Source organism: Maricaulis sp. (genome assembly GCF_048270095.1).
GTDB lineage: Bacteria > Pseudomonadota > Alphaproteobacteria > Caulobacterales > Maricaulaceae > Maricaulis.
This window is the reverse complement of sequence record NZ_JBLWTL010000008.1, coordinates 1-53,406: the sequence shown is the minus strand read 5'-3', so window position 1 is coordinate 53,406 and position 53,406 is coordinate 1. Positions and strand designations below refer to the sequence as shown.

59 protein-coding genes and 1 pseudogene (1 of these 60 only partly in view) are annotated in these 53,406 nt (G+C 63.1%); 43 read left to right on the top strand and 17 right to left on the bottom strand.

Annotation, left to right across the window (positions count from 1 at the left end):
- From ACN0YJ_RS06780 to ACN0YJ_RS06770, 3 genes are all read left to right on the top strand, one after another.
- A protein-coding gene (locus tag ACN0YJ_RS06780) for an energy transducer TonB (RefSeq protein WP_417477438.1) crosses the window boundary here: on the top strand, positions 1-83 show its end. It extends 535 nt beyond the left edge of the window; 83 of the gene's 618 nt are visible here — the last part of the coding sequence; its start codon lies off the left edge, out of view; its stop codon occupies positions 81-83.
- Between the two features lie 139 nt (positions 84-222).
- Positions 223-1,749, top strand: coding sequence for a tetratricopeptide repeat protein (locus tag ACN0YJ_RS06775; protein WP_417495721.1), 1,527 nt, complete (start codon positions 223-225; stop codon positions 1,747-1,749).
- Positions 1,750-2,145: 396 nt separating this feature from the next.
- Positions 2,146-2,763 carry an energy transducer TonB gene (locus ACN0YJ_RS06770; RefSeq protein WP_417477436.1) on the top strand — a complete coding sequence of 206 codons (618 nt, stop codon included), beginning with the start codon at positions 2,146-2,148 and terminating at the stop codon, positions 2,761-2,763.
- Between the two features lie 218 nt (positions 2,764-2,981).
- Here the strand turns inward: ACN0YJ_RS06770 and ACN0YJ_RS06765 are convergent, their stop codons facing one another.
- From ACN0YJ_RS06765 to ACN0YJ_RS06755, 3 genes are all read right to left on the bottom strand, one after another.
- On the bottom strand, positions 2,982-5,165 hold the full coding sequence (locus tag ACN0YJ_RS06765) for a S9 family peptidase (protein WP_417495720.1): 2,184 nt from the start codon (positions 5,163-5,165) through the stop codon (positions 2,982-2,984).
- Between the two features lie 136 nt (positions 5,166-5,301).
- Positions 5,302-5,700, bottom strand: a complete 399-nt coding sequence (gene msrB / locus ACN0YJ_RS06760) for a peptide-methionine (R)-S-oxide reductase MsrB (RefSeq protein ID WP_417477434.1) — start codon at positions 5,698-5,700, stop codon at positions 5,302-5,304.
- The gene (locus ACN0YJ_RS06755; RefSeq protein ID WP_417495719.1) at positions 5,684-7,018 is read right to left on the bottom strand and encodes an MFS transporter; all 1,335 of its coding nucleotides are present in this window, start codon (positions 7,016-7,018) and stop codon (positions 5,684-5,686) included. Before ACN0YJ_RS06755 ends, msrB begins: the two co-directional genes overlap by 17 nt.
- Before the next feature lie 147 nt (positions 7,019-7,165).
- On the opposite strand from ACN0YJ_RS06755, the gene ACN0YJ_RS06750 reads away from it, so the two are divergent.
- The 3 genes from ACN0YJ_RS06750 (at position 7,166) to ACN0YJ_RS06740 (ending at position 9,725) form a co-directional block, all read left to right on the top strand.
- On the top strand, positions 7,166-7,597 hold the full coding sequence (locus ACN0YJ_RS06750) for a hypothetical protein (protein ID WP_417477432.1): 432 nt from the start codon (positions 7,166-7,168) through the stop codon (positions 7,595-7,597).
- Positions 7,598-8,012: 415 nt separating this feature from the next.
- On the top strand, positions 8,013-9,281 hold the full coding sequence (locus ACN0YJ_RS06745) for an MFS transporter (RefSeq protein ID WP_417477431.1): 1,269 nt from the start codon (positions 8,013-8,015) through the stop codon (positions 9,279-9,281).
- A gap of 228 nt (positions 9,282-9,509) precedes the next feature.
- Complete coding sequence (locus tag ACN0YJ_RS06740) at positions 9,510-9,725, top strand: hypothetical protein (RefSeq protein ID WP_417477430.1); 216 nt, start codon at positions 9,510-9,512, stop codon at positions 9,723-9,725.
- An 89-nt stretch (positions 9,726-9,814) separates the two neighbouring features.
- Here ACN0YJ_RS06740 and rnk read toward each other — a convergent pair whose 3' ends face one another.
- Positions 9,815-10,258 (bottom strand): nucleoside diphosphate kinase regulator, encoded by a 444-nt coding sequence (rnk, locus tag ACN0YJ_RS06735; protein WP_417477429.1) that lies wholly within the window; start codon positions 10,256-10,258, stop codon positions 9,815-9,817.
- 364 nt (positions 10,259-10,622) lie between these two features.
- Here rnk and ACN0YJ_RS06730 point away from each other — a divergent pair, with 364 nt between their 5' ends.
- The 13 genes from ACN0YJ_RS06730 (at position 10,623) to ACN0YJ_RS06670 (ending at position 20,851) form a co-directional block, all read left to right on the top strand.
- Positions 10,623-11,714 carry a DUF2336 domain-containing protein gene (locus tag ACN0YJ_RS06730; protein WP_417495718.1) on the top strand — a complete coding sequence of 364 codons (1,092 nt, stop codon included), beginning with the start codon at positions 10,623-10,625 and terminating at the stop codon, positions 11,712-11,714.
- Between the two features lie 171 nt (positions 11,715-11,885).
- Positions 11,886-12,389, top strand: coding sequence for a Na+/H+ antiporter subunit E (locus ACN0YJ_RS06725; protein WP_417495717.1), 504 nt, complete (start codon positions 11,886-11,888; stop codon positions 12,387-12,389).
- On the top strand, positions 12,389-12,706 hold the full coding sequence (locus ACN0YJ_RS06720) for a monovalent cation/H+ antiporter complex subunit F (protein ID WP_417477426.1): 318 nt from the start codon (positions 12,389-12,391) through the stop codon (positions 12,704-12,706). The genes ACN0YJ_RS06725 and ACN0YJ_RS06720 overlap by 1 nt, the downstream gene beginning before the upstream one ends.
- Complete coding sequence (mnhG, locus tag ACN0YJ_RS06715; RefSeq protein WP_417477425.1) at positions 12,703-13,074, top strand: monovalent cation/H(+) antiporter subunit G; 372 nt, start codon at positions 12,703-12,705, stop codon at positions 13,072-13,074. The genes ACN0YJ_RS06720 and mnhG overlap by 4 nt, the downstream gene beginning before the upstream one ends.
- Positions 13,071-13,718: a DUF4040 domain-containing protein gene (locus ACN0YJ_RS06710; RefSeq protein ID WP_417495716.1), complete on the top strand. Its 648-nt coding sequence runs from the start codon at positions 13,071-13,073 to the stop codon at positions 13,716-13,718. The genes mnhG and ACN0YJ_RS06710 overlap by 4 nt, the downstream gene beginning before the upstream one ends.
- Positions 13,715-14,173, top strand: a complete 459-nt coding sequence (locus ACN0YJ_RS06705) for a Na(+)/H(+) antiporter subunit B (RefSeq protein ID WP_417477423.1) — start codon at positions 13,715-13,717, stop codon at positions 14,171-14,173. The genes ACN0YJ_RS06710 and ACN0YJ_RS06705 overlap by 4 nt, the downstream gene beginning before the upstream one ends.
- A 1-nt stretch (position 14,174) precedes the next feature.
- On the top strand, positions 14,175-14,606 hold the full coding sequence (locus ACN0YJ_RS06700; RefSeq protein WP_417477422.1) for a cation:proton antiporter subunit C: 432 nt from the start codon (positions 14,175-14,177) through the stop codon (positions 14,604-14,606).
- A complete protein-coding gene (locus tag ACN0YJ_RS06695) occupies positions 14,606-16,129 on the top strand; it encodes a monovalent cation/H+ antiporter subunit D family protein (protein WP_417477421.1) in 1,524 nt (507 codons plus the stop codon). Before ACN0YJ_RS06700 ends, ACN0YJ_RS06695 begins: the two co-directional genes overlap by 1 nt.
- A 3-nt stretch (positions 16,130-16,132) precedes the next feature.
- A complete protein-coding gene (locus tag ACN0YJ_RS06690; RefSeq protein WP_417495715.1) occupies positions 16,133-17,611 on the top strand; it encodes a proton-conducting transporter membrane subunit in 1,479 nt (492 codons plus the stop codon).
- Positions 17,608-17,913 (top strand): hypothetical protein, encoded by a 306-nt coding sequence (locus ACN0YJ_RS06685; protein WP_417495714.1) that lies wholly within the window; start codon positions 17,608-17,610, stop codon positions 17,911-17,913. Before ACN0YJ_RS06690 ends, ACN0YJ_RS06685 begins: the two co-directional genes overlap by 4 nt.
- Positions 17,906-19,618, top strand: coding sequence for a Na(+)/H(+) antiporter subunit D (locus ACN0YJ_RS06680; RefSeq protein ID WP_417495713.1), 1,713 nt, complete (start codon positions 17,906-17,908; stop codon positions 19,616-19,618). The genes ACN0YJ_RS06685 and ACN0YJ_RS06680 overlap by 8 nt, the downstream gene beginning before the upstream one ends.
- Positions 19,619-19,787: 169 nt before the next feature.
- Positions 19,788-20,129 (top strand): helix-turn-helix domain-containing protein, encoded by a 342-nt coding sequence (locus ACN0YJ_RS06675; protein ID WP_417477417.1) that lies wholly within the window; start codon positions 19,788-19,790, stop codon positions 20,127-20,129.
- Positions 20,129-20,851, top strand: a complete 723-nt coding sequence (locus tag ACN0YJ_RS06670; protein WP_417495712.1) for a DUF6456 domain-containing protein — start codon at positions 20,129-20,131, stop codon at positions 20,849-20,851. The genes ACN0YJ_RS06675 and ACN0YJ_RS06670 overlap by 1 nt, the downstream gene beginning before the upstream one ends.
- On the opposite strand, the gene ACN0YJ_RS06665 is transcribed toward ACN0YJ_RS06670, so the two are convergent.
- The 3 genes from ACN0YJ_RS06665 to ACN0YJ_RS06655 form a co-directional block, all read right to left on the bottom strand.
- Positions 20,848-21,267, bottom strand: coding sequence for a SufE family protein (locus tag ACN0YJ_RS06665; protein WP_417495711.1), 420 nt, complete (start codon positions 21,265-21,267; stop codon positions 20,848-20,850). The two genes, ACN0YJ_RS06670 and ACN0YJ_RS06665, sit on opposite strands and share 4 nt — an antisense overlap.
- A gap of 86 nt (positions 21,268-21,353) precedes the next feature.
- The gene (locus ACN0YJ_RS06660; protein WP_417489523.1) at positions 21,354-21,623 is read right to left on the bottom strand and encodes a hypothetical protein; all 270 of its coding nucleotides are present in this window, start codon (positions 21,621-21,623) and stop codon (positions 21,354-21,356) included.
- 206 nt (positions 21,624-21,829) lie between these two features.
- Positions 21,830-22,840 carry a hypothetical protein gene (locus ACN0YJ_RS06655; protein WP_417477413.1) on the bottom strand — a complete coding sequence of 337 codons (1,011 nt, stop codon included), beginning with the start codon at positions 22,838-22,840 and terminating at the stop codon, positions 21,830-21,832.
- A gap of 193 nt (positions 22,841-23,033) precedes the next feature.
- Between ACN0YJ_RS06655 and ACN0YJ_RS06650 the strand changes: the two genes are divergently transcribed.
- Positions 23,034-24,770 carry an ATP-binding protein gene (locus ACN0YJ_RS06650; RefSeq protein ID WP_417495710.1) on the top strand — a complete coding sequence of 579 codons (1,737 nt, stop codon included), beginning with the start codon at positions 23,034-23,036 and terminating at the stop codon, positions 24,768-24,770.
- Positions 24,771-24,779: 9 nt separating this feature from the next.
- On the opposite strand, the gene ACN0YJ_RS06645 is transcribed toward ACN0YJ_RS06650, so the two are convergent.
- Together ACN0YJ_RS06645 and ACN0YJ_RS06640 are read right to left on the bottom strand one after the other, a co-directional pair.
- Positions 24,780-25,682, bottom strand: coding sequence for a hypothetical protein (locus tag ACN0YJ_RS06645; protein ID WP_417477411.1), 903 nt, complete (start codon positions 25,680-25,682; stop codon positions 24,780-24,782).
- Between the two features lie 46 nt (positions 25,683-25,728).
- A complete protein-coding gene (locus ACN0YJ_RS06640) occupies positions 25,729-27,408 on the bottom strand; it encodes a hypothetical protein (RefSeq protein ID WP_417477410.1) in 1,680 nt (559 codons plus the stop codon).
- A gap of 58 nt (positions 27,409-27,466) precedes the next feature.
- On the opposite strand from ACN0YJ_RS06640, the gene ACN0YJ_RS06635 reads away from it, so the two are divergent.
- Genes ACN0YJ_RS06635 through ACN0YJ_RS06620 form a run of 4 tightly spaced genes read left to right on the top strand, consistent with a single transcriptional unit; the run spans position 27,467 to position 31,088 of the window.
- Positions 27,467-27,802, top strand: a complete 336-nt coding sequence (locus tag ACN0YJ_RS06635) for a DUF1491 family protein (protein WP_417477409.1) — start codon at positions 27,467-27,469, stop codon at positions 27,800-27,802.
- Positions 27,803-27,857: 55 nt separating this feature from the next.
- Complete coding sequence (locus ACN0YJ_RS06630) at positions 27,858-28,271, top strand: hypothetical protein (RefSeq protein ID WP_417477408.1); 414 nt, start codon at positions 27,858-27,860, stop codon at positions 28,269-28,271.
- 40 nt (positions 28,272-28,311) lie between these two features.
- Positions 28,312-29,919, top strand: a complete 1,608-nt coding sequence (locus ACN0YJ_RS06625) for a peptide chain release factor 3 (protein ID WP_417477407.1) — start codon at positions 28,312-28,314, stop codon at positions 29,917-29,919.
- Positions 29,919-31,088 carry a mechanosensitive ion channel family protein gene (locus ACN0YJ_RS06620; RefSeq protein ID WP_417477406.1) on the top strand — a complete coding sequence of 390 codons (1,170 nt, stop codon included), beginning with the start codon at positions 29,919-29,921 and terminating at the stop codon, positions 31,086-31,088. Before ACN0YJ_RS06625 ends, ACN0YJ_RS06620 begins: the two co-directional genes overlap by 1 nt.
- 22 nt (positions 31,089-31,110) lie before the next feature.
- On the opposite strand, the gene ACN0YJ_RS06615 is transcribed toward ACN0YJ_RS06620, so the two are convergent.
- The 4 genes from ACN0YJ_RS06615 to ACN0YJ_RS06600 all read right to left on the bottom strand — a co-directional run bounded on the left by ACN0YJ_RS06615 (position 31,111) and on the right by ACN0YJ_RS06600 (position 35,827).
- Positions 31,111-32,055, bottom strand: a complete 945-nt coding sequence (locus ACN0YJ_RS06615) for a hypothetical protein (protein WP_417477405.1) — start codon at positions 32,053-32,055, stop codon at positions 31,111-31,113.
- Between the two features lie 86 nt (positions 32,056-32,141).
- Positions 32,142-33,224 (bottom strand): DUF2336 domain-containing protein, encoded by a 1,083-nt coding sequence (locus tag ACN0YJ_RS06610; RefSeq protein ID WP_417477404.1) that lies wholly within the window; start codon positions 33,222-33,224, stop codon positions 32,142-32,144.
- A gap of 110 nt (positions 33,225-33,334) precedes the next feature.
- Positions 33,335-33,697, bottom strand: coding sequence for a PAN domain-containing protein (locus ACN0YJ_RS06605; protein WP_417495709.1), 363 nt, complete (start codon positions 33,695-33,697; stop codon positions 33,335-33,337).
- Positions 33,698-33,784: 87 nt separating this feature from the next.
- Positions 33,785-35,827, bottom strand: coding sequence for a putative bifunctional diguanylate cyclase/phosphodiesterase (locus tag ACN0YJ_RS06600; protein WP_417495708.1), 2,043 nt, complete (start codon positions 35,825-35,827; stop codon positions 33,785-33,787).
- Between the two features lie 388 nt (positions 35,828-36,215).
- Between ACN0YJ_RS06600 and ACN0YJ_RS06595 the strand changes: the two genes are divergently transcribed.
- Positions 36,216-37,097, top strand: coding sequence for an ion transporter (locus tag ACN0YJ_RS06595; protein ID WP_417477401.1), 882 nt, complete (start codon positions 36,216-36,218; stop codon positions 37,095-37,097).
- Here ACN0YJ_RS06595 and ACN0YJ_RS06590 read toward each other — a convergent pair.
- A complete protein-coding gene (locus ACN0YJ_RS06590; protein ID WP_417495707.1) occupies positions 37,019-39,004 on the bottom strand; it encodes a transglycosylase domain-containing protein in 1,986 nt (661 codons plus the stop codon). The genes ACN0YJ_RS06595 and ACN0YJ_RS06590 overlap by 79 nt on opposite strands.
- Positions 39,005-39,095: 91 nt before the next feature.
- Between ACN0YJ_RS06590 and ACN0YJ_RS06585 the strand changes: the two genes are divergently transcribed.
- From ACN0YJ_RS06585 to ACN0YJ_RS06555, 7 genes are all read left to right on the top strand, one after another.
- Positions 39,096-39,554 carry a YcgN family cysteine cluster protein gene (locus ACN0YJ_RS06585; RefSeq protein WP_417477399.1) on the top strand — a complete coding sequence of 153 codons (459 nt, stop codon included), beginning with the start codon at positions 39,096-39,098 and terminating at the stop codon, positions 39,552-39,554.
- Positions 39,555-40,116: 562 nt separating this feature from the next.
- Positions 40,117-40,626: a hypothetical protein gene (locus ACN0YJ_RS06580; RefSeq protein WP_417495706.1), complete on the top strand. Its 510-nt coding sequence runs from the start codon at positions 40,117-40,119 to the stop codon at positions 40,624-40,626.
- The gene (locus ACN0YJ_RS06575) at positions 40,526-41,830 is read left to right on the top strand and encodes a DNA-packaging protein (RefSeq protein ID WP_417495757.1); all 1,305 of its coding nucleotides are present in this window, start codon (positions 40,526-40,528) and stop codon (positions 41,828-41,830) included. The genes ACN0YJ_RS06580 and ACN0YJ_RS06575 overlap by 101 nt, the downstream gene beginning before the upstream one ends.
- A 209-nt stretch (positions 41,831-42,039) precedes the next feature.
- Entirely contained in the window at positions 42,040-43,092 is a 1,053-nt protein-coding gene (locus ACN0YJ_RS06570; protein ID WP_417495705.1) for a phage portal protein, read from the top strand.
- Complete coding sequence (locus ACN0YJ_RS06565; protein ID WP_417477396.1) at positions 43,089-43,328, top strand: hypothetical protein; 240 nt, start codon at positions 43,089-43,091, stop codon at positions 43,326-43,328. Before ACN0YJ_RS06570 ends, ACN0YJ_RS06565 begins: the two co-directional genes overlap by 4 nt.
- A gap of 242 nt (positions 43,329-43,570) precedes the next feature.
- On the top strand, positions 43,571-43,999 hold the full coding sequence (locus tag ACN0YJ_RS06560; RefSeq protein ID WP_417495704.1) for an HK97 family phage prohead protease: 429 nt from the start codon (positions 43,571-43,573) through the stop codon (positions 43,997-43,999).
- A gap of 16 nt (positions 44,000-44,015) precedes the next feature.
- The gene (locus ACN0YJ_RS06555) at positions 44,016-45,233 is read left to right on the top strand and encodes a phage major capsid protein (RefSeq protein ID WP_417495703.1); all 1,218 of its coding nucleotides are present in this window, start codon (positions 44,016-44,018) and stop codon (positions 45,231-45,233) included.
- On the opposite strand, the gene ACN0YJ_RS06550 is transcribed toward ACN0YJ_RS06555, so the two are convergent.
- Genes ACN0YJ_RS06550 through ACN0YJ_RS06540 form a run of 3 tightly spaced genes read right to left on the bottom strand, consistent with a single transcriptional unit; the run spans position 45,230 to position 46,361 of the window.
- Complete coding sequence (locus ACN0YJ_RS06550) at positions 45,230-45,802, bottom strand: hypothetical protein (protein ID WP_417495702.1); 573 nt, start codon at positions 45,800-45,802, stop codon at positions 45,230-45,232. The genes ACN0YJ_RS06555 and ACN0YJ_RS06550 overlap by 4 nt on opposite strands.
- Complete coding sequence (locus ACN0YJ_RS06545) at positions 45,799-46,152, bottom strand: hypothetical protein (RefSeq protein WP_417495701.1); 354 nt, start codon at positions 46,150-46,152, stop codon at positions 45,799-45,801. Before ACN0YJ_RS06545 ends, ACN0YJ_RS06550 begins: the two co-directional genes overlap by 4 nt.
- Entirely contained in the window at positions 46,149-46,361 is a 213-nt protein-coding gene (locus tag ACN0YJ_RS06540; RefSeq protein ID WP_417495700.1) for a hypothetical protein, read from the bottom strand. The genes ACN0YJ_RS06545 and ACN0YJ_RS06540 overlap by 4 nt, the downstream gene beginning before the upstream one ends.
- Here ACN0YJ_RS06540 and ACN0YJ_RS06535 point away from each other — a divergent pair.
- The 11 genes and pseudogenes from ACN0YJ_RS06535 to ACN0YJ_RS06485 all read left to right on the top strand — a co-directional run.
- The gene (locus ACN0YJ_RS06535; RefSeq protein WP_417495699.1) at positions 46,360-46,938 is read left to right on the top strand and encodes a head-tail connector protein; all 579 of its coding nucleotides are present in this window, start codon (positions 46,360-46,362) and stop codon (positions 46,936-46,938) included. The genes ACN0YJ_RS06540 and ACN0YJ_RS06535 overlap by 2 nt on opposite strands.
- A complete protein-coding gene (locus ACN0YJ_RS06530) occupies positions 46,935-47,357 on the top strand; it encodes a DUF3168 domain-containing protein (protein WP_417495698.1) in 423 nt (140 codons plus the stop codon). The genes ACN0YJ_RS06535 and ACN0YJ_RS06530 overlap by 4 nt, the downstream gene beginning before the upstream one ends.
- 610 nt (positions 47,358-47,967) lie before the next feature.
- Positions 47,968-48,603, top strand: a complete 636-nt coding sequence (locus ACN0YJ_RS06525; protein WP_417478553.1) for a DUF4760 domain-containing protein — start codon at positions 47,968-47,970, stop codon at positions 48,601-48,603.
- A gap of 246 nt (positions 48,604-48,849) precedes the next feature.
- Positions 48,850-49,266, top strand: coding sequence for a phage major tail protein, TP901-1 family (locus ACN0YJ_RS06520; protein ID WP_417478554.1), 417 nt, complete (start codon positions 48,850-48,852; stop codon positions 49,264-49,266).
- Positions 49,266-49,529, top strand: coding sequence for a GTA-gp10 family protein (locus ACN0YJ_RS06515; RefSeq protein ID WP_417478555.1), 264 nt, complete (start codon positions 49,266-49,268; stop codon positions 49,527-49,529). Before ACN0YJ_RS06520 ends, ACN0YJ_RS06515 begins: the two co-directional genes overlap by 1 nt.
- Positions 49,526-49,705 carry a phage tail assembly chaperone gene (locus ACN0YJ_RS06510; protein ID WP_417478556.1) on the top strand — a complete coding sequence of 60 codons (180 nt, stop codon included), beginning with the start codon at positions 49,526-49,528 and terminating at the stop codon, positions 49,703-49,705. The genes ACN0YJ_RS06515 and ACN0YJ_RS06510 overlap by 4 nt, the downstream gene beginning before the upstream one ends.
- Positions 49,705-50,223, top strand: a complete 519-nt coding sequence (locus ACN0YJ_RS06505; protein ID WP_417495697.1) for a phage tail tape measure C-terminal domain-containing protein — start codon at positions 49,705-49,707, stop codon at positions 50,221-50,223. Before ACN0YJ_RS06510 ends, ACN0YJ_RS06505 begins: the two co-directional genes overlap by 1 nt.
- Complete coding sequence (locus ACN0YJ_RS06500) at positions 50,220-50,843, top strand: TIGR02217 family protein (protein WP_417495696.1); 624 nt, start codon at positions 50,220-50,222, stop codon at positions 50,841-50,843. The genes ACN0YJ_RS06505 and ACN0YJ_RS06500 overlap by 4 nt, the downstream gene beginning before the upstream one ends.
- A 253-nt stretch (positions 50,844-51,096) precedes the next feature.
- The gene (locus ACN0YJ_RS06495; protein WP_417495695.1) at positions 51,097-51,756 is read left to right on the top strand and encodes a DUF2163 domain-containing protein; all 660 of its coding nucleotides are present in this window, start codon (positions 51,097-51,099) and stop codon (positions 51,754-51,756) included.
- 3 nt (positions 51,757-51,759) lie between these two features.
- The gene (locus ACN0YJ_RS06490) at positions 51,760-52,206 is read left to right on the top strand and encodes an NlpC/P60 family protein (RefSeq protein WP_417495694.1); all 447 of its coding nucleotides are present in this window, start codon (positions 51,760-51,762) and stop codon (positions 52,204-52,206) included.
- Positions 52,206-53,406 (top strand): annotated as a pseudogene (locus tag ACN0YJ_RS06485) (baseplate multidomain protein megatron); the annotation flags it as partial. The gene ACN0YJ_RS06490 and the pseudogene ACN0YJ_RS06485, both read left to right, overlap by 1 nt.

The following is a 53,406-nucleotide window of genomic DNA, read 5'->3' as shown; positions in this document are numbered from 1 at the left end:
GTTACAGCCCGAAAGTTCAAGATGGCGTGCCAGTGGCACGTGTGAATGTGGAAACCCAATTCGAATTCCGCATTGCACAATAGGAATACGGCGATGGATGAGCGTGGCCCACCACGTTCATCCATTGACGACTGCGGGAGCGGGTGTGCGCCGGAGCGGTGCCACCCAGACAGTTTGTGAAAGCCTGTCCAGGGGAGCGGGACTGGTATGAAGGAGCCATCGATGATCCGTTTTAGCGGTTTCGATCTGACTGGGGTAACCCGCAAGCTTGCCATGCTCGCGATCGCTGTGTCGCTGACCGGCGCTGTGTTCGCGCCAGCGGATGCGCAAAGACGCGAGCGCCGTTCGGATGAACAATCCGACCAGAATGCTGCGGACCGGGTCTTCTCGGCGGCGATCGGGGAGATCGTCCAGGAAGCTTTGGCGCAACAGGAGGCGGAGCAATATGCCGCGTCGATCACGACCCTGAACCGGGCTCTGTCGAACTCCAGCATCAATCCCTATGAGCGGGCCGTTTCGCTGCAATTGCGCGGCCGCGCCTATTACGACACGGACCGGGTCTCCCAGGCGATCCAGGACTGGGAGGGGGCCATTGCGACTGGTGCCATGCTTCCCAGTGAGGTGAACAGCTACCGGATCAATATTGGCCAGCTCTACATCACGATTGATGACTATACGCGGGGCATTGCGTCCCTTGAGCGTGCCGTCGCCGATGGTGGTACCGAGATCGTCAATGCGCCGCTGGCGCGCATGCTGGCCCAGGCCTATGGGCAGGCTGAGCGTTATCGTGAAGGTCTGACCTGGGCCAATCGCTTCTGGGCGATGATCCCGTCCGCCGACCGTCAGCGTGGCGATTACAGCCTGATGCTGTTCTACTATCAGCAACTCGACATGGTTCCCCAGCAAATGGGTATCGTGGAGGAAATGGTTCAGCGCTGGCCTGCCGAAAAGAGCAATTGGCGTTCATACGCTTCATTGCTGGCGCAGGTTGATCGCGAAGAAGACGCGTTCGAAGCCAACAAGATCATGTACATCAATGGCATGTTCACAGAGGGGCGCGAAATCGAGGCGCTCGCCCAGTATTACAGCTTCTTCGAATACCCCTATCGCGGCGCGATCATTCTCGAGCGTGAGATGAATGCCGGGGTTGTCGAGCGCAGTCAGCGTAATCTCAACCTGCTGGCCAATATGTGGCGCCAGGCCCGCGAGTGGGACCGTGCCATTCCAGTGTTGCGCCAGGTGGCTCAACTCTCCGGTGACGGCAATGACTATCTGAAGCTGGCTGAAGCCCTGTTCCAGGAACGCCAGCTCGCTGAGGCCGAAACGGCCTTCGAGGATGCGCTTGACCGCGGTGGTCTCGACCGTCCGGGGACGGCGTGGACGCTGCTGGGCAATGTCCGCCTGGAGCTGGACCGCCGTCAGTCGGCGCTCGCAGCCTTCCAGGAGGGGACGCGCTATCCTTACTCGCGTACCACGGCGAGTGGCTATATCACCTATATCAATAGTGTGATCCGCGCTGAGGCTGATCGTGTCCGCATCCGTGAACGGGTTCGTCGTGATGAGTGTCAGTTCGGCGTTGATGATTTGCTGAATACCGCCCGTCTGCTTGGCACGATGGACGAGAATGGCCGGATCATCATCACGGTGCCGCCGCGCTGTACCGATCTCTATAATGTGTTCGGCGAGCCGATCGGCCAGATTGCTACGGCTGCGGCTGAAGAGGCTACCGAAGGTGACGAGGCCGGTTAAACCAGCCGGGCGCCGGATCGACCCGGTACCCTGCGCGACTTGATCAACGCCCCGGCCACACGGCCGGGGCGTTTTTCTATGGCCGCCCGGATGATCTGACGCAGTGGTTCTTTGTGGCGGTGAACGAACGGGCAGGCGCCCCGAGCATCGCCGGCCACCCTGCGGTCTTGCCCTTGCCTCGGCAAATGACCGCGCAATGGTCACAATCTTTCCCGCTTCCGCCGTTGTTTCGCCCACTGTGCGGGTCAAGGTTTCACCGTGACGCGGGGCTGTGTTGTGGCTCTGCGTCGCACGCGCTCACCCTGGACGGCGGTTCCCGCCACCGGGCGAAGGGCGGGTCGAGAGGCAGTGCCTGTCGGGGCCATCCAGAACACTGTCCAAGGGGAGGTCTGTCCGATGACAGCCAGTTTTCAATCTCTCAGAATGCCGCTGATCATGCCGATCGCGGCCATCATCACGGTGGCGCTCTTCCTGTTGATGCGCCAATTGATTGATATCGGACCGGTTCACCCGGTGGTCGAAACCGATACGCCCGATCTGGTCATCAAGTTTGAGCCCGTCGACACGCCGCCCGATCGCGACCGTGACTTGATCATTGTCGACCCGGTCGCGCCGCCGCCGGCACCACCCGTACTCGAGACGACATCGGGTCCGGTGGATTCGGTCGTATCCATGGGGGAATACGTGATGCCAACCATTGCTCGTGCGGAGATCAGTGGCCCGGGCAGCATGGTTGTCACCGAGCGCGATCCTGTCCCCGTCGTACGGGTGCAGCCGGTCTATCCAGCGCGCGCCGCCGAGCGCAGGCTGGAAGGGCAATGTACGGTGCTGTTCGACATCACCCCCCAGGGGCGGACCGCGAACGTGCGTTCGCTGGATTGCACCAGTTCGTTGTTTGAGCGCGCATCAGTGAATGCCGTCGCCAATTGGCGCTATAATCCACAGGTCGAAGCGGGTCAGCCGGTCATGTATCGCGGTGCGACCACACAGCTGGTTTTCCGTCTCGACGAATAGGCGCTTTCCGGCCGTCTCGGATGGCCCCGTTCGGCCGGAACAGGCCCGCTGCGAGCACGCTCGCAGCGGGCCTTCTTTTTGTGCCTCCGGGTCAGGATGCTCAGCGATCCGAATGCTCGCCAGCTGGCCCCCACAATCCCTTGAGCCCTGTCCATCATGATCCAAAAAAAAGCCCGGATCGATTGATCCGGGCCCTTTTAGCTTGGCGTTGGAAGCCCTTATGGCTGGGCTTCCGCGGCGATTTCCTCGACTTCGGCGTCGGCGAGACCAACCGCCATCAGCGCGAAGGCCCAGTTCATGGCGGTCTCCCGCAGGCTGTCAAACCGGCCCGAGGCGCCGCCATGGCCGGCCCCCATATTCATGCGCAACAGGGTCAGCCCGTCATCCGTGCGCCGGTCCCGCAGGCGCGCAACCCATTTGGTTGGCTCCCAATAGGTGACGCGTGGATCGGTCAGACCGCCGGTTGCGAGGACATGCGGATAGGCCATCTCGCGGACCTGGTCATAGGGGCTGTAGGCGATCATGGTCTGATAGTCTTCAGCGCTCTCGATCGGATTGCCCCATTCGGGCCATTCCGGCGGGGTCAGCGGCAGTTCGGCGTCCGACATCGTGTTGATGACGTCGACGAAGGGCACCGCTGCGATCGCCCCGGCAAACAGGTCAGGCTGGAGATTGATCGCAGCACCGACCAACAGGCCGCCCGCAGATCCGCCATAGGCGACGATATTGCCGCGTGTGGTATAGCCCTGGCTGGCCAGGGCTTCGCCGGCCGCGACGAAGTCGGAGAAGGTGTTTTCCTTATTCTCCAGCTTGCCGTCGAGATACCATTGATAGCCACCCGCCATGCCGCCACGGATATGCGCGACGGCATAGACCATGCCGCGGTCGACGAGCGAGAGCGGCGTGACGCGGAAACCGGCCGGGATGGTGATGCCGTAGGAGCCATAGCCGTACAGCATCAACGGCGCAGAGCCGTCGATGGGGGTGTCGGCATGGTAGAGGATGGTGACCGGTATCTGGGCGCCGTCCGAAGCCGGGGCCATGATGCGGCGGACGACATAATCAGCCGGGTCATGCCCGGACGGGACTTCCTGGCGCTTGCGCAGGACGCGCTCATGGGTGCGCATGTTGTAGTCATAGGTCTCTTCCGGCGTCGACGGGCTCTCATAAGAGAAACGGATCAGATCGACGGCGTATTCATAGCCGGCCGAGACGCCGAGCGAATAGGCTTCCTCGGCGAAATCGATCTGGTGCTCGGCACCGGTCGCATATTCACGCACGACGATCCGCGGCAGGGCGTTTTCACGCTCCATGCGCACTTGCCAGTCGCGGAAACCGATCAGGTCGAGCACCAGCACGCCGGGGCGGCTCGGGATCACATCGACCCAGTTCTCGCGGCTTGGATTGTCCAGCGGTGCCGACATGATCTTGAAGTCGACAGCTCCGTCCAGATTGGTGCGGAAGTAGAAACGGTCGGGCGCTTCAGTCAGATAATATTCGACATTCTCCTGGCGCGGCGCGATCAGCACGGGCTCGGCCGTCGGATCATTGGCATCGATCAGGCGAATCTCGTTGGAGGTGTGACCGCCGGCATTGATGACGACATAATTCTCGCCATCCGACAGGCCGATCGAGATGAAGAAGCCGGCATCGGGCTCTTCATAGACCAGTTCGCTGGCACCACCCGTGCGGGGCTGGCGATAGACGCGCACCGAGCGGCCATTATCATCGCGCCAGATCCAGTAGAGGGTCTCGCTATCATTGGCCCAGACGAAATCACCAGTGGATTCGTCCGTCAGGGTCGAGACGATAGCGCCGGTCGCGATGTCCTTGATCCGGATTTCATAATATTCCGACCCGCGGATATCGACCGCATAGGCGAGATAGCGATGGTCGGGGCTGTGCTCGACTTCGCCAAAATCGAGATAGTCGAAATCGGCGGCTTCGGCATCGCCATCGATCAGGATTTCTTCTTCGCCATTGGCCTCGCCGGTGACCGGGTCAACCGGACGCCGCGAATAGATCGGGTATTGGCCGCCTTCGCGATAGCGGCTGAAATACTCGTAATTGCCGTCGCGCTCTGGGACCGAGCTGTCATCTTCCTTGATGCGGCCGCGGATCTCCTGGAAAATCCGTTCCTGCAGCGCCGCGGTCGGCTCCATCACAGTGTCGATATAGGCGTTCTCGGCATCGAGCAGGGCGCGGATATCGGCGTCGAGCACTTCGGGCTCGCGCATCACCTGCTGCCAGTTTTCATCCTTGATCCATTGATATTCATCGATCCGGGTGAAGCCGAGTTGTTCAATTTCTACAGGGCGTTGCTCGGCGGCTGGCGCCTCGATCCCGCGGGCGCGGTCGATCAGGGCGGAGCGCGTCGTCGCGGCGGTGTTGTCGGCGGTCATGGTAGTCTCCGGGCTGCAGGCGGCGGCGAGCAGGGCGGCAAGCCCTACACCGATCCGAATCACCCGTTGGTTAGCTGTTAGTGATGTCATTATTCCCCCCTGATTACCCGTTGGTTTAGCGTTGGCCATCGGCTCATCACGCGTAAGGTTTGAAATCCAGCACGCCGCCATTGGTACAATAGCGCTGGCCGGTCGGTGGTGGCCCGTCGGAAAAGACATGGCCCATATGAGCGCCGCAATTGGCGCAATGAATCTCGATGCGCGGATAGCGCAGCTTGTAGTCTGTCTTGGTTTCGATGGCATCCGGCTGGGCCGGTTGCCAGAAGGATGGCCAGCCGGAACCGGACTCGTATTTATGGTCCGACGCGAAAGCGGCCTCGCCGCAAACGGCGCAATGATAGGTCCCGGCCCGCTTTTCTGAGTTGAGCGGGTGGGAGAAGGGCGGTTCGGTGCCTTCGGCGAAGGCGATGGCTTCGGTCGTGGCGTCGAGCGCGTCCCGCAGGCGCGCAATCTCTGCTTCATTCAGCCGGGGCATTATCGATGTCCTCGCGAGTGGCGGCCGCGATGGCATGACCACCGCGTCTGACGGATAATATGGGCGTTGTGAGGCTGATGGCCAGCAAGACCAGCGCCAGCCCGCCCATCGGGATCAGCGCAGCAATGTGTGGACCGGTCGCGCCGACGACAAAACCCATGATGACAGCGCCGGCCGGCATGCCGCCGAACAGGCCGAGCTGATAGACCGACATGACCCGCGCCAGCTTGGCCGGGGGAGCCTGTTCCTGCACGACCGAGCGGCTCAACGAGATCGCGACACCGGCGCCAAGCCCCCAGAAGAAGACCAGGAGATACAGCGTCCAGAGCGGCATGGGCAAGGCGAAGGCACCCAGCGCCAGCACCGTGACGCATTGCGCCAGCACGACGGCGCGGCCCGGCCGTTCGATCTGACGGAATTTGACCAGGGCGATATTGGCCGCCAGCGCGCCGAGCCAGAAACACACCATCAGGCTGGCAATCTCCTGGAAACCGCCACCATAGGTCTCGCGGATCAGCAGCGGGATCAGCACCAGGAAGCCACCGCCGACGACGAGAAAACCGATCGCGACCATGATCGCCGTCATCGGCATCAGGACGGGCGAATGGATCACGGCGCGCCAGCCATCGACCAGATCGGCCAACGGGTGGGCGGTGGAGCGGCCACGATTGGACGCCAGGCGCGGGATGAAGGCGGCGGCGACCCCGCCCATGATCAGGCCAAAACCCTGCAGCGCGAACAGGGCGGCCGGTCCGGTCCAGGCGGCGAAATATCCAACGCCCATGCCCGCGATCTGCGAGGCGAATTGCACCGTCGAGGTCAGCACGACGGCGCGCTGCAGGTCAACGCTGCCATGGCGGGTCTGACCGGCGATGCGCACGACCGGATTGATCGCGCTGTCGCGGGCCGGCATCACGAAACCGCCGGCGACGCCGATCAACAGGGCAAAGCCGACCATCGCCCAATAAGAGAGCCGGTCGGTGAAAAGCAGGCCGGCCAGCGCCAGTGCGCTCAGTCCGGCGAAGGTGTAGAAATAGAACAGGATTCCGCGCCGGTCACGGCGTTCAGCCAGGACGCCGGCCACAGGTAGCAGCAACATCATCGGCGCGGTCAGCGCTGCCTGGGCGATGCCCAGCCGTTCCGGACTTTCGCCGAGAGTGAAGGTGATGACGCCGGGGAACAGGGTAGTTTGCAGCCCGAAGCTGAAGAACCAGCAGGCCACCAATGCCAGATAGGCCCCGAAGGGCGGAAGCCGGAGCTTCCGGTTGCGGGCGAGGGTATCAAACAGGGGCAAGGAGAGAGCTTCAATCCGTTTCAACGACGATCACGGTTATATCACTGTTATGGTGAGTGAATGTGACTGGCATCATGGACTGTTTAGCAACATGCTGCCGCGAAGCAAGTTTTCTCGAACCACTCGTGGCCGCCATCACCCAACTCTTCCACAATATCTGGAGCGATTGACATGAAATACCTCCCCGTCGGCCTTGGTGTCCTTGTCGCCGCTTTCCTGCTCTTCATGGGCGCGCAGAAATTCGGGGCCGCCAACCCGGTCTTCGCCTATCTCGCGGCGACGTCAGGTATCGAATTATTCGAGCCGGTGATCCGTATCGCCGTCGGGGTCAGCGAAATCATCGCCGCCGCGCTCATCCTGCTGGCCACCTTCACTGGCCGCCTGCGCGGTGTCGGTGCCGTGATCTCCGCCGGAGCGACAGGCGGCGCCATCGTCTTCCACCTCTCCCCCTGGCTCGGCATCAATGCCCCGGTCGCCTTCGCGCCTGGCGGCGGCTATGAGTTCAGCCCGATGTTGTTCATGATGGCGGTACCGTTTTTCGCACTTTCGCTGGTGCTGGTCTGGCTGGACCGGGATGCCTTGCTCAAGCTGGTCGGGCGGTGACAGGCGCGCAGAAGCCGCGGGAGACTGGGCCCTCTCCGGTACTTTACGGCCCCGGTCCTTTGCCAGCGCCGCGGTTGTAGCGGCAAACACTCCGCCAGTCTGCCATCCTGCCACTATGGGGATGCAGCCCTGTCTGCACAGGCGCAGACGCCATGAAGTGGGCAATGGCAGAGGCTGCCAGCCTGCCATTGCAAAACGGGTCCCACGCCGGGATGGTGCCGGCTCTCTGGCGGCATTTCTCGCGCTGTGCGGGTGCCTTTGTGCGGATCAATCGACGATGTCAAAGAGCGAAAACATCGTGATTATAAACCCGTCCCGCCGGGCGGGGACTGATTGTCTTGAGCGCACTCTTGAATTCCGGAGAGCGGACTATCGCCGCTTGCATCTCCTGGCCCGATGAGTTGTCATCGCGCCTATGATCCAGAATGTGCGCGAGGTGCTGTCCTCGGTTAAATCCCTGCTCGGTGGCACAGCGGCCTTCATGGTTGGCAACAGCCTGCTTGGCGTCCTTCTGCCGCTTCGCATGGAGGCGGCGGGTTTCCCCGTCGCGCTGACCGGCGGCATCATGGCGGCCTATTATTCTGGCTTGGCGCTGGGTGGGCTGGGCGGCAAGCATGTCATTCTCCGGATCGGACATATTCGTGCCTTCGCGGTGTTCGCCTCGCTGACGGCGGCGACCGCATTGGCCTACTCGGTCATGTTCGATCCAATGGCCTGGATGATCCTGCGCATTATCAACGGTTTCTGTATCGCCGGTCTGACCGCCACAATCGAAAGCTGGCTGAACACGCAAAGCAGTAATGAAACACGCGGGCGCGTTCTCGGCTTTTACATGCTGACCTTCTACCTGGCGATCGCCTCGGGGCAAAGCCTGGTCAATCTCACCGATACCGGCACGCCCGATCTCTTCATGCTGGCCGCAGCATTGATCGGGCTTGCGCTGGTGCCGGTTGCCATGACCACATTGGGCGAGCCCAATCTCAGCGAGAGCCGCAAGCTGAGCGTCCCTGAGCTCTATTCGGCGTCCCCGGTCGGCGTCGTTGGCGCGGCAGTCGCCGGTTTGATGGTGGGGTCTTTTTACGCCCTGGGCATTGTTTTCGCGCTCAAGATCGGGCTGAGCCCATCCCAGGCGGCGCTGTTCATGAGCGTGGTGGTGCTTGGTGGCCTGGCCGCCCAATACCCGATGGGGGTGTTGGCAGATCGGTTTGACCGGCGTCTGGTCATGGCCGGCGCCTTGGTAGCGGTTGGCGCGGCCTGGGGGACTCTAGCCAGTTTTGTGGCCTCCGGATTGCCATTTATGGCCTTGCTGATCACGGCTGCGGCGTTCGGCGGGGCCGTGAGCAGTGTCTATCCGCTGTGTATCGCCCAGACTTTTGATCGTTTGGAGCGCCGGTATTATATCGCGGCGTCAGGGCGTTTGTTGATGGTTTATTCGATCGGCGCGACGATCGGCCCCCTATTCGCTGCGACGCTGATGTCGGTCTACGGTCCGTCCAGTTTTTTCCTGTTCGAATCCAGCGTGGCGATATTTTACGCCATGTTCGTTCTGTATCGCGTCGTGCAACGGCCGTGTACGCCGGCTGAACAGCGGGAAAAATATGTGCCGCTGCCTGACGTGACGCCGATTGTCATGGGTCTTGATCCTCGAACAGAACCGGGCAGCCAAGAGAAGCGAGCAGAATGAAGTAAAAGGGGGTGCGGCTGTATCGCGAACGCGAAGTGGAGTCGTTATATCGGCGTAAACTTATGGTGTTAATTCTACCGAGTTTCTTTTTCGCACTTGCCTTCTAGTGAGTCCGCGGGGGTGGCTAAATGCAAAAAAGATACTTATCTATAAGTCCGCGATACTAGTTATCAAAGGCTCGACTGGCGCCGATATCGGCGACTCAGCAGCATGAAGAGGAGACCTGTCGTGGCGTATTTCGGAAAGTATGAAACACCAGCCGAATTGTTGAGCGACGAAAGCTTGAACAAAGAGAAGAAGATCGAAATGCTTGAACAATGGCGCGAAGACGAAATGGCGCTGAAGCGGGCGGCGGAAGAGGGCATGCACGGGGGTGTGCGTGCAGAGCTGAAGAAGGTTCAAAAAGCGCTGACCTCATTGCGCGACACGTCAGCCACGGATTGAACTGTCGAGAGAGTTCACACCGAGATCCCAACGCTGACGTGTGCCCATGGCAAACGTCAGCGTTCACTTCGGGCTGGCGCCGACGCTGCTCAAGGCTGCAATTCGCTCGCAGCCGTGGCTTTGGGCGCATCGCCTGACTGGCTAACGCTTTCCACGGTCAGGCGATGAACCCGGCCGTCGCGCGAGGTCCAGTCAATCGTCTGGCCCGCCTGCAGGCCGATCAGGGCGGCGCCGATCGGTGTAAGGACCGAGATCTTGTTCTTTTCGATATCGGCCTCGCCGGGGAAGACCAGCGTGACGTATTTGTCTTCACCCAGATCGCTGGTGAAGTGCAGGCTGGAGCCCATGCGCACGATTTTGGCGGCAATCTTGTCATCGGCAACGATGCGCGCCCGGTCGAGCTCGGCGAGCAGGGGGTCGGCAACATTGGACGCGCTATCGGGAAGAGAATCCGCCAGCCTCCACAGCCGCTCATGATCGGAGCGGGTCATGGTGATGGCAGGCTTGAGTTTTCGTTTTCTGACGGGAGTCATGATCTGACCTCCTCTTGAGAGCTGAAACCGCACCTGCGCCTCGGGCGTCATTGCGGTCGGATTAAATTGTCCAGGAAAGTGAGTGCCGCGTATCTGGTTGCGTCTTTGGCATTGCGCAAGGGGCAATGCGAAAGGTCAGCCAATGCCCCCGACCAGGGCGCGACGCGACCGGGCCGAGGGTCAGATGCCCGCGATGGAGCACGCCCTGTAGAAAGTTGGAAGCCGGTGTCGGGTCATGGTCATGCTTGTGAAGGTCTGCCTTCGCACCTGCAATGTCAAGCTGACCGGCGCGGACCAGAGCACCATTCATTAACATGACGGCGCCATGGTGGAGCCGGAAACGAGATGGAATGGACCGGTCGGGATGGCAAATGCCGAACCCTTTGAGCTGATTGATGAGGCGCCGCGGCGCGCACGCAATGTGCTGGCGCGCCGGTTGACCGATATTGTCGGCCTGCCATCGAGCCGCCTGACGCCCCGTGAACGCTGGATCGTGGCTGATCTCCTGTATGATATTCTCAGAGCCAGCGATGTGCCGGTGCGGCAGCGATGCGCGCGCCGCCTGGCCGGCTTGCTGGAGGCACCGGGCCGGCTATTGCGCGTGCTCGCCTGCGACCGGTATGAGATTGCCCAGCCCATTCTTGAGGAATCCCGGGCCCTGACCGATTTCGACCTGCTCGAAATTGTCCAGTCCGGCAGTTTGCAACACCGCATGGCGATCGCACGGCGCGAGAATATCAGCGAAATCATCTCAGCGGCCCTGGTCGCTGCCGGCGAGGCGCCGGTGGTCGAATGTGTGCTGAAGAACCAGACCACCTCCCTGGCAGCGCCAACCCTGGACCGGCTGGTCGGGGCGGCGCAGGACGAGACGCGCTATGCGCGCCTGCTGATCCGTCGTCCCGAATTGCGCCCGTCCCAGGCTTTCCGCCTGTTCTGGGATTGCGAGCACACGGAGCGGGTGCAGATCCTCGAGCGCTTTGCCGTCGACCGCACCATTTTGATTGATTCAACCGAAGACATTTTCCCGATGGTTTCGGCGGAAGACGGCGATGACCCGCTGGTCACGCGCGTCCTGCGCTATATCGACCGGCGGCAACGCAATCGCGAAGCCGCCGAGCTGAGCCCCCATGGTTCGCTTGAGGGAGCCATCGATGCGTTTGCCGCCGAGGGCGGGCAGGTGGCGATCGTCGAGGAAATCGCCACGCTCGCCGCCATTCACAAGCGGCTCCTCCTGCGCATGATGGATGATATGGCGGGCGAACCGCTGGCCATCCTTTGCAAGGCGACAGGGCTGAAGTGGTCAAACTTTCACGGGTTATGGACCGGGCTGGGCCGGCATGGCCAGGATGACTCGGTCGAGCTGGCGCGCAAGGTTCATGACAGCCTGTCGGTTGAAAAGGCCCAGACGGTCTTGCGTTACTGGAATCTCTCGGTCGAGGATGCCGACAAGCGCTGAGGCGCCCGGTCTGGCCTTGACAATCCCACCAGATATTTCGCGTCACAGGCGAATTGCGGCGTGCAGATTACGTGCGCGCAATGATCTGCGATTGCCGCCCGGCTTGTCTGGCCAAGCCCGGAATCTCGGGTTAAAACCCGGAGCTAAGCCAAATGCGCGCGGGGAGTTATCATGAGCTATAGCGTCGGTTTGACGGCCGTACTTGTCCTGCTCTGGTTGACCCTGTCGGGTCAGTACACCCTGTCGGGCGATTACCCTCTGGTCATCGGTTTTGGCGTGTTGAGCGTGGTGGTAACTGTCGCGCTGACCGCGCGGATGCGTATCCTTGATCGCGAGACGGTTCCGGTCTTGCCGGCCTTGCCGCTCGCGATGTACTGGATCTGGCTGGGCCGTGAAATCCTGGCGGCCAATCTCGCGGTGGTGAAGCTGGTGATGAAGCCGGAAATCGACGTCGAGCCGCGCCTGGTACGGGTGCCCGCCGAGCAGCGCTCCGGGCTCGGACATGCCGTTTTCGCCAATTCCATCACTCTGACGCCTGGCACTGTGACGATCGATGTCGAGGAAGACGGTTTTCTGATCCACGCGCTCGATACCAGCTTCACCGACCCGGCCGGTTTCGCGGAGATGGGCGCCCGGTCTGACCTGGCATCCGATGGCAAGCGGAAGGTGCGCTGATGGACATGTTCAATTTCATCATGGCGCTGGGCATGGCCTGCGCCATGGCGATCATGCTGGCGCGCCTGTTTGCCGGGCCGACCCTGTATGACCGCGTTCTGGCGGCCAATTCCTTTGGCACCAAAACCATCCTCTTCCTGCTTGTGTTCAGCGCCTTGTCCGGGCGCCAGGATGCGATCGACATTGCCATGCTCTACGCGTTGATCAATTTCGTCGCGACCATCGCGATCCTCAAATTCTTCCGCTATCGCTCGCTGGAAATTTCCCTGGCACAGATGTCGTTGCGACGGGCCGTGGACGGGGAGGACGAGGTATGAGCGGCGCCGAGATCTGGCATCACCTGCTGTTTGCCATCAGTGTCGCGTCAATGTCGGCAGGCCTGGTCTTCGTTCTGGCGGGCGCAATCGGCGTTATTCGCCTGCCCGACTTCTATACCCGCATGCATGCGGCGGGTGTCACCGACACGCTCGGTGCCGAGCTTGTCATCCTCGGCCTGATCCTGCAGGCGGGAGACTGGCAGACGATGGCCAAGCTGGCGCTGGTCGGACTGCTGCTCTTCCTGACCAGCCCGACCGCAACCCACGCCGTCGCCAATGCCGCGCATCGGGCCGGCCACAAACCGGACCTGGCTCACTTCAAGCCGACGCATCCGCGCGAGCTGGCTGACGAGGAGGGCAAGGCATGACCGACCTGACGCAATATCTCGACTATGCCCTGATCGGCATGCTCCTGGCGGTCGCCTTTGCCATCGTCCGGCTGCGCAATCTGTTCGCGGTCGTGATGCTGATGGGCGTTTACAGCCTGCTCTGCGCCGCCTGGTTCGTTTCGCTGGACGCGGTTGATGTCGCCTTCACCGAGGCCGCCGTTGGCGCCGGGATTTCGACTGTACTTCTGCTGGCGGCGATGCTGCTGACGGCACGCGAAGCCGAGCCGAGCAAGCCGCAGCGTCATTGGGCCGCTTTTGCTGTAGTCGTCACGGCGGGCGCCGCTTTGCTCTATGCCGTGCCCGACATGCCGGTCTATGGCGACGCGGAATCCGTCGCCAATGCCTATGTCGGCCGCGATTATCTCGAGCAGACGCCCCATGACATCGCCGTGCCGAATATCGTGACGGCCGTGCTGTCCAGCTATCGCGGTTTTGATACGCTTGGCGAGACTGTCGTGATCTTTACCGCCGGGCTCGGCGTGATCCTGCTGCTCGGCTTCGGTGGCCCCAAGCGCGAGCCGAAGGGCAAGCCCGCAGCCAAGACCCTTCTGCCGGCGCGGACCACCAAAACCCCCAAAGCCACCAAGGCGGCGAAGCCGGTCAAAGAGGAGGGCGCATCATGAGCCCGCACCTGATCCTCCGCGTTGTTTCCAAACTGCTGATTCCGATTATCGTGGTGTTTGGCTTCTACGTGCAATTCCATGGTGATTTCGGCCCAGGTGGCGGCTTCCAGGCTGGTGTGATCGTCGCGGTTGGTGTCATCCTCTACGCACTGATTTTCGGCATGGAGGAGGCGCGCCGCGCCGTTCCTCCGGTGGCTGTGCGTTACGTCATGGCGTCCGGCGTGCTGCTATTCGCCGGCGTCGGGGTTGCGACCCTGTTGATGAATGGGGCCGGCGAGCCGGTGAATTTTCTCGATTACGACGCCCTGCACCCTGATCAGAGCCATCATACCGGACAGCATTATGGCATTTTGCTGATCGAACTTGGCGTCCTGTTCACGGTCTCATCGGTGATGCTGGCGATTTTCTACGCCTTCGCCGGACGGATTCCCGACTTGCCGGACGAGGACTGGTAGTATGCTTGATATCCTCCTGGAACGTTTCAACTATATCCCGATCATCGTGTTGATGATGACCGGGCTGTATGTCGTCTTTGCGACCGGTAATCTGGTCAAGCGTCTGGTTGGGCTCTCCCTGTTCCAGACCTCGGTTTTCCTGCTTTACATCACGCTTGCCAAAGTGTTCGGCGGCCAGCCGCCAATCATCGCTGACGCGCATGGTGATGATCATGGCGCTGCAGCCGCAGGCCATGGCGCTGCCGCCGCCGAGGCGGTGCTCTATTCCAATCCGCTGCCTCACGTGCTGATCCTTACCGCCATCGTCGTGGGCGTCGCGACCCTGGCCGTCGGACTCGCCCTGGTGGTGCGGATCCGCGAAGCCTATGGCTCCATCGAGGATGATGCGCTCAATGCGGCAGACTATTCGCGCGATACGGGAGCGGCTGGGTAATGGATATTCTGGCTCATCTCCTGCCGGCGGGCATCGCCGCGCATGCGCCGGTTCTGCTGGTCGTTATTCCGCTTATTCTGGCGCCGATTGCCGCGCTGATGCCGAGTGGCCGCATGGCCTGGGCGATTTCGCTTCTGGCCGCCTTCCTGGTCGCCATTCTCGCCCTGGTCCTGCTGGGCGAAGTCTCGCAGGCTGGCAGCGTCAGCTACCATCTCGGGGGCTGGGCGCCGCCGCTCGGGATCGAATACCGGGTTGATGCGCTCAATGTTCCGATTCTCTTGCTGGTCGGTTTTGTCGGCCTGCTCTGCACGATTTACGCCCTGCCCAGCGTGGCCGACGAGATTGAGCCCGGCAAACAGCCGATGTTCTATTCTGCCTTCCTCGTCTGCTTTACCGGCCTGCTGGGCGTCACGATCACCGGCGATGCCTTCAATGTCTTCGTGTTTCTGGAAGTCTCGTCGCTCTCGACCTACGCGCTTGTCGCAATGGGCGGCGGCAAGGATCGCCGGGCGCTGACGGCCTCCTATAATTACCTCATCCTCGGCACGATCGGGGCGACCTTCTTCGTCATAGGTGTCGGCTTCCTCTATATGGCGACCGGCACGCTCAACATGGTCGATATCGCCCGTGTGCTGGCGGAGAATGGGCATAGCCGCGTCACTGAAGCGGCTTTTGCCTTCATTGTTGTCGGACTGGGGCTGAAAGCGGCGATGTTCCCGCTGCATGTCTGGCTGCCGAATGCCTATACCTTCGCGCCGAACTTCGTCACCGCCTTTCTTGCCTCGACCGCGACGAAAGTGGCCTTCTACGTGCTGATCCGCTTCCTGTTCTCGATTTTCCACCCGGAAGTCAGCTTCGTGGCGGCCTCCTTCACCTGGATCTTTGCCGTGCTCGGCACGGTTGGCATGATCGTCGCCTCCGCGCAGGCGATCTTCCAGACCGATCCGCGCCGCGTGCTGGCTTATTCTTCGGTCGCCCAGGTGGGCTATATGATGCTCGGCCTCGGTATGGGCACGAAAGCTGGCCTGTCGGCCGGCATGCTGCATTTGATGAACCATGCGATGATGAAGGGGGCGCTTTTCATGGCGCTCGGTGCTTTCGCGCTCAAATTCGGTGTCCGCAGCATATCCAGCCTCAACGGGCTGGGGCGGACCATGCCGGTTTCGGCCAGCGCCTTCACGATCTCCGGCCTGTCGCTTGTCGGGGTGCCGCTGACGGTTGGCTTCACCTCGAAATGGTATCTCATCCTCGCCGCGCTGGATCGCGACTGGTGGTGGGCGGTTGCGGCGCTGATCGGGTCATCGCTGCTCGCGCTGGTCTATGTCGGCCGGATGTTGATGGCGATCTGGATGGAGGAGCCGCCGGCCCATCAGGGCAAGGCTGTCGCGCAAACCCGAGCGCCCTGGGCGGTTGTGGTGCCGATGTCGGTGCTGGCCCTGGCCAATGTGTATTTCTTCTTCAATGCCGATCCGCTGGTCCATCTGGCCAATGCCGCAGCCGAAGCCGTTATGGGAGGGCGCTAGATCATGTGGACCCCCGAACTCGCCCTCGCCCTTGCGCTGGCCATCCCCGCCCTTGGCGGCGTCCTGGTGGCTCTGCTCGGCAATCGTCCCAATTGGCGCGAGGGTGCGACGCTCGTCTCCGGCGTGCTGCTGGCCCTCAATATCGCCTACCTGGTCGAGATCGCGCCGAGCCAGCCGACCCTGATCCTGGCCACTATCGCGCCCGGACTGGAGCTGGCCTTCAAGCTCGAGCCTCTCGGCGCCTTGTTCGCCGCGGTGGCGAGCGGGTTGTGGCTGGTCAATTCGCTGTATTCGATCGGCTATATGCGCGGCAATAACGAGAAGAGCCAGACGCGCTTCTATGTCTGTTTCTGCATCGCGATCGCCGGCGCCATGGGCGTTGCCCTGTCAGGCAATCTGTTGACGATGTTCGTCTTCTACGAAGTCCTGACGCTGTCGACCTATCCGCTGGTGACGCATAAGGGTGATGCAGCGGCCCGGCGCGGTGGCCGCATCTATCTGACCATTTTGCTCGGCACCTCGATCGGCCTGCTTCTGCCGGCCATTATCGCGACCCAATTCCTCGCCGGATCGACCAATTTCGTCGCCGGTGGCCTGCTCGCGCTCAATGATGTGACACCGATGATTGCCGGCATTTTGCTGGTGATGTTTGCGTTCGGAATCGGTAAGGCGGCGCTGATGCCGGTCCACGCCTGGTTGCCCAATGCCATGGTGGCACCGACGCCGGTTTCCGCCTTTCTGCACGCGGTTGCGGTCGTGAAGGCCGGTGTCTTCGCGATGCTCAAAGTGGGGACCTATATCTTCGGCCCGGCACTGATCGCGATTGTCCCGACCTCCCAGCCGCTGGCCTGGATTGCCGCCGGTTCGATCGTGCTGGCCTCACTGATTGCCCTGACCAAGGATAATCTCAAGGCGCGTCTGGCATACTCGACCATCAGCCAGCTTTCCTATGTCACCCTGGCGGTGATGCTGGGATCGCCGCTGGCGATGCTCGGCGGCGCCCTGCAGATCGTCATGCATGCCTGGGCCAAGATCACCCTCTTCATGAGCGCCGGTGCAATCTACACGGCGACAAAGAAGACCAATATCTCCCAGATGCGCGGTCTCGGCCGGCATATGCCCTGGTTGTTCGGGGCCTATACGATTGGCGCCCTGTCAATCATCGGCCTGCCGCCACTGGCCGGGATGTGGCCCAAACTCTTCCTGATGCAGGGCACGTTCGAGGCTGGCCAGGTCGTTCTCGCGACCGCGCTGATCGCCTCCTCCCTGCTCAATATCGCCTATCTCCTGCCGCTTTCGGCGCGGGCCTATTTCGAGCCGCCTGAAGAGGCCAAGCTGAAGAAGCCGGCGCCGATGCTTGTGATCCTGCCGCCCGTGATCACGGCAGCCGGCGTCATCATCCTGTTCTTCCTGATTGGCCCCCTGCGGGATTATCTCCTGCCCGTGTTTGAGCCGGTCGCGATTGTCGAGACAGTGCTATGAGCCAGAAGCCCGCCAAAAAAGATGATCTGGTCCATCCGATCGCACGGCCTTTCCTCTGGCTTGAGTCCAAATGGCTGGCATCCAGCCTCGTCTGGGTGCTGGGGCTTGTGGTGGTCGCGCTGGGCGCGGTGGATTTCTTCCATCCGCGCCATGAATATCTCCACTTCGCCCAGACCCCCGGCTTCTACGTGCTGGCCGGCTTTATCAGCTTTGTCGCCGCTGTCATGGGGGGCTGGTTCGTGATCCGGCAATTCCTGGGCCGGGCCGAAAACTACTGGGACGGGGAGGCTGGCGATGAGTGAGTTGTTCGCCAATATCTCGCCAGCCCTGCCGATTATCATCGCCGGGCTGATTGCAGCGATTGTTCCGAATAATGCTGTGCGCAAGGGCTTGGCCCTGTTCGCGCCTGTGCTCGCCGGCCTGTGCTGGTTCAATCTCGAGATTGGAACCTTTGGTGTCATCGAGTTCGGTGGTTTCACGCTTGAAACCCTGCGCTATGACGAGATCAGCCGCATCTGGAGCCTGATCTTCATAATCGCCGCCTTTCTCAACGGGCTCTACGGCCTGCACGAGAAGGACCGCGTGACCGATGCCGCCGGGCTGATCTATGCCGGTGGCGCGCTCGGCGCGGTGTTTGCCGGCGATCTGATGACGCTCTTCCTGTTCTGGGAAGTGACCGCGATTTCCTCGGTCTTCCTGATCTGGAGCGCCCGCAACCGGGCCGCCACCAAGGCGGGCCTGCGCTATCTGGCGATCCATGTCCTGTCCGGCGTCCTTCTGCTGACCGGTGCGGTGATCCATGCCGGCGAGACCGGAAGCTGGGCCTTCGACAATATTGGCCTGAATTCGCCGGGCGGTTTCCTGATCTTCATCGCCTTTGGCATCAAGTGCGCCTTCCCCTTCCTGCACAACTGGTTGCAGGATGCCTATCCCAAGGCGACGGTGGTGGGCACGGTCATTCTTTCTGCCTTTACCACCAAGATGGCGGTTTACGCCCTGGCGCGTGGCTTCGCGGGCGAAGACAGCCTGATCTATATCGGCGCGATCATGACGATCTTCCCGGTCTTCTTCGCGGTGGTCGAAAATGATCTGCGCAAGGTGTTGGCCTATTCGCTCAACAACCAGCTGGGCTTCATGGTGGTCGGTATCGGGATCGGTACCGAACTGGCGATCAACGGCGCTGCGGCGCACGCCTTCGTGCACATCCTCTACAAGGGCCTCTTGTTCATGAGCATGGGCGCGGTACTGCACCGGGTCGGTACGGCCAAGGCGTCGGAATTGGGCGGTCTGTTCAAGTCCATGCCGGCAACGACCGTGTTCTGCCTGATTGGTTCGGCTTCGATCTCGGCCTTCCCGCTCTTCTCGGGCTTTGTCGCCAAATCCATGATCCTGGCGGCCGTCGCCCAGGACGGGAACTGGCTGATCTGGCTCGTCCTAGTCTTCGCGTCTGCCGGGGTGCTCGAGCATTCGGGGATCAAGATCCCCTTCTTCGCCTTCTTCAGCCATGACCGGGGTCATCGCGTCCGGGAGGCACCGGTCAACATGTTGATGGCGATGGGGCTTGGGGCGTTGCTCTGCGTCTATCTCGGCGTCAATTACGGCAAGCTTTATGATCTGCTTCCGTATCAGAATTCGATTTATGCGCCCTATACCTTCGACCATGTCGTCGGCCAGATGCAGCTCCTGCTGGGGGCGATCTTCGCCTTCGCGGTCTTGTTGCGGATCGGCGCATATCCGGAGGAGAAGCGGTCGGTCAATCTCGATACCGACTGGGTCTATCGCCGTTTTGGCGACGGGCTCGCCCGCTGGACCTGGTTGATGCTCGACCGGCTTTCGTCGTCTGCGGGTAATGCCTGGGGCCGTTTGATGAGCGGAATTGGTGGTCGGCTGTATCAGGTATTCAGTCCTATGGGCGCGCTGAGCCGAGATATCCCCAGTGGGGTGCTCGCGATCTGGACCAGTGCCTTGCTCGCAGTGGTCTTGATCATCGCGTATTTTTCCACCTGATATATCAAACAGGTATCGCATAATGAGAGCGCGCAACACGTATGGGTTGCGCGCTCTTCCATTACCACACAAATAGGAATATTATCCCCGCCTGGGTGTAGCCCTCCTAGCATGGGCGGGCCGGGACGTGATGGATGGCGTCCCGGTTCGTGAACACCGGGAGCGCAAGATGACGCAAGCAATGACCAGAAGCGGCAGCGATGCCGCCCGGGCCCGCCTGGCCCAGAGTGCTGTAGCCTACGCCTTTGGCGTGACACAGGACGAGCTCGAGGCGCCAACCCGGCGCTCGCGCGAGGCCGCCTTCGCCCGTCAGGCCGCAATGTATCTCGCCCATGTCGCCTTTGAATTGTCCCTGACCCGGGTCGCCCAGGCCTTCGGCCGCGACCGCTCGACGGCGGCGCATGCCTGTCACCGGATCGAGGATCAGCGCGATGATCGCGGCTTTGATGAGTATATGGACGCGCTGGAAGCCTGTTTGCGGGCCGCGCCCTGTCCGGGCGAGCCGGTTTGATGCCCGCCACGCCAGACCGGCCCCTGCCTCGCTGGTTGCTTTGCCTGGCGCGCCAAGGTGCCGCCCTGAAGCCCTGTATCACGGGCGGTGGCTATGGCGTGTTCGCGGGCGGTGATCGACGGCGGCGGCCGCTGGCGCGCCTTGATGCCGGCCAGCTGCGCCAGGCCCTGGCCAGTGGCATGCTCGACGAGACGCGCGACGGGATTGCCCTGGGCCGTTCAGGCCGTGCGGCCATCAAGCGCGGGCTGGACGGCGGATTCGCGGCCCAGCACCGCATCATGCGTGATCGGGAGATCCTTGGGCCGAGCGGCCAGATCCAGCGGGTCCGGGCCAATACCCGTGAGGACGTGCCGGGGCGCTGGGCCGTGCAGCTGGACGCGATCGAACACGCCGCCGCCGAACGCTTCTGCAGCGACTATGCGCGATCAAGCTTGCGCCAGCACACCACGCGCAACTGGTCATTGACCGCTGAGGTTCGCCAGGCTGGCTGGCGCGGCGGGCCGGAGACGGCCTCGCTGGCTGCCATCGCCGCGAAGGATCGTGTGATGGATGCGCTCGATGCCGTCGGAAGCGGGATGGATCAGCTGGTCGTGGCGGTTTGTATTCGTGAGGAAAGCCTGGCGGCCGTTGAACGACGCTATGGCTGGGCGCAGCGTTCGGGCAAAACCGTGCTGAAGCTGGCGCTGCAGCAATTGGCCCGGCATTATGGCTTGAACCTCTAGGCTTCTGCGGCGGCCCGGATCCGGCCAATCATCGAAGCCAGACCATTGGAGCGTTGTGGTGAGAGATGTTCCGACAGGCCAATCCGCGCCAGGACTTCCCGGGCATCGACCGAGAGAATGTCCTCGCGGCTGCGCCCGGAATAGAGGCGCAGCAAGAGCGCGGCGAGGCCGCGCACGATGTGGGCGTCACTATCGGCGTGAAATACGAGGCTGTTATCGTCAGCGGGCTCGACAATCAGCCAGACCTGGCTGACACAGCCCTGGACCCGGCTCGCTTCGGTGCGCTGCTCATCGGGCAGGGGCGGCAGGGCCTTGCCCATATCGATCAGATAGCGATAGCGCTGTTCCCAATCGTCCAGCAGATCGAATTCCTCGACCAGCTCCTCGATTTCAGTCTGGATGGGTGTTTGTGTCATCACAGCGACGAGTTAAGGCGCGCTGCCGACAGGATCAAGGCGTAGATGCGGTCAGCGCCGCCGGGCGAGCGGGAAATGCAAGCGTATCAGGACTTGGAGGTCTGCTGGCGGTCTTCGATTGCAGTCTCGAGCCGCGTTGCGGCAAAGCCCGCAAGGAAGCCGCCGAGCTCGACAGCCTCTGTTCCGGCTTCGCAGAGCGCAGGGCGTTCGACGCACCAGCTGTTCACGGCCTGGCCGGCATCAATGCGGGTCGAGGCGCTATCGAAGGACAGGTTCATGGGATCTCCCGCGAAGTCTCGCGGGATGAAGACCGACACAATCGCCAGCCAGAACGCAGCACGTACAAAAAACATCATCGACCTACCTCACACCAATTATCTCGCCGGGGTGTACCGGCATTCATTGCAGGATCGAGGCTAGGGCAGGTTTTCAGCTATTGCACGCGATTACGGGGTTTAGCGGAAACAGCGTGCGAAACTGGAGCAAGGTTTTTATCTAAAATTTGATCCTGTCTCTGTTCGGTACACTTTTTGTTAATCATTAACGGTCTTGAGCGCGGGCTTCAGTCGGTCCCGGTCGCGGCAGAAACGCCCAGGCAGCGGCTGACATCAAGCAGGGCGTGCTCGGCGATGCAGAAACTGTCTTCATACTTGAAATGGCCGGCGGCGACGCATTGTTGCAGGTCGAGCCGGGCCCAGGTCAGGCAGCGCTCGACGACCGGGTCGGACAGCAGGGCATTGACCAGCTCGCTTGACTGGCTCGGGTCGTTGGAGATGGCCTGCAGCGCGGCAACCGAAAGGATGCGTCCGATGCGGTCCCGGTCAGGATCGATGACGGCATCGCCGACGGTCAACGTTAACTGCGGCGTGGTGTAGACGCCCATACGCGCGATTTCCGGATGGTCATAAAGCGCCGAGGCGGGGACCACGCCGTCCAGCCCGGTGTCGAGCGAGAGCAGGAATTCATTGCTCAGGGGCACACTCGGTGCGGAACCGGCATTTTCCAGCGCGGAGAGGCGTACACGGCGGTCGCCGGCCCGCGCCTGGGCCCAGCGCGTCGCCTGCAGGTCATACGCGGCCGCGCGGTAGCGATCACTGACCTCACGAATGCCCGCACTATCGCGCTCGAGCGCGTCGACCACCGAGGCCTCGGCCGTATCGGCGTGGGTGAAACTGATCGCATAGGTGGGATCATAGAGCAGGCCGGACATCGCCGCCTGGGCGCCGTAATAATCGGCCAGCTCACGGACATCATCGAGATATTCGGGATGCTGGGCGGCAATCATCGCTGTATAGGCGATCCAGGCGCGCACCAGGCGGTCGTGAACATAATAAGCCGTCAGGCGATCCATGGCGGAGTCGAGATCCTCGCCTGACCCGATCGGCGCCGAGCGCAGATCCGCCACGACGCCGTGGAAAGCTGCATAATCTCCGGCGGCGGTGCGGAGTGGATCGGCGGCTGCCGGCTCGACCGCATCCAGTTGCAAGACCGGGGCTTGAGCCATGCCGGCATCCTGTCCGTCGCCATCAAGCGCGGTCGTCAGAGCAAGCGCTGCAAGGATGGATATCAACATCAGGTAGCCTCCGTAACCCTGTGAACCGATAGTGTGCCCCGGACGCGCCCGCTCTCCAAGCCTTGAAATGCATAGATTTGAGACAGGCTTTCCCGGCCGAAACGGTAAACGGGATAAGTTTAAGATTCAGTATTTGTTAACGTCGGCGGCAAAGATTACGGCGTGAGGATTGCGCTGAGTCGCAATGGGAAAAATGCAGAAACCTGAACGAGACATAGCTGCTTGGATCGCGCGTCGCGGTGGTCCCGTTACCAATCTTGTCTGGATTGGGACGGTCGCTGCAGCCATACCCCAAATCTGGCCGATTCTCGACGGGCCACTCTGGCTGAAAATTGCCGGCTTCCTCGGTGTGGCGTTTCCGGCAATTGCCGGGCTTGTGCTGGCGCCGCGTCTCGGGCGTTCATTCGAGCGTTTCCTGCTCGCCATGTTGTGGACCTCCCTGGCCGCCGTTGTGGCGCTGTCGGGCGGCGGCGTGACCGGGACGGGCGTGCTCGCCTTCCTGCTGGCCCCGGCCATGGGCGCAGCCGGTGGCGATCGGGATGCCATCGTCAAGGCTGGCGCGATGTCCGGTCTGGCCGCCCTGGTTATCACTGGCTTGCAACTCACCGAGTTCATCCGTCCCCAGCCAAACGCGGTCGAGTATCATCTTCCCTTTATTCTCGGTCTTGTGCTGGTCATCGCCTATGGTTTCGCCTGTGCCGCGATCCGCTCCATCCGCGCCAATGATGTGGCGAACCGGGAAGCCGAGCACGGCCGCGTGCGGGGCCGGGCGTTTGACGCCGCTCCCGCCGCTATTCTCGCCTGTGACAATGATGGCAATATCCTCGCCGTCTCCCGGGGCCTGCGCGAACTTTCACCGGGTCTGCCGCGCGAATTGACGAATTTGCCGATCGCCGATCTCGGTTTTGACGACGAGGATCGCTCCGAACTTGCGCGCGCGGCCCGCCGCGCTGCCGCACGGCCACTGTCCGACCTGCTCAGTATTCGGGGCGACCGGGGCAATCCGGAACGCGTCAAGCTGGACGCCCGCCCGATCGAGGGCGGTTCAGTGTCGGTGATCGCCCGCGATCATCGCGTCGAGACGGAAAACGCCTTGCGCGAAGCTGAAGAAGCCCGTGCCCTCGCGCTGGAGGAGGCGCGCGCCAAGTCCCAATTCCTCGCCTCCGTGAGCCATGAATTGCGTACGCCGCTCAATGCGATTATCGGTTTTTCCGATGTCATGAAGGCGCGCCTGTTCGGGCCGATGCCAGCGCGTTATGCCGAGTATGCCGATCTCATCCACGAGAGCGGCCAACACTTGATGGAATTGATTGGCGATGTGCTCGACATGTCGAAGATCGAGGCCGACAGTTATGATCTTTCGCGCGAGAATTTTGACATATCCGAAGTGGTCGGGCTGAGCGTCAAGATGATGCGCCTGCAGGCCGAAGAAGCGGGGCTGTCGCTATCGGTCGAGACGGGCGACCAACCGATCCTGGTGAATGCGGACCGCAAGGCGCTGCGCCAGATCATGCTGAACCTGCTCTCCAATGCCGTAAAATTCACGCCGGAAGGCGGCGCGGTGGTCGTGATGGCCAGGGCTTCAGGCGCAGATCTCGTTCTGGCAGTGGGTGATAGCGGCGTCGGGATCGACCCCCAGGAAGCAGCCAGGCTCGGGCAACCCTATCGTCAGGCGTCCAGCGCCCGCGAAGTCGATACCCGTGGCACCGGCCTTGGCCTGTCACTGGTGCGTGCACTCGCCGGCCTGCACGGCGGGACAATGTCAATTGCAAGCGCCAAGGGTGTTGGCACGACGATCACGGTGACGCTTCCGGTTCTGGTGCAGGCGATGGGGCAGGTGGGTACGCTGCGCCGGCTCGACGTGCACCAGCAGATCGAACGCGCCCAGGAAGCCTCACAGTCGCTGGTGGCCAGCGCTGGCGCCGGCTGAACGTCACGCCTAGCTTTCTGGAAGCTCAATCTGTGATGTGTCGCTGATCGCGGCGCGCAGGAAGGCGACCGCAGCCGCGAAATCCCCAATCTCGAAATAGTCGGATGCGACCCGCTCACCATTGCGGCCCATCAAGTCGATGCGGGCTGTCTCCCGCGGGTCAAGCCGGCCGAGTTGCTGGACGACCGAGGGGGGGAAGCGGAAAACATGGCCCTGCGGTGCACCGGCCAGGGCATCGGCCGCCGGCCCATTCATCTGATCACTGGCCCAGACGAGCCGCCGCGCATAGTCCGGGGGTGTCCACTGAGCCCAGCTGGCACTGGCGGGTCCGGCGAACATGCCGCCCATTGTCGGGTCATAGAGTTCGGGTGCGCTTTGCGTATTGCGCGTGACCAGGACGGCCGAAATGTAATTGCCGCCATTGGGCAGGGCGATGGTGAAGCTGATATCGCCTTCGACCCGGCTGATACCAACCCGGATGCGGCCCGTGTCCTGGAGGAGGGCCCAGACGGGCTCATCGGTCAGTATCTGACGATTGGCGAACCAGGAAAATGCAATGCCCGGAAAAGTCATATTGCCGACGCGCAGATAGCCATCGAAGGCGGTAAGGACGCGATCACGCATCGCCAGGACTTCGGAAGACACGCAATCCCGTCGCCGAGCCTCCGCGGCGATTTCAGCGCCATAGGCCTGGATCTGATCGGGCGCGATACCGCTGCGCAAGAGGGCACCGCGAGCCTGGAGCCGCGCCGCGTCAAGAGCAGCGCGCTGCCGGTCAGTAAACAGGTCGCAATGGGCGTCCATGGCCAGGGCTGCGGTGCGTTCGCCAAAAATCAGATCGGCATCCTGGGCGCCGGCGGCAGCGGTCAGGCCAAACAGGCCCAAGGCCAAGGCATGGAAGGCACAGCGCATCTCATTTCCCCGAAACTTCGAAGAAATGACGCTAACACGGCAAGTTTTACGACGCGTGAACGCGGCGGCGGCGCCAAATGCCGCGGATCAGCATGATGAAGGCAATCCCGAACAGCATGAAGGCGGCATCACGTGTGTGGTCGAGCGCGAATTCCTGTGCCCGCTCGCGCAGACCCGGTGCCGTGACGCTGTAATCCAGCGGGGTAACACCGCGCACACTCCACACGGCGGCGCGGCCTTCCAGCGCGTGCCACAGGTTCGAGCGCGCCAGACTGCGGCTGGCCGCTTCAAAGGAGGACAGTTCCGGCGAGGTCAGCGTACCGATCCAGCGGTCGGCTTGTTCGGCATCGCGGAACAGCGACGCAACCCCGATGCTCCGTCCGTCTTCCGGTGTTGCAGGTGTGGCCGATTCATCGGCATAGGCGGCGGCGGCCAGGCGCATCAGCCCGCGTTGCCCACGGCTGCGTTCGGCGGCGCGCATGGCGGCACCAAACTCCGCCGGAGCGCTGCGACCGAGGGCTGCGATACTGCTGCTGCCCGGGCCGATAATCAGGAGATTGTGATTGGCGGGTGCGTGATCATGTTCCTCACCATACCAAGCATACAGCCAGGCTTCACCGCTCACGAGGGCGCCTCGGGCCAGCACTGAGAGTGCCCCGAACCGGTCGGCGCGGGTGCGAGTGGTGAACTGGACAGCCGTGCGCGATCCCTGGTCAGCGCTGAAGGGCAGGCCCGAAGCGGCCAGGGTGCGCAAATCTGCATTGGCGCTCAGGCGGCGGGCATCGCGAACCTGCGGGCGGCCAAGCCGCTGCGCCGTGATGGCATCGGCGGCAACGAAGCTGCGGCCATAACCACCAAAGGAGCGTGCGGCGAACAAACGGGCGGCGGCGACCGCTTCGTCGATATTGCGTCCGGTAATGATCAGGCGCGGCGTTGCGCCTTCGCTGAACGCGATTTCCGGTCCCTGACTGCGATTGCCGGTGCGCAGGATGGCGCGGTCAGCCTCGTTCAGGCGATCATTCTCGGCCAGCCGGATGATGAGGTCGGCATTGGCTTCATCGCCGCCGAACAGGGGCACGCTGCCGGCGCGCAAGGCGACGCCCTGGGCGACGAGACTCTCGAGCGTTGCCCGCTCGCGGCTGATATCGGTGACAAGGGCGATCCGGCGCGGCGCAGCAAAATCGGCCGCCAATGCCAGTTCGAGCTCGTGGAGCGACGTGATCGGGCTGTCTTGTTCCAGGGTGAGCCGCAACTGCGAGCGGCGGGCATCGACAATCCAGCCGGTCGTGGCGCTATCGGTGCCATAGGAGACTTCGAGGACGTTCTCGCCTGGCTGGATATCAGCCGAAAAGAGGGCAAAGCGTGCTTCAATCGAGCGCGGCTGCGGCCGGATGATGATGGGCTCGCCGCCATTGATGGCGACCTGGATCCGGCCGTTCGAGCTGTCACTCGCGGGGCGGGCGGCGAGGCGAAGCCAGGCTTCCGAGCTATAGGTGTTGGGGGGGAGGTAAAAGCGGATCCGGGTTCGTGCCTGGCTCGAGGACAGAACAAAGGCGTCCATCCCGGTTTCGAGATCGGCGAGCGTGCGCTCTTCGATCCGGGTGCCTTCGGCGGCATTCTGGTTCACAGTGGCGGGAGACGTATCACCCTGAAACTCTTGACCCAGTGCCTGACCCGCCGCCGACGCACAAAGTGCCATCGCAACCAACGCAACTCGTACCAACATAAAATGCTCCCTTACCCCGTTAATACGTTATTAAGCAATTCAGCGGCCAGCAATGAAAATGATTCAACTGAAGACGAAATTCTGGGTGGATGCCTTGTTGCGAAGGGCTGAATCGGCATTGGCCGCCGCCTATGTGATTCGCCACGGAGACGAAGATGCGGGCGCTGTACTCGTAAAGGTGGCAAACCTGACCGGGCAGGCCGAGCTTTTTGTCCCGGCGCGGGACGAAAACGGGGAACGGATCTGGACCCGCCATGACAAGGCGCCGGTCCCGGAGGCCGAGATCGACGTCTACTGCCAACGCCGGGCCGACGGTGATCCGGATATCTGGGTGATCGAGATCGAGGACCGGCGGGGGCGCCATTTTCTGACGGAGCCGGTGGAGGATTCTTAACGACCCGGCCCTAGAGTGGGGGGTGAGGGATTGTAGGCGCTCGCGGGGATCTTCGATGCTGTTCTTGTTCAACGAAACCGTTTTCGACCTGGGTGACCTGGTCTCCGTCCTCAAGGACGGAACCATTCCCCTGCCGGCGGCACAGTTCGAGACGCTGACCACGGGCCACCTGACCCAGTTGCTGCGCGAGGCCCTGTATGTTGACCCCATGATGGCGACGAACAAGCCGGACCGGACCAAGCATCTCGCAGCCCTGATTGCCTATCGGGCGCCGGGTGCCAATGCTCTGCTGGGCGTGCGGCCGCAAGGTGCGACCGGCCCCGACGATGTCGGGCTGCGATTTGCCAATGTGCCGATGCTTATCCTGACCTATCTCTGGAAGCGCCAGAATGACGGTGTGCTGGGCCCGGACATCATCAATGAAGAAGTCTGGTGCCGGGTGACGGAAAACTTGCACAGCGCCTACTGATCGGGCTAGTTCGGGGCTTGCATCCTCAGCGAGCCAGTTCATGACTTCTCCGACGATTGATGCGCCGGAATGGGCGCGTCGCCGCAGCTTCGCCATTATCTCACATCCTGACGCCGGCAAGACCACGCTGACCGAGACCATGCTGTTGGCCGCCGGTGCCATCCGCATGGCGGGGCAGGTGCGCGCGCGCGGCGAGAACCGTCGTACGCGTTCGGACTGGATGAAGATCGAGCAGGAGCGGGGGATTTCCGTCTCCGCCTCGGTGATGACGTTCGAACATCGCGCCCTGCTTTTCAACTTGCTCGACACGCCGGGTCACGAAGACTTCTCCGAGGACACCTATCGCACGCTCACCGCTGCGGACAGCGCGATCATGGTGCTTGATGCCGCCAAGGGCGTGGAGCCCAGAACGCTCAAACTGGTCGAGGTCTGCCGTCTGCGCGACATCCCGATTGTCACATTGATCAACAAGATGGACCGCGAGGCGCTCGATCCGGTCGATCTGCTGCAGGACATCCAGGACAAGCTGGCGCTTGATGCCGTGCCGATGCAATGGCCGGTCGGCTCCGGCCAGCGTTTCAAGGGCGTGGTCGATCTGAAGACCGATGAACTGGTGCTGTTCCAGCGGCCCGGGGTCGAGCACGACCGCGAAGCGGCGTCGGAACGGCTTGCCCTCGACGGCCCGGAAATCCGTGAACTGCTTTCCGATGCCGAGATCGAGGAGGCCCGCGACGGCGCCGAAGTGGCCCGCGAACTGTGCCCGGCCTTCAATCCGCAAAGCTTTCTGGAGGGCCATATGACGCCGGTCTTCTTCGGCTCGGCGCTGCGCGGCTTTGGCGTGCGCGAATTGCTCGACGGGCTGGCCGACAAGATCCCGGGGCCTGCGCCCATGCCGGTACAGATCAATGGTCAACCCGGCCAGGTCGAGCCCGGCGACAAGGAAGTGTCTGGCTTCGTGTTCAAGGTGCAGGCGAATATGGACGCCAACCATCGCGACCGCGTTGCTTTCGTTCGCCTGTGTTCGGGCAAGTTCCGTCGCGGCATGAAGCTCAAGACAGAGACCGGCAAACAGCTCACCGTTTCCTCGCCCATCCTCTTCTTCGCCCAGGACCGCGAGATTGCCGATGAAGCCTTTGCCGGCGATGTGATGGGAGTTCCCAATCACGGCACGCTGCGCGTTGGCGACAGCCTCTCGGAAAGCGGAAAGCTGCGCTTCTCCGGCATCCCCAATTTCGCGCCGGAAATCCTGCGCCGGGCACGCCTGGCCGATCCGCTCAAGGCGAAGCATCTCAAGAAGGCGCTCGAAAGCCTGGCCGAGGAGGGCGTTACCCAGCTCTTCCGCCCGGTGCTCGGCGGCGATTTTATCGTCGGCGCGGTCGGCTCGCTTCAGATCGATGTGATGCGCGAACGCGTTGCGGCCGAATACGGGCTGGAGGTCGCCTTCGAGGCGGCGCCCTACGAGACGGCGCGCTGGCTGGGCGGCACCGAGCAGCAGATTGAAGCCTTTGCGGACCGGCACAAGTCCGCCATGGCGGTCGATATCGATGGCAATCCGGTCTTCCTGGCCAAGAGCAATTGGGAAGTGTCCTATTCGGAAGAGAAATTTCCCGACCTGGTCTTCCACCGGGTCAGAGAGAGAGCTTTGTGATGCGCGTGCAGGACGATAATGGTTTCCTCGCCCAATCGGGCGAATTATGGACCCAGGCGGTCGCCGTCTGGCAGACCTCCTTCCTGGGCGTCAGCGTCGGGCACGGGTTGAGCGCCATTATTATCCTGGTGCTCGGGATCACGCTGCGATCCCTGGTGGCGGGCACGTTGATCACTCTCCTCAAACGCATGGCTCACAAGACCGAGAACGGGTTTGATGATGCGGTGGTGGAAGCGCTCGCCGGGCCGCTAAAACTCTTGCCGATCACAATTTCCTTCTTCTTCGCGCTCAACATCCTGGAAGCCGGGACCGGCTCAACTGCGTTTTCCGATGTCGACCGGATTATTCCATCCCTGGTCGCGATCGGGATTTTCTGGGGTCTGCACAATGCGGTGGCGCCATTCATCCATCTGATGCGCGCGCTGCAAAATGCGCTGACCCCGGTCATGCTCGACTGGCTGACCAAGGCCTTGCGTATACTGTTCGTGGTGATCGGGGCTGCGGCCGTCCTTCAGATCTGGGACATCCCGGTTGGCGGTATCATCGCCGGGCTTGGCCTGTTCGGCGTCGCTGTTGGCCTGGGTGCTCAGGATTTGTTCAAAAACCTGATCGGTGGCTTGCTGGTCCTGGCGGAGAAGCGCTTCTTGCCGGGCGACTGGATCAAGGTCGATGGCGTTGTCGAGGGCACGGTTGAGGCGATCAATTTCCGGTCGACCCTGGTGCGCCGTTTCGACAAGGGGCCGGTCTATGTTCCCAATTCAAAGCTCTCCGACAATGCGGTGACAAATTTCTCCCGTATGACGCATCGCCGGACCTATTGGATCATTGGCGTTCGCTATGACACCACGGTCGAGCAATTGAAGACCATACGTGATCGCGTGCTCGATTATGTCACCAAACATCCCGGCTATGCCCAGGCGCCAGAGGTGTCGACCTTCATGCGTGTGGATAGCTTCGGCCCGTCCTCGATCGATTTCATGCTCTACTGCTTTACCCGCACGACCAATTGGGGTGAATGGCTGGCGCTGAAGGAAGAGCTCGCCTTCACGATCAAGACGATCGTTCAGGAGGCCGGAACCGATTTCGCCTTCCCGTCCAGTTCAATATATCTCGAACAGGGTGCCGAGCTGTTTTCGCCGCCAACCGCCGTCGACGCCAGCTCAGCCTGACGAAAGCCCGCGAACTGCCATCTCAACTGCTTGCCGCCGATGTCGCAGCAATAGTGCTCGCCGAGATCGCGGCAATCATCGCCGCCTGGGCGGCAATAACCGCGGCGAGCGCGCTGGCGCTGCCTGCCGGGTTGCGGGCCTGGTCGTCGAAAGCGATCAGGCTGGCCAGCCTGGTCCGGCCAAAGCCGACTGATGTCAGCTGTTTCGGCAAAGCACTGGTCAGGTTGGAAATCTGGACCAGATCGACCGGCGTGCGGCCGGCAACGGCCCATTCCATCGTCATGGAGCGATCACTGCGCCCGCGCAGGAAACGGTCAGCCCGCCGTGCATCCTCGAGCGCATTGAATTGCGACAGCACGATCTCCGGTGCCTGGCCGAGCAGGACGCATTGACGGGCACCGTCGCGTCGGTGACCCCTGGCTCGCTGGTCGGCGCCGAACACGGCCTCGGCGTGGGCCCGCGCCTCTACGACCGCCTCAGGGCGGCTGCCTGCGAGGACATGGGCGGCTGCGAATGTATCCGTGACGGAATCATCCGAGCGCCACCAGGGCGGGCGGACGGCCCGCTTCATGGTGTAGAAGGCGTCCACCACACCGGGGCCGGCTTCCCCGAGGCAGAGGATGAGAGCTGCGCGGGAACCGCCGGCATGCAACCGGCCCGTCTTCGAGGCCGCGCATGCCTGCCGCAAGGCGTCGCGAGCGCCGAGGAAGTGTTCTGTGTCGACGCCATGTGCTGCAAGCATCGCCGCATAGACCCACCGCATCGAGCCGTTGGGAGCCCGGAATCCGCCCAGGGCCGATTTCAGGCTTTCATGGTGTGATCGGGTGGCGGCGACAAGCGCTGTGTCGGGGTGTCTGGCGTGCACGAGCGCGACCGCTGCGAAGGCTGCGGCCTGCTGGTCGGGCCGGGGCTTGGTGTCGCGCAGGCTGTCGGCCAGCTGCGTGAAACGGTCGAGCGGAGTGTCCATGAGTCTGTCCCTGATTGCGGCTGGTGGGCAGCCTAACACGCACAGGCCGTGTCACCGCAGGGATTGGGGGGCGCTGTGTCCCGGCTCTAGGCGGCGACGTCCCGGCGCATGCGCCAGAAGCGCATGGCGCGTGCGGCGTCTTCGACCGTGATCCGGTCATACAGCAGGCCGAGCTCCTTGGCGTCCCGGAAGGCGTCCTCGGTGGCATTGCTACGCAGGACCGCGAGGGTCACGAATAGGGCCTTGTCGAATCCGGCTGAGCGACAGATCAGGGCCAGCGGGTCAATGCAGTCCTGGTCGATGGCGCGCCGTGCCGCGACGCGGTCAACGCCGCTCATTTCCGCGAAAGCAACGTGGAAGCGTGTCATCTCACGTTCGCGGAGCAAGCGGGCCAGCAGGCCACCATTGAGCATTTTGCGAACCGCCATGCCGCGCACAAATTTCTCTGCTTCCTCGACATCCTTGTCCTGGCTCATGCGTTCGCTGAGTCGGGCGTGGGAGGCGGCAAGCGCCTGTTCGACCAACGCCGGGTCCATGCCGTCGAACCGTTCGAGGATGTGATCGCGCAGATGATTTTCCACCGTCAGCATCAAATCCCCGAGCAGGTCGGCGGGGGTGTCCTTGCGGGTGATCACCGGAGCCTGGAGAATCTTTGAGTGCTCGGCCCGTTCGGTAACGGTTTCGAAGCTGGCGCGCGACAACTGGGCGCCATCATTGCGGATCAGGACGGCGACGGTTTCGTCATCACCGCGGCGGACGATGGTGTCAGAGAGGCGTTCGGAAACGAGTTCGCGCTGCGAGATCGCCTTGAGTTGCGGCTGCGCGCCCTGTTCGGCGATCGACAGGAGTTCCGCTTCGCTCAATGCGGTCGAGCGAGCCAGGATCGGCGCGGCGACGTCAATCGCGTCACGCGCCAGTTTGAGCAACATGCCGCGCGGGGCCAGTGGCGTGTCGGCGAACCGTTCCGCGAGTTCAGCCCGCGCACCCTGCGCGGTCTGCTCCGCCAGCGCGCTGAGCACGTCATCAAACTCCTGGGAAACCGCTGTATCGCGCTCGGGCGGTTCATCAAAAAACATGTCCGTGACTTCGCGCAACAAGGTGCGACGGCGATCACTGGAGCGTTCTTTCGCGAGTTCGAGCAGGCTGTTCAACTTGCTGATGACGGCCATGAACATACTCTTTCGGTGTCGTTGCCGGGTCGTACACGGTGATGATGCCAGCGGTAGGTAAAAAAATTCTGTTCGCGACCGATCAAATTGAGCGGGCCGGGGCCTGGATGTCAGTGGGGGTCGGGCAGGGTCGCGCGCAGGGCGGCGATTTCGCGCGCGCTGGGGCGCCGTTCGCTGGCAGCCTCGATCTGTGCCGCGATATCGCTGGCGAGACCCGTCACCCTTTGTGGTGCGCGCCGCGGGGCCGGTGTCGACGCCAGCAGGGCGCAGTGGCCGTCGACGCCTTCCAGGCCCGGCGGGGTCCAGACCCATGAGCGGCATTGCGCTTGCTCATCGCACAGCGCCGCGCACATGGCCTGATTGCCTTGCGTCAGGTTGATACGCTCATAGACAGAGCCGATCCGGGTCCAGCCCGTTAGCCTGTCACTGGCATCGGACGGCGCTGCGGCCAGGCCGCAAGCCAGGATGATCAAGATGGGGGCATACCGAAGGTGCATGCTGTCAGTGTGTCGCCGCGGCCCTAATAAATACTTGCGCCAGAGCGGCCGGGCCGCGGTGGTTCAAGCCTTGCGGATTGGACGTTTGACGATGGACAGTTTTGCCGGCTGCGTGTGAGCGGGACGATCGGTGGCGCGGGCCTCTGCTGCGAGATAGGGGAGAACGCACCTGGCCTCCATCGGCTTGCCAAAGATATAGCCCTGGATGAAACGCGCCTGCATGCCCTTGAGGATGTCCAGCTCGGCGATGGATTCGACGCCTTCGACGACGCAATCCAGATCGAGCGACCGGCCCAGATTGATAATGGTCTGGATGATCTTGCTCGCCGAGGCATCCTTCAGCAGGGGGACCACGAAGGAACGGTCGATCTTGATCTTGCTGACTGGCAATTGGTGCAGATAGCTGAAACTGGAATAGCCGGAACCGAAATCATCAAGCGCCAGTCTGCAGCCGAGTGCTGCGATGCGCTCGATCGAACGTCGGGCCTGGTCGATATCCGACATCATAGCGGTCTCGGTGATCTCGAACTCGATCCGGGCCGGGTCGATTCCGCTGTGTTTGACCAGGTCGAGAATATCGCTGACCGCTGCCGGGGACACCAGGTCATGACCGGAGAGATTGAAGGAGACGTGCAGGTGCTCAGGCCAGCTCGTCACCAGATGCAGCGTCTTGCGCAACAGGATCTGGGTGATCTTGCGGATCAGGCCCGAGCTTTCAGCGACGCGGATGAACTGTTCGGGACTCACCGGTCCGAGGGCGGCGCTATTCCAGCGCGCCAGGGCTTCGAACCCGTAGGTGCGGTTGAGCTCGAGATCGAATTGCGGCTGCAGGAAGACCTGCAATTCCGTCTCGAGATCAGCAGCCCGCAAGGCCTGGTCGACCTGGCCCATGCTCAGCATTTCGCGCTCATGGCGGGGTGTGAACAGGACCGCTTCGCCGCGGGTATGTTTCTTCGCGAAGCCGAGAGCGTATTCGCAACGCTCCATCGTCTGGCGGATCGTCAATTCGACCCGGTCGCAGATCACCAGGCCGACCGAGGTCGTCAAATTGGCGGTCACCGTCCCAAGCTCGTAAGGCTGACCGATTTGCGAGCACAAATTGCGCCCGAACTCCTCAACGCTGGTCGCCAATTGATCGCGGCGCACCAGGATCGCAAATTCGTCGCCGCCCAGGCGGGCGATCACGCTACGTCGCGGGACCGCGGCCTTGAGGCGTTTGGCGACCTCGCACAGCAGCAGGTCGCCGGTCGCGTGGCCATAGGTATCATTGACGGGTCTGAAGCCATCCAGATCGATCAGGGTCAGCAATGTGGTCTGGGTGTCGGGACGGACTTTCGCGAGGGCCGTGCCGAAGGCTGTGAAGAAGCTCAAGCGATTGGCCAGCCCTGTCAGGCCGTCTCGTTCGGCCATCTCGCGGGTCTGGGCGGTGAGGGCTTCAGCCTTGAGGGCCAGCATTTCCGATTTCGCTGCGAGGGCTTCGGCCCGGGCACTGTTTTCGTCGGCATCGAGGCGTGCGGTCGTGGCGCGCAGGACCGCACCGCGCATCAACATTGCCATACCGACGGCGCTGATACCGGCAGCCAGCGCCATGAAGAGGTATTCCCCCAGCATTTCGGGCATATGGATCTGAACAAACGTCAACATGGCCGCCACGGTGATCAGAATGCTCGGGATCGTGGATCGCAGACTGATCGATACCGTCGCAAATACCGGCATTGCCAGGACAAAATAGGCCAGGTTCTCGGGCTCGAAATTCAGGGCCATCTGGATCGTGACATTGCCGAGCAAAATCGCATTTCCGGCCAGTCCGTAAAACTCGATCGTGCGCTTGCGGCAGGCCGAGCGTGCCAGCCGGTGCATGATCCCGGCTGCCATTGCGGAACCGCTGATCAGGCCGAACAGGACGCCATAGACCCATAGTGGAAAATCCTGCGGCGGAAATGCTATATAGGCCAGGCTCAACAGGCCGTAATACAAGCCGAGCGCCAGCAGGAAACCACGAACGATCGGCCGGAAGGCGATCGCCATTTCCCGCTCGACAGCGCTGGTCGTGCGTTGCGTCCGCTCCCTGGACTGCTCGCCTTTATTCCCCTGTCTGCCTGCCATGCTTGGTGGGTCCCGCTTTTTGTAAGCGCCAATAGGGACAGTTTGTTGTTAAGGGCCACCTAACGCAGACGTTGCGAAACGGGCTGCTCCACCCTGATTTGCCGACAGGCCCGCTGCGGCCTCGGGCGGACCCTGTTCCCGGGGTGCCCAAATAAAAGCAATGAAATTAGCCGGTTGAGCGCTGTCTTGCCGACCTGCCGACGGTCTGCCTGCCGCGTGTGTCGGGCGCCGCTGGCGCAGGCCGCGAGGGTGTATATTTTATGCAGGGTCGGGATTTGGCCGGTTTCGGGATCGTGGCTGATCAGTCCGGGCTGTGGTAACGGGCTCAAATCACAGTTGAACGTTGTCCCGCGGGGCGTTACCAGATGGCCAGCAATCGGGTGGCGCTATGACATTGACCTCTAACGGCGTTCGCGCGCGGTTGACCGCTTTCGTGGAAAGCGGCGTGTTCCGAAATTCGATCATGGCGGTGATCCTGCTGAACGCCGCCACCCTGGGTCTTGTAACCCTGCCGTTCGAGCCGCCCTGGTTTGCCGCGATCCTGCCGCTGATTGACCGGATCGTCATCGCGGTCTTCCTGGTCGAGCTTTTGCTCAAGCTGATCGCCTACCGGCTGCGCTTTTTCACCTCCGGCTGGAACTGGTTCGACCTGGTCGTGATCCTCGTCTCCGTCGTGCCGATGGCGGGCAGTTTTTCGGTCCTGCGCTCCTTGCGAATCCTTCGCGCCTTCCGGCTCTTCTCGGTGATGCCGCAAATGCGCAAGGTGATCGAGGCCCTGCTCAACGCGATTCCCGGCATGGGCGCGGTGATCGCGGTGCTGGCGCTGATGTTCTATGTTTCCGCGGTGATGGCGACCAAGCTGTTCTCGCTGACCAATCCGGACCGGTTCGGGACGCTGGGTGATAGTGCCTTCTCGCTTTTCCAGGTGATGACGCTGGAGGGCTGGGCGACAGATCTGGCTTTGCCGGTGATGGAATTCCATCCCTGGGCCTGGGCATTTTTCCTGATCTTCATCGTTCTGACCAGTTTCGCCATCCTCAACCTCTTCATCGCCATCATCGTCGACAGCCTGCAATCCAAGCATTTCGACGCGGAAGAGGAACGCGATGCCGAGGTCGGCGAGGATGTGATCGAATTGCAGAGCGAGATCGCCGGCCTGCGCGGTGAGATCGCACAGCTGACCGAACTGGTTCAGCGTTCCCTGGGATCGCCGGCGCCGGAGGATGGATCGGCCAGCAGCGCGTCGAAGGCATCGGACAGGTCCGAATAGAAAGCGGCCAGCCTTTCCTCGCGTTCCGAGCGTGAGCGCGGTGCCGGGGCGCTGAGCGCGTGGACCGGGATGCCTTGATGCACAGCCGTCATATAGCGCTGCCAGATCGTGGCCGGCAGACCGCCGCCGGTGACATTGCTCATCGGACTGTCATCATCATTGCCGACCCAGACGCCGGCCGTGTAATCGGCAGTGAAGCCGATGAACCAGGCATCGCGGAAGGACTGGCTGGTGCCGGTCTTGCCGCCGACGGCGCGGCCGCCGGCCAGGATGGCGCGGCGCCCGGTACCGGTCAGCACGACATCCTGCAACATGGTCGACATCGGCCGCGCGACCTGCGGCGTCAGGGCCTGCACCGGCGCTGTCTCGGGACGCTCATACAACACATCGCCGCGCGAATTGGTGATGCGTTCGATGAACCAGGGATCAAAGCGCTGGCCATCGCGCGGAAAAACCGAATAGGCCGCCGTCAGCTCCAGCAGGTTGACCTCGGCGGCACCGAGCGCAATGGCCGGCAATTCCGGCAGCGTCGAGCGGATACCGAGCCGGTGACCGGTCTCGACAATGCGCCCGAGCCCGACATCGCTGGCGACCTGGGCTGCCACTGTATTGATCGAGCGCCGCAGGGCTTCCTGCAGGGTGACCAGGCCGCGATAGCCGCCGGCGAAATTCTGCGGCTCCCAGCCTTCCAGATCGACCGGCTCGTCCCAGACCGCGGAGGAGGGGTCGTAGCCGGCTTCCAGCGCCGCGGTAAACACGATCGGCTTGAAGGCCGAGCCCGGCTGGCGCTGGGCCTGGATGGCGCGGTTGAACTGGCTGACGAGATAATCGCGGCCGCCGGCAAAGGCGCGGATCCCGCCATCCGGCGCCAGCAGGACAATCGCCGCCTCGCTGGCATTGACCGCAGCGCCATCGCTATCGAGCACGCTGGCAATACTGTCCTGTGCCGCCAGGGTCAGCACCGGATCAATCGTGGTGCGGATCACCAGATCGGGCACATCGTCGGGCAAGAGCCGGGCGGCTTCCAGCACGGCATAGTCAAACACATAACCCCAGGTCACACCCGCCTGCGGATCGAGACTGGCCGCCACCGGAACGCCCGGATTGGCGATCGCCTCGGCATGGGCCTCGGCGGTAATGAAACCGGCTTCGAGCATCGCCGCCAGGACCTGTCCGGCGCGCGCCTGGGCGGCGACCAGATTGACCGTCGGATCGAGCCGCGAGGGCGCCTTGGGCAAGGCCGCCAGCATCGCCGCCTCGGCCAGGCTGAGTTCGCTGGCCGGTTTGGAGAAATAGCGATGCGCTGCCGCCTCGACGCCAAAGGCGCGGGCGCCCAGATAGATACGGTTGAGGTAGAGCTCGAGAATTTCGGTCTTGGTGAGATTGTCTTCCAGCGCCCAGGCGAGGCGCATTTCCTGCAGCTTGCGCCGCAACAGCCGGTCCGGCGTCAGGATCAGATTCTTGACCAGCTGCATGGTGATGGTCGAGCCGCCCTGTACCGAGCGCCCGGCCCGCAGATTGGTCCACAGGGCCCGCGCCACACCGCGATAATCCACCCCGCCATGTTCGTAAAAGCGCTGATCCTCGATCGCCAGGAAGGCCTGCGGCACGTAAGCCGGCAGCGCCTCCAGCGAGACGGCGCGCGCATAGAGGGGCCCGCGCACGGCGAGCACATCGCCATGCGTGTCGAGCACGGTGACCGAAGGCTCCAGCCGCACCGACCATAATTCCGCTGCCGAGCCAGGCGCTGGCGGCAGATCATGGAAGGCCCAGTCCCAGACCAGCAACGCCGCAATCAGCATGCCGAGCAGGCTGACACCGGTGATACTGGCGCCAATAATCAGCGTGCGCCGCTGTCTCTGTTCGCGTTCCATCATGTGATCGGCGCGATACGGCTCGTTGAACATGCTATAGCCACCCAAAATCCGGACCTGCCGTAACACGCGGGGCCGTTGCATTCCTAGGCCCGGAAAACTGGGCCAAATTCAGGCGACAGACATGACACAACCCTTCTGGAAAACGAAAACCCTGTCGCAATTGACCAAGCCGGAATGGGAATCCCTGTGCGATGGCTGTGGCAAATGCTGCCTGATCCAGCTGGAAGACGAGGATTCAGGCCTGCGCCTGCACACCGACGTCACCTGCCGCCTGTTCAACCCCGACACTTGCCGCTGCGGCGACTACACCAACCGCAAGCAACGCGTCCCCGATTGCGTCATCCTGACCCCGAAAAACGTCACCGAACTGGAATGGATGCCCCAGACCTGCGCCTATCGCCTGATCGGTGAAGGCAAGGATTTGTTTGATTGGCATCCGCTGGTGTCGGGCGATCCGATGAGCGTCCACAAGGCCGGCATGTCGATCCGCAACCAGGTCATCTCCGAGGATGAGGTCGACCCGGAAGACTGGGAAGACCGGATCGTGGAATGGCCCGGTGAAGGGGATGAGGAGGAGTAGGGGGGCTCCTTTTTCTCACTATTGTTTTTCAAAAAATCAAAACGTTTGTCATCCCGGATGGATGCCCCGCGTAGGCGGGGCGCAAGTCCGGGACCTAGCCGTGAGACCAGCTGGAAGATCGGGTAGGTCCCGGATCTACGCCCGGATCGCTGGCGCGTCCGGGCATCCGTCCGGGATGACAAATAATTGCTTTGAATAGATAAAGAGCGCGCAACGCCCTTCCTTCTCCCATGGGGAGAAGGTGGCCGAAGGCCGGATGAGGGGGGCAATTCCGACGTCTGGTGATTGGCGCGCCTGGTGCCAGTCCTGCGGCGTGCACATGGCCCGCCTCACCCGCCCCTTCGGGGCACCCTCTCCTCGCGGAGAGGGAAGGCTTGGCGCTGGCCAGTTGTGAGTGAGCGCGACAATTTTCATCCCCCAACCACCCAGACCACCCCCCAATTGCGAGGATAACATCCCCGCTATCCACGCTCCGCTTCGAAAATCCCCCGCACTCACCGCGCCTTGCGTGAAATCTCCCGCCAATAATCCGACCGGGACAGGCATCCGCCTAATATCCGGCATGACCGAAAAACCCCCACCGACCCGGACCCGCAAGAAGCGGCTCGATGCCGTCGACTGGTATCCCTTCTTCCTGCGCTATGAGGCGGGAATGACGGCGTCGGAAGTGGCGCAGATGGTGGGGCGGTCGGTGTCGCAGGTTTATTCGCAGATGGCGAAAATGCGCCGGCTGGATGCGGCCGGGCTGAGCGAATTGCGCGATGAGGCGCTGCGGCGCATGCGGTTGCTGGCCGAGGCCGAGCTTTTGACCGGTGATCCGGCGGCGGCGACCAGGACCTTGAATGGCTGTACCGCCCTGCACCGCGCTGAACGCGAGGAAAGGATCTCACACATGGAAACCCGAAATACCGCCACGCCGGATGAAAACAAGGAGGCGAAGTTGAGCGATGCCGAAGTCGAACGCCTGCGCGATGAACTTCGACGTCGGCTCTTTCCTGGCGAGTCCGGAGCCCGAACAGAGGTCGAGCTTCGAACAGCTGGACGAGAAAGCCCTGATCGCCCTCAAGGCTGATTTCCGCACTTGGGCCACCACGGCCCAGCTCCCGCCCGTCGGCGACTGGCTGATCTGGCTTTTCCTCGGCGGGCGCGGTGCGGGCAAGACCCGCGCCGGGGCTGAATGGGTGCGCGACCAGGTGAGGCGTGGTGTGCGCCGTATCGCCCTGGTCGGCCCGACCTTCAATGATGTGCGCGAGGTGATGATTGACGGGCCCTCGGGGCTGGCGAATATCGGGCGGCTCGATGAGCAGCCGCGCTATGAAGTCTCGCGCAAGCGGCTGGTCTGGCCCAATGGGGCGGAGGCCCATGCCTTTTCGGCGGAAGATCCCGACGGGCTGCGCGGCCCGCAATTCGAGATTGGCTGGGGCGATGAATTTGCCGCCTGGAGCGAGCCGCAAAAGACGCTCGATACCCTGCGCATGGGGCTGCGGCTGGGCGACAGGCCACGCCTGATGTTGTCGACGACACCGCGGCCCATCCCGGCGCTCAAGGCGCTGGTGAAGGCGGACGGTGTCGCGGCGACGCATCAGCCGACCGCGAGCAATGCCGTCAATCTGGCACCGGGCTTTCTGGCTGCGATGCAGGCGGCCTATGGCGGCTCGGCGCTGGGGCGCCAGGAGATTGAGGGCGTGTTGATCGATGATCCGGCCGGGGCCTTGTGGCGCCGCGCCGATATCGAGGCGGCGATTGTGACGAAAGCGCCCGAGCTCGACCGCATCATCGTCGCGGTTGATCCACCGGCCACCGGCGGCGCGCGCTCGGATGAGTGCGGCATCGTGATTGCCGGCGCGGCCGGCGAGGGCGCTTCGCGGCGGGCCTGGGTGCTCGCCGATCGTAGTTTCGGTCCCGCCATGCCGGCCGATTGGGCCCGCGTTGTGGCCGACAGTTTCGAGGCCTTTGCGGCCGATGGCCTGGTGGCTGAAGCCAATCAGGGCGGCGAAATGGTCCGGTCGGTCTTGCAGGCGGCGTCGAGCGGTCTGCCGGTGCGGCTGGTGCATGCCAGCCGCGGCAAGCATGTCCGCGCCGAACCGGTCGCTGCGCTCTATGCGGCGGGGCGGGTGTTTCATGCCGGACGCTTTGCAGCGCTGGAGGATCAGATGTGTGCCTTTGGCGCACCCGGCGCCTCGCAAGGCAGTCCCGACCGGGTCGATGCGCTGGTCTGGGCGATCACGGATCTATTGCTGGAGACCCGGGCGGGGCCGCGGATCCGGTGGCTTTAGGGTTCGCCCCCGCAACAAATACAACGCCTTGTCATCCCGGACGGATGCCCGGACGCGTTAGCGGTCCGGGCGTAGATCCGGGACCTACCCGCTGTTCCAGCTGGTCTGAGGGGTAGGTCCCGGATCTGCGCCCCGCCTGCGCGGGGCATCCGTCCGGGATGACACTGGAAATTTCGGTTTGAATGTGAAATCACACGAAGGAACCCACCATGCCCAACTGGTTCAGCCGGCTGATTGGCCGGGAGGAGAAGGCCTCTGTACCGCCGGGGCTGATCGCCCTGCAGTTTGCCGCCCGCGCCGCCTGGTCGCCGCGCGATATTCCCGCGCTGATGCGAGAGGGTTTCGAGCGCAATGCCATCACCCATCGCTGTGTGCGCCTGATCGCCGAGGCGGCGGCCGCCGTGCCGCTCAAGGCGTCCGACCCGGCAGCCCAGCGATTGATCGACCAGCCCAATCCGGACCAGTCCGGGCCCGAGCTGTGGGAAAGTTTTTACGGTTTTCTACAGTTGGCGGGAAATGCCTATCTCGAGCTTGTCAGCCTGGAAAATGAGCCGCGCGAACTCTTTATCCTGCGCCCGGATCGCTTGCGTGTATTGCCCGGACCGCGCGGCTGGCCGCAAGGCTGGGAGCATTCGGTCGATGGCCATAAACGCCGTTTCGAGCGCGACCCGGTCAGCGGCCGGGCGCCGGTTTTCCACATCAAGCTGTTTCATCCCGGCGATGATTATTACGGCCTCTCGCCGATCCAGGCGGCGGCCCGCGCGCTCGATCTGCACAATGCCGGCGGCGAATGGGCCAAGGCCCTGCTCGACAATGCGGCGCGGCCCTCCGGTGCCCTGGTCTTCAATAGCGGTGACGGGCGGATGAATCCGGACCAGTTCGACCGGCTCAAGGCCGAGCTGGAGGAGAACCATACCGGTCCGGTCAATGCCGGCCGGCCCTTGCTGCTGGAGGGCGGTATCGACTGGAAGCCGATGGCCTTGTCGCCGGCGGATATGGATTTCACTGCCGCCCGCCGCGAGGCCGCGCGCGAGATTGCGCTGGCCTTCGGCGTGCCGCCGCTCCTGCTGGGCCTGCCCGGCGACAATACCTACGCCAATTACCGCGAGGCCAATCTGGCCTTCTGGCGCCAGCCCGTCTCGCCCCTGAGCCGCAAAATGGCACGTGCGCTCGCCGTCTGGCTGCGGCCCTGGTTCGGGTCCGACCTGACCATCGAGGCCGATGAGAGCGGCGTGCCCGGATTGAAGGAGCTTGATCAATGACAGAGACCCGCGACTGGCATCTCCAGCGCCAGGTGACGCTCGGCGTCGTGCTCGCCCTGGTGCTGCAAACCTCCGGCGCCCTGGTCTGGTTCGGCCGCGTCGGCGAACGTCTCGACCAGCTGGAACGCGACAATGCCCGCCAGAGCGCCTTGGCCGAACGCATGGCCGGCCTCGAGGCGGAAATGCGCCTGGCCCGCGAAAGCCTGGTGCGGATTGAACGGCGCATGGAGGAATAGCTTTCGCGTTTTCTCGCGACGTCGGACCCTATGATCGTCACCAGCTCCGTCGGCTTCGCCGCCACCTCTTCCATCAAGGAAGAGGAGGGTGATCGCAATTTTCGCGCTTCGCCAAATCTCGCTTCCTCCTCTTCCTTGATGGAAGAGGTGCCCCCGAAGGGGGCGGAGCTGGTGAGGAACCAAGGGCGTAGCCGCCCGGCGTTCGCTCTTCCCATTCGCACCACAACCAAACGAGGCCCACCATGCCCCAAACCCTGCTGATCGAGGGTCATGCCAGCGTGTTTGATCTCGCTGATCTGGCCGGCGATGTCGTGCGCCGCGGCGCTTTTGCGGCCAGCCTGCGTCACCGGCGAAATGTGCCGATGCTGTTCCAGCACGAAGCGTCTGAACCCGTCGGGGTCTGGCGGGAGCTGCGCGAGGATCATCGCGGGCTCTATGTCCGCGGCGAGATCCTGGCCGAGGGGCCGCGGGCGCGCACCGCCCTGTCGCTGGTACGCTCCGGCGCGATTGACGGGCTGTCGATCGGCTTTCGCACCAAACGCTTTTCCGGCCGCTCCCCGCGCGGGCGCGAGCTGATTGAACTGGATCTGTGGGAGGTCTCCATCGTGACCTTCCCGATGCTGCCGCAGGCTCGCCTGCGGCTTGTTTCCCAACCGGCCCTCGCGGCCTGATGCAACAAGGATCATCATGACCAAGGAAACCAAGATGAGCCCGGTCTCCGGCGAAACCCGGGCGGCGCTCGGCGAAGTGCTCGCCGCCTTCGAGGCCTTCAAACAGGCCAATGACCAGCGCCTCGGCGAGATCGAGGCCAAGGCGTCGGCCGATATCCTGCTCGACGAAAAAGTCGCGCGGATCGACGCGGCGCTGACGGGGCAGAAATCCGTGCTCGACCGGCTCCTGCTCGGCGAGGCGCGTCCTGGCCTGTCCGGGACGAGCGCCTCGGTGGAGAGCGCGGCCTGGTCGCGCTATATGCGGCGCGGTGATCTGGCCGGGCTGGCGGAGGCGAAATCGCTTTCGGCCGGATCCAATGCCGATGGCGGCTATGTTGTCCCGGCCGAGACCGAGGCGCGCATTGACCGGCTTCTGATCGAAGCCTCGCCGATCCGCGCCATCGCTTCAGTGCGCCAGACCTCGGCTTCGGTCTTCCGCAAGCCGGTCTCGCGCGGCGGTGCCGCCTCGGGCTGGGTGTCAGAGACGGCGGCGCGGCCCGAGACCGGTGCGCCGAGCCTCGACCTGCTCGATTTCCCCTGCGCCGAGCTCTACGCCATGCCGGCGGCCACGCAGCAATTGCTCGATGATGCCATGGTCGATGTCGATCAATGGCTGGCGGAGGAAGTGCGCGATGTCTTTGCGGTGCAGGAGAGCGCGGCGTTTGTGTCCGGCGACGGGTCCGACAAGCCCAAGGGTTTTCTCAGCTATACCAAGGCGCTCGACGGAACCGAGGCCTGGGGCGAGATCGGCTATGTGCCGACCGGAACCGATGGCGGCTTCGATGCCGGCGATCCGGCCGATGCGCTGATCGATCTGATTTATGCGCCCAAGACCGGCTATCGCGCTGCAGGGCGTTTCGTGATGAACCGGCGCACGGTCTCGGCGGTGCGGCGCTTCAAGGATGCCGATGGCAATTATCTCTGGCAGCCCAGCCTGTCCGAGGGCGGCAGCTCGACCCTGCTCGGCTATCCCGTCACCGAAGCGGAGGACATGCCGGACATTGGTTCGGACAGCTTCTCGATTGCCTTCGGCGATTTCGCCAAGGGCTATCTTGTGCTCGACCGCCAGGGCGTGGAAGTGCTGCGCGACCCGTATTCGGCCAAGCCCTATGTCCTGTTCTACACCACCAAACGCGTCGGCGGCGGCGTGCAGGACTTCGCGGCGATCAAGCTGTTGAAGTTCGGGGTGAGCTAGGGGCGACGGGGAGACTTTCTCCCGGACTCCATCCGGGAGAAAGTCTCCTGCCTTCGCGGCAGGCTATTGTGCGACAAGGACGAAAGGATCATCGCGATGGTCACGAATGCCAGACCGGCAATCAGCAGGAAAGGTGGGAGCGAAAATACAGGTGTGAGGATCAAGACGATAATAGCGGACCCAATCCAGGAAGCATGGAATCCCACCGCCCGGCCGAATCCAGGGCCATAAAAGCCGCCTCCGAAGACCTTCCAGTCTGGCAAGGCCTCTGCCATTTCCACAGTGACCGATCGGGCACAGCCCATCCGAAAGAGCCAGTGCGTTCGATCCGCGGGGAGGTCGAACCGTTTGCGGCTGAAGTGACGGAAGACCGGGAGCGACAGCATCAGCACCGCAGCGATAAGGGCAATGGGTCCGACCAGGCTGAAGGCGAAGCCCGGGAACAGCCGCATCGCCAGCGTTGTCACACCAATCGCTAGGATAATCGCACAGAGATGGGATACCACCTCGGACCAGAATGCCTTGATCGCTTCGGGTGGAAATTCATCGCCCGCGCCGCCCTCCGTCATTTCCGCCTGATCTCCCTTTGCACCGCCTCGATCAGCGCCGCCTCGGCGGCATCACTCACCGCATCACCGGCCTCAGTGCCATGTGTCGCCTCGACGCTGGCGAGCCCATAGAAAACCCGCCGGATATAATTCTCCACCGGGCGCATCCAGATCGCCGTTCCGACCAGGCCGGGGATGAGCCAGACCAGCACGACAGATTTCGCGGCCATCATCGGCGGATCGGTCAGGCCCGCAGCCTCGAAGCCGGAAAACACCAGGCCCCAGGCCAGCGCCATGGCCGGCAATCCGCACAGGGCGAAAGCCAGGATCCAGGCCTGAAGGCCGTTGAGCCTGCCGCTGGCCACACTCACGCCCGGCTCTTCAACCAGGCGGCAAGCGTGCTGATGCCGAACACCAGGGCCAGGAAAAACGAAAAGCTCCAGCCAGGAAAGCCGAAGGCCATTTGCAGGCCGCCCAGCATCGCCGTCACAGCTGCGGCGGCGCCATAGAGCTTCACCTGGCGCGGCAGGCCTGCGCCGGCGTGTTCGCCATCATCATTGTTTGAACCGGAGTCCGTCATGTCACTCTCCCTCGTCACGCCGCCGGCGGCCGAGCCAATCGCGCTCGACCAAGTCCGGGCGCGCCTGCGCATTTCCGACACCAGCCAGGATGCCCGCCTGACGCATTTGATACGAAGCGCGCGTCAGCGTGTCGAGGGGGATACGGGCCGTGCCTGTCTCTCCCAGACCTGGCTGGAACGGCGCGATGCCTGGGATGGCGATGGCCGGCTGTGCGCTTTCGGCACCCAGTTCAAACTGCCAAAGCCGCCGCTGATCTCCATCGACGCCATCACGACCTATGCCGCCGATGACACAGCGACAAACCATGACCCGGCGGATTTCTTCATCGACACGGCGTCCGAGCCCGGCCGTCTGGCGCTCAGGCCGAACGGGCATTTCCCGCAGCCTGCTCGCAATATTGACGGCATCGAAATCCGCTTCACTTGCGGCTATGGCGAGACAGCCGAAGACGTGCCGGGACCGCTGGTGGAAGCCATCGGCCAGCTGGTCGAGGCGATGTTTGATGGCGGGCTGGAGGTCGGCATGCCGGCTTCCGTCAAGGCGTTGCTCAGCCCCTGGTGGAGGATTTCGCTATGAGCGCCCCGGATCTTGCGCCCGAAGCCGATCTGATCGCGGCGCTCACCACAGCGATGCTGGCCGACGGCGCAGTGAAAGCCGTGCTTGGCGATCCGGTGCGGCTCTTTTCCGAACGTTCACGCAGCGCCGCCTACCCGCATGCCAGCTGGGGCCGCTCGGAAAGCCTGGCCCGAGATGCCGATGACGTGACGCTGATCGAGCATCGGCTGACGCTGGACATCTGGTGCCGCGATGGCGACGCCCACGCCATCACCGGCCAGCTGCGCGAAGCCCTGCGCGGCCTCGATCCGGTCCTGTCCGAGCCCTGGACGCTGGTCCTGCTGGCGCCCGCCTATAGCGATGTCTTCGCAACGCGGGACCGGCGCGTGAAGCGCGGGCTTATTCGCTTGCGGGCGGTGATGGGGCGGGCGGCGGCCTGACTGCCAAGCCCGAAACCACAAAACACCTTCCCCCGGAGGAGCGCAGCGAATTCCGGGGTCTACCGGAAGGCGGAGATTGATCTCCCAGCTCCGGTCGGCCCCGGAACAGGTCCGGGGGAATAGGTGTTTGTGCTTTTTGAGCACGAGCCGAGCCCCAGCGCCCAGGCCCGCAGCGCGCTGATGTGGCCGGGGCATGACAGAAATTTGAGGCAAAACCACAGATCTGCATCTTTAAATCGGCGCAATTCGTCTCTATGTTACAAGGTAACAATAGGCCAGATTGAGCCCTGCTTGGTAACGGGTTCTCAACTAATCTTACCTATTAACGTGTGGGTTGAAATCGGCTAGGAGCGGTGGCCTTCGTGGTGATTGATCTTGCCAGATTGCCCAACCAGTGATTTTGTTGCCCCGGTGAATCGGAGGGGGAAATGATGATGAATTCTCAGATGAAGATTGAAGGCACCAGCCGGATTGAAGGGACGAGCCGCTAGGCCGTCCTGTCCGCATGCCGTCGCAGTGTTGAGTTCCGGGGCCCCTTGTCGGGCCCTTTTTTATTGCGCAAACGGGAGTTTGCCGTCTAGGGTTGTGGCCTTGCTCCGGGGAGGCGCGATTGGCTGGCAATCTATGGACCGCGATTTATGACCGCCGCTTCCATCTTATCTGGATGGGGACCTTGCTGGTTCTCAGCGCGGCAGCGGTCTGGCTGACAGCCCGGCATTGGACCTCACTGGGCGCCGGGCGCTACGATTTCATGGTCCTCGAAGTCCTGGTGATTTCCTTCGTGGCCGCGATGTATGGCTACCGCCTCAACTACCGGGCGACGCGACTGGCAAATTCCTTTCAGCATATCGCCGTGCAGACCCGCGATGGTGATTTGATCGAGATGTTCGAGGAATTCCGCGTGGTGCGGCGCAGCCTGAAAGCGTCAAACGGCACCAAAGCGCTCGACGCCGATATTGTCGAGGCTGCCGAGCCGATCAAGATCGGCGCCCGCAAGGTCAAGCCGTCGGACGTGATCAAGAAAGTGTTCAACTATTACGAGGCCACGGCGATCGGTGTGAAGCGACACGCGCTCGACGAGGCGATGATCCGCAGCTGGTGGCGCAAGAGCTATATCCTCGACTGGATGGATTTTGCTGAATACATCCGCGCCAAACGCAAGCGTGACCGGCTGCCGCGCCTCTTCATCGAGTATGAGAGCCTGGTGAGGCGCTGGGCCAATGAAGAGGAACAGGGCCTGCTCTGACACGCTCGCGCCTGTGCCGTCGCATGAGTCGAACCGCCTTCAGGGGCGGTTTTTTTGTGCCTGATTTCGAGGCGACCTGAACTCAAACCCCAAAACAACACAACACCTTCCCCCGGAGGCGCGCAGCGCATTCCCGGGGTCTACCGGAAGACGGCGAATTCTCTCCCAGCTCCGGTAGGCCCCGGAACAGGTCCGGGGGAAGAACTCACTGTTTTAAAACATCAACCAAACCCCGGAGGACCAATCATGACCATCCAGTCCGGCAAGGACATACTCCTGAAAATCGGCGATGGCGGCGATCCGCAGAGTTTTGCGGCGGCGGCCGGTCTGCGTATGAAGACCATCTCGCTCAATGCGCGCAGCGTTGATGTCACCACGGCGGACAGCCCTGAGGGCTGGCGCGAATTGCTGGCGGGGGCGGGGGTGAAGACCTGTTCCGTCTCCGGCGCCGGCGTGTTTGTCGATGCGGCCAGTGATGGCGCCGTGCGTCAGGCCTTCTTCGACCAGGCGGCGCGCGACTGGCAGCTCATCATCCCGGATTTCGGCGTGATCGAGGGCGCCTTCCTGGTCGCGGCGCTGGATTATTCCGGACGCCATGATGGCGAGGCGGCCTGGTCAATGACGCTGGCTTCGGCCGGGCCATTGAGCTTTGGAGCGGTCTGATGGCCAATCCTGCTCGCGGTGAAACCACGCTGGAGATCGGCGGGGTGACGCATACGCTATGCCTGACCTTGGGTGCCCTGGCCGAGATCGAGGCGCTGTTCGAGGGTGGTGTCAGGCTTGATGCCCGCAATCTGGTCACCGTGCTGGCCGTACTGCTGCGCGGCGGCGGCTCAACCCTCACCGAGGCTGAACTGCGCGCTGCACCGCTGGATCCGCTGGCGGCGACTGCGGCGATCTCCACCTGTTTCGAGACCTCGCTATGAGCCGGCCCGACTGGCTCGCCGCCCTGCGGGCTGCCGCAAGGCTGGGTATTGCGCCAGCCGACTTCTGGCAACTCAGCCTGATCGAGTGGCGCGCCATTATCGGCCCGGCCGATGCGCGTCCACTGACGCGCCGCGCCCTGCAAATCCTGATGGCTGATTATCCGGACAAGAGCTGATGACTGATTTGACTGACCAGACCGAAAGCGCTGGCGAAGCCCTCGACGCGCTCGCCGACGGCCCTGCTGCGCGCGCATCGCAGGCCATCGAGGCGGCGTTCGAGCGCACCGGCGAGACCATCGAACGCGCCTTTGAACGCGCCGCGCGTTCCGGGGAGAGCAGCTTTTCGCGCCTCACCGAGAGCATATTGCGCGATATGGCGCGGCTGGCGGCCGAGCAATTGATCGAGAAGCCGCTGAGCGGCGCGATCCAGTCCGCCCTCTCAAACATGCCCTTCTTCGGCGCCCGCGCCGAGGGCGGCCCGGTCACGCCCGGCGGCGCCTATCTGGTCGGCGAGCGCGGGCCTGAACTGTTCAGCCCGCCTGGCGCCGGAAGCATTGGCAGCGCGGGTGTGCCGAACATCACCGTCAATCTGGCGCTGGGGCCGGGCGGCGATGCGCGCTCGGTCGAACAATCGCAAGCGCGGATCGCCCGCGCTCTGGCCCGCGCCGTTGCCAAAGGGAGCCGCTATCTATGACCGAATTTCACGACATCCGCTTTCCCTTCGCCGTCGCCATTGGCGCGGTTGGCGGGCCGCAAAGACGCACCGAGATTGTCACCCTTGTGTCGGGCCGCGAGGAGCGCAATTCGCCTTGGGCCGACAGTGTGCGCCGCTGGGATGCCGGCCCCGGCGTCAAATCCCTCGACGACCTCAACACGCTGATCGCCTTCTTCGAGGCGCGCCGCGGCCGCCTGCACGGTTTCCGTTTCCGCGACCCGATCGACAACCGCTCCTGTATGCCGTCCCAGGTGCCTGACGCGTTGGATCAGCTGATCGGGGCTGGCGATGGGGTGGCGACGGATTTCCAGCTGGTGAAGTATTATGCCAGCGGGGCGCAGAGCTGGACGCGGATGATTGCCAAGCCCGTTGAGGGCACGGTGGTTGTGGCAGTGGATGGCGTTGAGGCGGCAGTCTCCGTTGATCATGCCACTGGTCTGGTGAGCTTTTCCGAGCCGCCTGGCGAGGGCGCTGCCATCACCGCCGGTTTCGCCTTCGATTGCCCGGTGCGCTTTGACACCGATCAGCTCGAAATCGCGCTCGACGCGATTGGCGCCGGTGAGGCGCCGAGCGTGCCGCTGGTGGAATTGAGGCTCTGATCCACCGGTAGCGCTCGACGACATTCACCAGCTCCGCCCCCTTCGGGGGCACCTCTTCCATCAAGGAAGAGGAGGGTGGTTGGTTGATGCCCGGTGCCAACTCCTGCAACTGAATCACAAGGCGCAGTCACAAATTCCCTCCTCTTCCTTGATGGAAGAGGTGGCGGCGAAGCCGTCGGAGCTGGTGATGATCACAGGGCGAAACGGCCCGCATCGACCGCACCAACGCCCCCCTCCACACGAGGACACCTCCATGCTCACAATCCCCCCTGCGATGCAGGCATCGCTCGATGCCGGCGTGACCACCCATGCCTGGTGCTGGCGCGTCACGCGTATCGACGATGCCATGTTCGGCTTCACCGATCATGACCGCGATCTTGAATTCGACGGCCTCATCTACCGGGCCGGTAGCGGGTTTGGCGGCGGTGAGGCGGAGGCGGCGCTGGGGCTGGCGCCGTCGCAGGCCGACCTCGCCGGGGCGCTCGATGATGCGGTGCTGAGCGAGGCGGATCTGGCGGCGGGGCTGTGGGGCGGTGCGCGGGTGGAGTGCTGGCGCGTCGACTGGTCTGCCCCGGATTTGCGGGTGCTCGTCTCCACCGGCGAGCTGGGCGAAGTCCACCGGCTTGACGGGCGTTTCGAGGCGGAATTGCTCGGTCTGGCGCACCGGCTGGAGCGGGTGACGGGGCGCGTTTTCACGCGGCGCTGTGATGCGCGGCTGGGCGATGCGCGTTGCGGTGTGTCGCCGGAGCATCCCGAATTCTCCGCCGGTTGCGACCGGCGCTGGGCTACCTGCCGTGAGCGCTTCGCCAATACCGTCAATTTCCGCGGCTTCCCGCACATGGTCGGTAATGATTTGCTGCAGGCCTCGGCAGCCAGCGAAGCGATCCGCGATGGTGGGTCGAGAGGACTTTAAATCATGAAACGAAACACGAATTTGCGAAGTCGCGCCCTCATCGAGGCGCGGCGCTGGATCGGCACGCCCTATCGTCACCAGGGCAGTGTGCGCGGTGCGGGCTGTGATTGTCTCGGCCTGGTGCGCGGTGTCTGGCGCGCTCTTTATGGCGATGAGCCGGAAGGCCTGCCGCCCTATACGCCGGACTGGGCCGAGCGGGCCGGGTCTGAGAGCCTGCTCGAGGCGGCACAGCGGCATCTGGTCGAGATCGATATCCGTGCCGTGAAACCGGGCGATATCCTGCTCTTCCGGCCCGATCTGAAAGGTCCGGCCAAGCATTGCGCCATTGTGTCCGGGCCGACCGGGATCATCCATGCCTATTGGGGCCGCGCCGTGGCCGAAACCTCGCTGTCGCACTGGTGGCAGCGACGGCTGGTGGCGGCCTTTGCCTTTCCGCAAAGGGGGCAGTGATGGCGCAGCTCGTGATGACGGCCGGTCGCGCCGGCCTGTCAGCCCTGCAGGCGGCCGGGCCGGCACTGGCCAATGCAGCGGCGAATATGGCGGTCAATGCGCTGCTGGGCGGGACGCGGCGCGAGGGGCCGCGCCTGCCGGAAATTCCCGTCCAGACCTCGACCGATGGCGCACCGATGGCCCGTCTCTGGGGCCGGGCCCGCATCGCCGGCCAGGTGATCTGGGCCTCGCGCTATCTCGAGCACGCCACCAAGACCTCAAGTGGCGGCAAGGGTGGGCCAAGCCAGGTCGATTACAGCTATTCGATCAGCTTCGCCGTTGGCCTCTGTGAGGGCGAGATTGCCGGGATTGGCCGCGTCTGGGCCAATGGGGCCCTGCTCGATACGTCGGGGCTGGCGATGCGGGTCCATACCGGCTCCGGGGACCAGCTGCCCGACGCACTGATCGAGGCGGTCGAGGGCGGCGATGCGCCGGGCTTTCGCGACACGGCCTATGTCGTGTTCGAGGATTTGCCGCTGGATGAATTCGGTCACCGCATCCCCAATCTCTCCTTCGAGGTCTTCCGCCCGGTGCGCGATGGCGTGCAGCTGGAGGATCGTGTCGCCGGCGTCAATCTCATCCCCGGTTCGGGCGAATTCGCCTATGCGCCGGAGGCGGTGATGCGCGTGCTCGGGCCTGGGCGCGAGACGGCGGAGAACCGCAATAATGGTCGCGGCGTTGCTGATTTCATCGCCGCGATTGATGATCTGGAACGTGATCTGCCGCATTGCCGCTCGGTGCAGCTGGTCGTGTCCTGGTTTGGCGATGATCTGCGTTGCGGTGTCTGCCAGATCCGCCCCGGTGTCGAGACTCGTGACAAGGCTACGCGGCCGCGGGTCTGGTCGGTGGCGGGGCAGGACCGCGCCAGTGCCTATCTGATCAGCAGCGAGGACGGGCGCCCCGTCTATGGCGGCACGCCGGACGATGCCAGCATTATCGCCGCCATTGGCGAGCTGAAGGCGCGCGGGTTTTCCGTCACGCTCTATCCTTTCATCCTGATGGATATCGCGGCCGGCAATGGCCTGCCCGACCCCTGGGGCGGAGCCGAACAGGCCGCCTTCCCCTGGCGTGGGCGGATCACCTGTCACCCGGCGCCCGGGGTGGACGGCACGGTCGATGAGAGCGTCGCGGCCGAGGCGCAAGTGGCGGATTTCTTCGGCA

Excerpts from the sequence above, each read along its gene's own strand:
- ACN0YJ_RS06775 (WP_417495721.1), top strand. The coding sequence starts at position 223 with ATGATCCGTTTTAGCGGTTTCGATCTGACTGGGGTAACCCGCAAGCTT.
- ACN0YJ_RS06770 (WP_417477436.1), top strand. The coding sequence starts at position 2,146 with ATGACAGCCAGTTTTCAATCTCTCAGAATGCCGCTGATCATGCCGATC.
- ACN0YJ_RS06765 (WP_417495720.1), bottom strand. The coding sequence starts at position 5,165 with ATGACCGCCGACAACACCGCCGCGACGACGCGCTCCGCCCTGATCGAC.
- msrB (WP_417477434.1), bottom strand. The coding sequence starts at position 5,700 with ATGCCCCGGCTGAATGAAGCAGAGATTGCGCGCCTGCGGGACGCGCTC.
- ACN0YJ_RS06750 (WP_417477432.1), top strand. The coding sequence starts at position 7,166 with ATGAAATACCTCCCCGTCGGCCTTGGTGTCCTTGTCGCCGCTTTCCTG.
- ACN0YJ_RS06745 (WP_417477431.1), top strand. The coding sequence starts at position 8,013 with ATGATCCAGAATGTGCGCGAGGTGCTGTCCTCGGTTAAATCCCTGCTC.
- rnk (WP_417477429.1), bottom strand. The coding sequence starts at position 10,258 with ATGACTCCCGTCAGAAAACGAAAACTCAAGCCTGCCATCACCATGACC.
- ACN0YJ_RS06730 (WP_417495718.1), top strand. The coding sequence starts at position 10,623 with ATGGCAAATGCCGAACCCTTTGAGCTGATTGATGAGGCGCCGCGGCGC.
- ACN0YJ_RS06725 (WP_417495717.1), top strand. The coding sequence starts at position 11,886 with ATGAGCTATAGCGTCGGTTTGACGGCCGTACTTGTCCTGCTCTGGTTG.
- ACN0YJ_RS06720 (WP_417477426.1), top strand. The coding sequence starts at position 12,389 with ATGGACATGTTCAATTTCATCATGGCGCTGGGCATGGCCTGCGCCATG.
- mnhG (WP_417477425.1), top strand. The coding sequence starts at position 12,703 with ATGAGCGGCGCCGAGATCTGGCATCACCTGCTGTTTGCCATCAGTGTC.
- ACN0YJ_RS06710 (WP_417495716.1), top strand. The coding sequence starts at position 13,071 with ATGACCGACCTGACGCAATATCTCGACTATGCCCTGATCGGCATGCTC.
- ACN0YJ_RS06705 (WP_417477423.1), top strand. The coding sequence starts at position 13,715 with ATGAGCCCGCACCTGATCCTCCGCGTTGTTTCCAAACTGCTGATTCCG.
- ACN0YJ_RS06700 (WP_417477422.1), top strand. The coding sequence starts at position 14,175 with ATGCTTGATATCCTCCTGGAACGTTTCAACTATATCCCGATCATCGTG.
- ACN0YJ_RS06695 (WP_417477421.1), top strand. The coding sequence starts at position 14,606 with ATGGATATTCTGGCTCATCTCCTGCCGGCGGGCATCGCCGCGCATGCG.
- ACN0YJ_RS06690 (WP_417495715.1), top strand. The coding sequence starts at position 16,133 with ATGTGGACCCCCGAACTCGCCCTCGCCCTTGCGCTGGCCATCCCCGCC.
- ACN0YJ_RS06685 (WP_417495714.1), top strand. The coding sequence starts at position 17,608 with ATGAGCCAGAAGCCCGCCAAAAAAGATGATCTGGTCCATCCGATCGCA.
- ACN0YJ_RS06680 (WP_417495713.1), top strand. The coding sequence starts at position 17,906 with ATGAGTGAGTTGTTCGCCAATATCTCGCCAGCCCTGCCGATTATCATC.
- ACN0YJ_RS06675 (WP_417477417.1), top strand. The coding sequence starts at position 19,788 with ATGACGCAAGCAATGACCAGAAGCGGCAGCGATGCCGCCCGGGCCCGC.
- ACN0YJ_RS06670 (WP_417495712.1), top strand. The coding sequence starts at position 20,129 with ATGCCCGCCACGCCAGACCGGCCCCTGCCTCGCTGGTTGCTTTGCCTG.
- ACN0YJ_RS06665 (WP_417495711.1), bottom strand. The coding sequence starts at position 21,267 with ATGACACAAACACCCATCCAGACTGAAATCGAGGAGCTGGTCGAGGAA.
- ACN0YJ_RS06660 (WP_417489523.1), bottom strand. The coding sequence starts at position 21,623 with ATGATGTTTTTTGTACGTGCTGCGTTCTGGCTGGCGATTGTGTCGGTC.
- ACN0YJ_RS06655 (WP_417477413.1), bottom strand. The coding sequence starts at position 22,840 with ATGTTGATATCCATCCTTGCAGCGCTTGCTCTGACGACCGCGCTTGAT.
- ACN0YJ_RS06650 (WP_417495710.1), top strand. The coding sequence starts at position 23,034 with ATGCAGAAACCTGAACGAGACATAGCTGCTTGGATCGCGCGTCGCGGT.
- ACN0YJ_RS06645 (WP_417477411.1), bottom strand. The coding sequence starts at position 25,682 with ATGCGCTGTGCCTTCCATGCCTTGGCCTTGGGCCTGTTTGGCCTGACC.
- ACN0YJ_RS06640 (WP_417477410.1), bottom strand. The coding sequence starts at position 27,408 with ATGTTGGTACGAGTTGCGTTGGTTGCGATGGCACTTTGTGCGTCGGCG.
- ACN0YJ_RS06635 (WP_417477409.1), top strand. The coding sequence starts at position 27,467 with ATGATTCAACTGAAGACGAAATTCTGGGTGGATGCCTTGTTGCGAAGG.
- ACN0YJ_RS06630 (WP_417477408.1), top strand. The coding sequence starts at position 27,858 with ATGCTGTTCTTGTTCAACGAAACCGTTTTCGACCTGGGTGACCTGGTC.
- ACN0YJ_RS06625 (WP_417477407.1), top strand. The coding sequence starts at position 28,312 with ATGACTTCTCCGACGATTGATGCGCCGGAATGGGCGCGTCGCCGCAGC.
- ACN0YJ_RS06620 (WP_417477406.1), top strand. The coding sequence starts at position 29,919 with ATGCGCGTGCAGGACGATAATGGTTTCCTCGCCCAATCGGGCGAATTA.
- ACN0YJ_RS06615 (WP_417477405.1), bottom strand. The coding sequence starts at position 32,055 with ATGGACACTCCGCTCGACCGTTTCACGCAGCTGGCCGACAGCCTGCGC.
- ACN0YJ_RS06610 (WP_417477404.1), bottom strand. The coding sequence starts at position 33,224 with ATGGCCGTCATCAGCAAGTTGAACAGCCTGCTCGAACTCGCGAAAGAA.
- ACN0YJ_RS06600 (WP_417495708.1), bottom strand. The coding sequence starts at position 35,827 with ATGGCAGGCAGACAGGGGAATAAAGGCGAGCAGTCCAGGGAGCGGACG.
- ACN0YJ_RS06595 (WP_417477401.1), top strand. The coding sequence starts at position 36,216 with ATGACATTGACCTCTAACGGCGTTCGCGCGCGGTTGACCGCTTTCGTG.
- ACN0YJ_RS06590 (WP_417495707.1), bottom strand. The coding sequence starts at position 39,004 with ATGTTCAACGAGCCGTATCGCGCCGATCACATGATGGAACGCGAACAG.
- ACN0YJ_RS06585 (WP_417477399.1), top strand. The coding sequence starts at position 39,096 with ATGACACAACCCTTCTGGAAAACGAAAACCCTGTCGCAATTGACCAAG.
- ACN0YJ_RS06580 (WP_417495706.1), top strand. The coding sequence starts at position 40,117 with ATGACCGAAAAACCCCCACCGACCCGGACCCGCAAGAAGCGGCTCGAT.
- ACN0YJ_RS06575 (WP_417495757.1), top strand. The coding sequence starts at position 40,526 with ATGAACTTCGACGTCGGCTCTTTCCTGGCGAGTCCGGAGCCCGAACAG.
- ACN0YJ_RS06570 (WP_417495705.1), top strand. The coding sequence starts at position 42,040 with ATGCCCAACTGGTTCAGCCGGCTGATTGGCCGGGAGGAGAAGGCCTCT.
- ACN0YJ_RS06565 (WP_417477396.1), top strand. The coding sequence starts at position 43,089 with ATGACAGAGACCCGCGACTGGCATCTCCAGCGCCAGGTGACGCTCGGC.
- ACN0YJ_RS06560 (WP_417495704.1), top strand. The coding sequence starts at position 43,571 with ATGCCCCAAACCCTGCTGATCGAGGGTCATGCCAGCGTGTTTGATCTC.
- ACN0YJ_RS06555 (WP_417495703.1), top strand. The coding sequence starts at position 44,016 with ATGACCAAGGAAACCAAGATGAGCCCGGTCTCCGGCGAAACCCGGGCG.
- ACN0YJ_RS06550 (WP_417495702.1), bottom strand. The coding sequence starts at position 45,802 with ATGACGGAGGGCGGCGCGGGCGATGAATTTCCACCCGAAGCGATCAAG.
- ACN0YJ_RS06535 (WP_417495699.1), top strand. The coding sequence starts at position 46,360 with ATGTCACTCTCCCTCGTCACGCCGCCGGCGGCCGAGCCAATCGCGCTC.
- ACN0YJ_RS06540 (WP_417495700.1), bottom strand. The coding sequence starts at position 46,361 with ATGACGGACTCCGGTTCAAACAATGATGATGGCGAACACGCCGGCGCA.
- ACN0YJ_RS06530 (WP_417495698.1), top strand. The coding sequence starts at position 46,935 with ATGAGCGCCCCGGATCTTGCGCCCGAAGCCGATCTGATCGCGGCGCTC.
- ACN0YJ_RS06520 (WP_417478554.1), top strand. The coding sequence starts at position 48,850 with ATGACCATCCAGTCCGGCAAGGACATACTCCTGAAAATCGGCGATGGC.
- ACN0YJ_RS06515 (WP_417478555.1), top strand. The coding sequence starts at position 49,266 with ATGGCCAATCCTGCTCGCGGTGAAACCACGCTGGAGATCGGCGGGGTG.
- ACN0YJ_RS06510 (WP_417478556.1), top strand. The coding sequence starts at position 49,526 with ATGAGCCGGCCCGACTGGCTCGCCGCCCTGCGGGCTGCCGCAAGGCTG.
- ACN0YJ_RS06505 (WP_417495697.1), top strand. The coding sequence starts at position 49,705 with ATGACTGATTTGACTGACCAGACCGAAAGCGCTGGCGAAGCCCTCGAC.
- ACN0YJ_RS06500 (WP_417495696.1), top strand. The coding sequence starts at position 50,220 with ATGACCGAATTTCACGACATCCGCTTTCCCTTCGCCGTCGCCATTGGC.
- ACN0YJ_RS06495 (WP_417495695.1), top strand. The coding sequence starts at position 51,097 with ATGCTCACAATCCCCCCTGCGATGCAGGCATCGCTCGATGCCGGCGTG.
- ACN0YJ_RS06490 (WP_417495694.1), top strand. The coding sequence starts at position 51,760 with ATGAAACGAAACACGAATTTGCGAAGTCGCGCCCTCATCGAGGCGCGG.